Below are 55,742 nucleotides of genomic sequence, written 5' to 3' on the forward strand. Positions count from 1 at the left end.
CCTGCGCCCGGATCGGATCGCTGCGCGATCCGATCCGCCGGTCAATCCGGCGTTAAGGGGTTCATCAGAAAGGCACGTCGTCGGTGGCCGAGATGAAACGGGCGACCACTTTCTTGATACCTGCCTTCTCAAAGTCCACTTCCAGCTTGTCGCCCTCGATACCAGTGATCGCGCCATAACCGAATTTCTGGTGGAACACGCGTTCGCCCAGGGTGAAGCTGGACGTGGCAGTGAGGTCGATCACCTGATGCTTGTTCTCCTTGGGCTGCGACATCCCGCGCTCGCCTGCACGGGCCTGCATCCGCTTCCAGCCCGGTGAGTTGTAGCCATCGGCCTGTGCCATTTTCACTTCGATGGTGGAGCGCACCTGCCCGCCGCCCATAGTACCACCCGGTGCCGCAGCGCCATAGCCGCCGCCGTAAAGGCCCGGCGGGGTCAGCACCTCAACGTGTTCCTCCGGCAGCTCGTCGATGAAACGCGAGGGCAGCTGTGATTGCCATTGGCCGAATACCCGCCGGTTGCCGGCAAAAGAGATGGTGCAGATCTGCTCGGCCCGTGTGATGCCCACATAGGCCAGCCTGCGTTCTTCCTCGAGCCCCTTCTGGCCGCTTTCATCCATTGAGCGCTGCGAGGGGAACAGACCGTCCTCCCAGCCCGGCAGGAACACGGCGGGGAATTCCAGGCCCTTGGCGGCGTGCAGGGTCATGATCGAGACCTTCTCGTCGGCGTCCTGCTTGTCATTGTCCATCACCAGGCTGACGTGTTCGAGAAAGCCCTGCAGGTTCTCGAAGTTTTCCAGCGCCTTCACCAGTTCCTTGAGGTTTTCCAGACGGCCGGGCGAATCCGGGTTTTTGTCGTTCTGCCACATGGTGGTGTAGCCGCTCTCATCCAGGATGATTTCGGCCAGTTCCATATGGGTGATGTCGGCGTCGCCGGCCATGCGGCCCCAGCGGGCAATGCCCTCGACCAGCTGGCGCAGCGCGCCGCCGCCCTTGCCCTTGATATACCCGCCCTCAACCGCCAGCCGCGCCCCTTCGACCAAGGACACACCGTTTTCACGGGCGAGGCCCTGGATGGTCTGCTGCGCCTTGTCGCCAAGGCCGCGTTTCGGCGTGTTGACGATGCGTTCAAACGCCAGATCGTCGTCGGGGGAGACCACAACGCGGAAATAACCCATCGCATCGCGGATTTCGAGCCGCTCATAGAAACGCGGGCCGCCGATCACACGGTATGGCAGGCCGATGGTCAGAAACCGGTCCTCAAACGCGCGCATTTGGTGCGAGGCGCGCACGAGAATAGCCATGCTGTTCAGACCAATCGGAGCCTGGCCGCGGGTGCCGCGCTGCTGCGCCTCGATCTCTTCACCGATCCAGCGGGCTTCTTCCTCGCCGTCCCAATGGCCGATCAAGCGGAGTTTTTCGCCGTCGCCGGCAGCCGTCCACAGTTCCTTGCCCAGGCGGCCCTGATTGCCGCGGATCACGTTTGAGGCGGCAGCGAGGATATGCCCGGTGGAGCGGTAGTTCTGTTCCAGCCGCACCACCATGGCACCAGGAAAATCCTTTTCAAACCGCAGGATGTTGCCCACTTCGGCGCCGCGCCAGCCATAGATCGACTGGTCGTCGTCGCCAACGCAGCAGACGTTCTTGTGCTTGCCCGCCAGCAGCCGCAGCCACAGGTACTGCGCCACGTTGGTATCCTGATATTCATCCACCATTATGTAGCGGAACCAGCGCTGGTATTGCTCCAGCACGTCCGGGTGGTTCTGGAAGATCGTCACCATGTGCAGCAGCAGGTCGCCGAAATCGACGGCGTTCAGCTCGCGCAGGCGGGTCTGGTATTGGTCATAAAACTCCGTGCCCCGGTTGTTGTAGGCGCTGGCGTCGCCGGCCGGCACCTTATCCGGTGTCAGCGCCCGGTTTTTCCAGTCGTCAATGATATTTGCCAGCATCCGCGCGGGCCAGCGCTTGTCGTCGATGCCTTCCGCTTTGATCAGCTGCTTCAAAAGCCGGATCTGGTCATCGGTATCGAGAATTGTGAAATTCGATTTCAGGCCCGCCAGTTCGGCATGGCGGCGCAGCAGTTTCACGCAGACCGAATGGAAGGTGCCAAGCCACGGCATGCCTTCGACCGCCTGCCCCAGCATACCGCCCACGCGTTCCTTCATCTCGCGGGCGGCCTTGTTGGTGAAGGTGACCGACAGGATCTCGTTCGGGCGCACCCGGCCGGTGCTGAGCAGATGCACAATCCGCGTCGTCAGCGCCTTGGTCTTGCCGGTGCCGGCACCCGCCAGCATCAGCACGGGACCATCCAGGCACTCCACCGCTTCGCGCTGCGCCGGGTTAAGGCTGTCCAGATAGGGCATCGGCCGCGCACCCATGGCGCGGGCCGACAATGATGCGCCTTCAAAGGCGTCCATTTCGTCAAAGCTGCTCATGCGGGTGATCCTAGCCTGATTCAAGCGCGGCGGAAAGAGGACGTTCACAGTCTGTTCACGGGTCAATGTCGGTCCCGGCCAGACCCGTTTCAAGCCCCGCCCAAGGATGCTGCCGCAGAAAAATTCCTTAACGCTTATGTCAGGTTAACGGTACCGCAATCAATCCCGCCTACACTCGCAGGAGCGCACAACCGCATTAATACTAACTACTTTTGGCACCGGAATATGAAAAATAATTTGAGATCCAGCCTTGCGGAAAAGATCCGCAGCATGTCGCTGATCCTTGTCCTGATCGTGGCCACGGCTGCGTCTATCTGGGCCGTTTTCGCAGTACCGGCTCCAATTGTGGACCGGATGCTGGAGGACGACATTCGCAAGCAAGCCCAGCATTGGCAGCAGCGGGTTATCCTGCACCTGGCCGATGTCGAGGACTCCTTTGAAGAGGGCAGCGTCCAGCCTCATGATGCCCACATGCTGTCACTGCTGCCACAGGAGACGGATGTTTTCCGCTACCGCCTGCTGACAGCCGCAGGTGAGATTTTCTGGTCCTCGCGCAGCGACGAGATCGGGGAATATGAAACCAATGCGTTTTTTTCCACACAGGTTGCACGCGGCGAGTTTTACTACATGCACAACGCACTGCCGGCGTATGAGGTGGACGGCTTCCCTTTGCAAAGCAACGGATACGACAGCAGTATCACACGGGAAGTTGCACAGGTCTATGTGCCTTTGATGCATAACGGGCATTTCGACGGGGCCATCGACTTTTACACCGACATCACCGACCTGCGGCAGACCTTCATCCGCCGCGCCCAGCTGTCGCTGATCGTGCTGACCTCAATTGCACTACTGGCTATGACCATTGCGGTCTATGTGGTGTTCAAAACCAACCGGTTCAGCATGAATCAGCTGCGCCAGCGCAATGAGACCGAGCGCGGCATTCTGGACGAGCAGCTGCGGCTGGCGCGCGAAGTTCAGCTGCTGGGGGAGCTGAATGAATGGCTGCAGTCCAGCCGCTCCTTGGATGAGCTGTTTGATATGGTCGCCCGCTTTATGACCCATATTCTGCCGACCGCTGAGGGCAGTGTTTATGTCTACTCCAATTCGCGCGATGTGCTGGACGGCTGCGCCAGCTGGAACGGCGGCAGCCACAAGGACCACATCCACCCCGAGGAATGCTGGGGCCTGCGCCGGGGCCGGACCTATGAATTCGGATCTTCGGAGATTGAATTTGTCTGCGAGCACGCCGAGCCGCATGATGGCAGGCGCTATTACTGCTTTCCGATCCTGGCCCATGGCGAGACCGTCGGCCTGATGCACCTGCAGGCGATCAAGGACGAATGCCCGGAATTCGTCAGCAGCAAGAAGCTGGCCCAGATGTGCGCCGAGCAGATCTCGATGGCGATTGCCAATGTGCGGATGCGCGACCAGTTGCATGACCAGTCGGTGCGCGATCCGCTCACCGGGCTGTTCAACCGCCGCCACATGACGGAGACCTTGCGCAAAAGCATCAATGCCAGCCAAAGCAGCGGCCAGCGGCTGAGCATTATTTCTATCGATGTGGATCACTTCAAGAAATTCAACGACAACCACGGCCATGACGCCGGCGACATGGTGCTGCGCGCGGTGGGGTCGGTGCTGGAACAGGCCTGCGACGGCGACGAGGTGGCCTGCCGCCCCGGCGGCGAGGAATTCACGCTGATCGTGCCGGGCGCCAGCCAGGAAGATGTGATGACCAAGGCCGAGATGGTGCGCCAGGCCGTGGAAGACGTTGTTGTGCGCTATGGCGAAAAGGCACTGCCGCGGATCACCATATCACTGGGTGTTGCGCATTATCCGGCCCATGGCACCATGCCGCAGGATCTGCTGCGCGCCTCGGATGAAGCGCTGTATGACGCCAAGGCAAAGGGCCGCAACCAGGTCTCTGTTGCCGAAAGCGCCGCACCGGTGCCCCGCAATCCGGCTGCCGGGTCTGATACCGGCGGCGCGCAGGACGATGCCAAGGGCGCGGCTGCATAGGGCGTGACCCGGCACCATCGGGCGGCGGCGCTTTTTCTTGCGGAATCCGCACCGCCGCGTACCAATGCCCGCATGGATCTGCATCAGCGATACCCCGGCCTTGAAGACCTGAAGCGCCGCGCCAAGCGGCGGCTGCCCCGCTTTGTCTGGGACTATCTGGACAGCGGCACCGGGGCTGAGGCGGCGCGGGCCCGGAACCGGACGGGCTTGGACCGCATAGGGTTTCTGCCCTCGGTGCTGCATGGCCCGATGGAGCCGGACCTTGCGGTGCCGTTTCTTGGCCGCCGCCCTGCCCTGCCCTTTGGCATTGCGCCCGTGGGCATGTCCGGCCTGATCTGGCCCGATGCCGAAGCTACCCTGGCCCGTAGCGCCGCTGCGGCCGGCATTCCTTATTGCCTGTCAACGGTTGCCAGCCAATCGCCCGAGGATCTGGCGCCGCATCTGGGCGATGATGCCTGGTTTCAGCTCTACCCGCCCAAGGACGAGACCATCCGCGGCGACCTGCTGGCGCGGGCGCGGGATGCCGGTTTCAAGACGCTGGTGCTGACGGTGGATGTGCCAGCAGCGTCGCGCCGCGAACGGCAGACCCGCTCCGGCCTGACCCAGCCGCCGCGGCTGACCCCGCGGCTGCTGGCGCAGATCGCGCAGCGCCCGGCCTGGGCGCTGGGAATGGCGCGCCGGCGTCTTGAAGGGCGGGGCATGCCGCGGATGCGGACGCTGGACAAATACATCTCAGGCGAGCAGGTGAATTTGCCGCCAACCGCCCATATCGGATATCTGCTGCGCACCTCGCCGGACTGGGAGTATGTGCATTGGCTGCGGCGCAACTGGGACGGCCCCTTTATCATCAAAGGGGTGCTGCGCGCCGAAGATGCCGTGCAGCTGCAGGAGGCCGGCGCCGATGCGGTCTGGATATCCAACCACGGCGGCCGTCAGTTCGACGGCTGCCCCGCCGCCATCGATCTGCTGCCGGACATCCGCGCCGCGGTGGATCTGCCGCTGATCTTTGACAGCGGTATCGAAGGCGGGCTGGATATCCTGCGGGCGCTGGCGCTGGGGGCGGATTTTGTCATGCTGGGCCGCGCCTTCCACTATGCGCTGGCGGCACTTGGCACTGTGGGACCGGACCACCTGATTGATATGCTTGCCAAAGATATGCAGGCGAATATGAGCCAGCTTGGCCTGCCCTGCCTTGGTGAAATCCGCAACCTGCAGCAGCGTGAACTGGACTGATTGCACGCAGATTTGGCGCAATTCGGACAAAATCCGAGGAATTGCGCCAAAATGACGCAGCAGTTGCATCATTTGCCCGCTGCGACGCAGAAAAATAGTTACAAAATCATGCTGCAAGTGCAGAATTCCAGCAGAATCTGCACCTGTTAGCGCCATGCCCCCAATCCCCCGATTAGACCGGGCAGCGGGCAAACAGCAGATGAGGAATGACAAAAGAGGCCGCTTGAGAGCGCAATCATGCCGGAAATACCCAGAACTACGGTTGTGCGGTTCGTTAGTATCCGCCTAACACTGCACCAACTTGCACGGACCCCGAGGGTGAAATGACCGACTTCAAAAAGATCCTGATTGCCAACCGTGGTGAGATCGCCATCCGCGTGATGCGCGCCGCCAACGAAATGGGCAAACGCACCGTCGCCGTCTATGCCGAGGAAGACAAGCTCGGCCTGCACCGGTTCAAGGCGGACGAGGCCTACCGGATCGGCGAAGGCATGGGCCCGGTGGCCGCCTATCTGTCGATTGACGAAATCATCCGTGTTGCCAAGGAATGCGGCGCCGATGCGATCCACCCCGGATACGGCCTGCTGTCGGAAAACCCGGACTTTGTCGATGCCTGTGCGCGCAACGGCATCACATTCATTGGCCCCAAGGCTGAAACCATGCGCGCGCTGGGTGACAAGGCCAGTGCGCGCCGGGTTGCGATTGAAGCCGGCGTGCCGGTCATTCCCGCCACCGAGGTGCTGGGCAATGACATGGACGCCATCCGCAAGGAAGCGGCTGAGGTCGGATACCCCCTGATGCTGAAAGCGTCCTGGGGCGGCGGCGGTCGCGGCATGCGGCCGATCCACAGCGAAGATGAGCTGGAAGAGAAAGTGCTGGAAGGCCGCCGCGAAGCGGAAGCCGCCTTTGGCAACGGCGAGGGTTATCTGGAGAAGATGATCATCCGCGCCCGCCACGTCGAGGTGCAGATCCTGGGCGACAAGCATGGTGAGATCTACCACCTGTTTGAGCGCGACTGCTCGGTGCAGCGCCGCAACCAGAAAGTTGTCGAACGCGCGCCTGCCCCCTATTTGACCGATGAGCAGCGCTCCGAGATCTGCGATCTGGGCCGCAAGATCTGCCAGCATGTGAATTATGAATGTGCCGGCACTGTCGAATTCCTGATGGATATGAATGACGGCAAGTTCTACTTCATCGAGGTAAACCCGCGGGTGCAGGTGGAACACACCGTGACCGAAGAGGTCACCGGCATCGACATCGTGCAGGCGCAAATCCTGATCGCCGAAGGCAAAACCCTGGCCGAGGCCACCGGCAAAGCCAGCCAGGATGACATCCGTCTCAACGGCCACGCGCTGCAGACCCGGGTGACCACCGAGGATCCGCTGAACAACTTCATCCCCGATTATGGCCGCATCACCGCCTACCGGTCCGCGACCGGCATGGGCATCCGCCTGGATGGCGGCACCGCCTATGCGGGCGGCGTGATCACCCGCTATTATGACTCGCTCTTGACCAAGGTCACCGCCTCGGCGCAGACCCCGGAAAAAGCGATTGCCCGTATGGACCGCGCGCTGCGCGAGTTCCGGGTGCGCGGAGTGTCGACCAACATTGCCTTTGTCGAGAACCTGCTGAAGCACCCGACCTTCCTCGACAACACCTATACCACCAAGTTCATCGACGAGACGCCGGAGCTGTTCCAGTTCAAGCGCCGCCGCGACCGCGGCACCAAGGTGCTGACCTATATTGCCGACATTTCGGTGAACGGCCACCCCGAGACCGAAGGCCGCGCGGCGCCCGCCGCCGACCTGAAAGAGCCGCGCGCGCCGCATGCGGAGCCGGGCAACCAGCCCTATGGCACCCGCAACCTGCTGGAGCAAAAGGGCGCGCAAGCCGTTGCTGACTGGATGAAGGCGCAGCGCCAGCTGCTGCTCACCGACACCACCATGCGCGACGGGCATCAGTCGCTGCTGGCGACCCGGATGCGCTCGATCGATATGATCAAGGTGGCGCCGGCCTATGCGCAGAACCTCAGCCAGCTGTTCTCGGTGGAATGCTGGGGCGGCGCGACGTTTGATGTGGCCTACCGGTTCCTGCAGGAATGCCCCTGGCAGCGCCTGCGCGATCTGCGCGAGCGGATGCCGAACGTGATGACCCAGATGCTGCTGCGCGCCTCCAACGGCGTCGGCTATACCAACTATCCGGACAATGTGGTGCAGGAATTCGTGCGCCAGGCCGCAAAGACCGGCGTCGATGTGTTCCGCGTCTTCGATAGCTTGAACTGGGTTGAAAACATGCGCGTCGCGATGGACGCCGTGGTCGAGAGCGGCAAGGTCTGCGAAGGCACCATCTGCTATACCGGCGACATCCTGGACCCGAACCGCGCCAAATACGACCTGAAGTATTATGTCGGCATGGCCAAGGAGCTGGAGGCCGCAGGCGCCCATGTTCTGGGCCTGAAAGACATGGCGGGCCTGCTGAAACCCGCCGCGGCCCGCCAGCTGGTCAAGGCGCTGAAAGAAGAGGTCGGCCTGCCGGTCCATTTCCACACCCATGACACTTCGGGCATTGCCGGGGCGACCATTCTGGCCGCTGCGGATGCCGGTGTAGACGCTGTGGACGCGGCGATGGACGCGTTTTCCGGCGGCACCTCGCAGCCCTGCCTGGGTTCCATCGTCGAAGGCCTGCGCAACACCGACCGCGATACCGGCATCGACATCGCAGCAGTGCGCGAGATCTCGGGTTACTGGGAGCAAGTGCGGGCGCAGTATGCGGCCTTTGAATCGGGCCTCGCGGCGCCGGCTTCTGAAGTGTACCTGCACGAGATGCCGGGCGGCCAGTTCACCAACCTGAAAGCGCAGGCCCGCAGTCTGGGTCTGGAAGAGAAATGGTCTGATGTGGCGCAGACCTATGCTGACGTGAACCAGATGTTCGGCGATATCGTCAAGGTGACACCGTCGTCCAAGGTGGTTGGCGACATGGCGCTGATGATGGTCAGCCAGGGCCTGACCCGCGATGAGGTCGAGAACCCGGAAAGCGATGTGGCCTTCCCCGACTCGGTTGTCGACATGATGCGCGGCAACCTGGGCCAGCCTCCGGGCGGCTTCCCTGCGGGCATCGTCTCCAAGGTGCTGAAAGGCGAAGCGCCCAATGTCGAACGCCCCGGCGCGCATCTGGACGCGGTGGACCTTGAAGCGGTCCGCGCCGAGCTGTCGAAAGAGCTGGAAGGCTTCACCGTCGATGACGAGGACCTGAACGGCTACCTGATGTACCCGAAGGTGTTCCTGGACTATATGGGCCGCCACCGCCAGTACGGCCCGGTGCGCAGCCTGCCGACCCGCACGTTCTTTTACGGCATGGAGCCAGGCGAGGAGATCACCGCCGAGATCGATCCGGGCAAGACCCTGGAGATCCGCTTGCAGGCGATTTCCGAGACCGACGTGAAGGGCGAAGTGAAGGTCTTCTTTGAACTGAACGGCCAGCCCCGCGTGATCCGGGTGCCGAACCGTCTGGTCAAGGCCTCGACCGAACAGCGCGCCAAGGCCGAAGTTGGCAATGCAAACCATGTCGGTGCGCCAATGCCGGGGGTTGTCGCCTCGGTCGCGGTGCAGGTCGGCCAGCAGGTCCACGAGGGCGACATGCTGCTGACCATCGAAGCGATGAAGATGGAAACCGGCATCCACGCCGAACGCGACGCGGTGGTCAAGGCCGTGCACGTCCAGGCCGGCACCCAGATCGACGCCAAGGACCTTTTGGTCGAGCTGGAGTAAACTTCTCAGCTGGCACAAAGAAAGAAGGGGCGCCCTGCCGGTTGGAGGGGCGCCCTTTTTCTATTGCGCGGCCAATGCGGAATTGCGCGGGAAGTCAGGCCGGTTTTCCGGCCAGTTTTTCCGCCCGGAAAACCGGGGCGGTCCGCAACTGGGATCACCCGAAAATCCTCGCAGGATTTTTGGCCGTTTACCGCGCCGGGAAACGGTTTACCTCAATGTCAGGCGTTGAATGCTTCAGGGTCCGGCAAGGTTACGGTTTCAACCTGCACTGGCTTTATCCCATCAATCTGGCCGGCCCAGCTGTCCGCTTGCGGTGTGCTGTGGCGCTGCACGCCGTGCGCAAGCAAACCCAAGGCAATTGCCGCACCCAGGCCAGTGATCCGCAGGCAGTCCTTCCAAAGCATGATCCAATCCCTCCTGAAAAGTTCCGCTTGTTTGTGAGTGAAACGCACAGTCTGGCCGCTTCCGTCGCGGCGGGTGCAGATTTTTTTCATCTGCCGCCGGTTTTCCTCTTGCAGCGCGGACGGCGACGCCCTAAATCACCGCTCACCGGATGGCAGCGCGGGCGTAGCTCAGGGGTAGAGCATAACCTTGCCAAGGTTAGGGTCGGGCGTTCGAATCGCCTCGCCCGCTCCATCTGGAAACGAACAGGCCGTCCCTCGGGGCGGCCTTTCGCTTTTGGCGATTTGCGCGTACCCTGCCCCGAGCAGAAATCCTTGTGCGGAATCACCTTTGCGCATAGGAACAGAGCAAGAACACGAACACACGGGCAGAGCAGAATGCTGACATCGGTAGAACTATGCGCAGGCGCGGGCGGCCAGGCCTTGGGGCTGGAGGCGGCGGGCTTTGACCACACGGCGCTGGTTGAGATCGACAAGCATTGCTGCGCCACCCTGCGCCACAACCGCCCCGCCTGGAATGTGCTGGAAGAAGACGTGCGTAAATTTAAAGACGTTGCGGGCGACTATAAAGGCATCGATCTGCTGGCCGGCGGCCTGCCCTGCCCGCCGTTTTCCGTCGCCGGCAAGCAGCTGGGCGAAAAGGACGAGCGCAACCTGTTTGACGACGCGATTGAGATTGTCGATGCCACCCGCCCCCGCGCAGTGATGATCGAAAACGTGCGCGGTTTTCTCGATGCGGTGTTCCATGACTACCGCGAAAAGCTGAAGAAGCAGCTGTCGAAACTGGGATATGAGACCGATTGGCGGCTGCTGAATGCATCGGATTACGGCGTGCCGCAGCTGCGGCCGCGGGTTGCAATTGTTGCGTTGCGCAAAGAGTTCGCCGGCCAGTTCAACTGGCCTGAGCCGCTGCCGTACAACCCGCCGACCGTTGGTGCCACCCTCATCGACCTGATGAAGGAACGCGGTTGGCGCGGCGCCGAGGATTGGGCCGCCAAGGCGGATGAAATTGCCCCCACCATCGTCGGCGGTTCCAAGAAACACGGCGGGCCTGATCTGGGCCCGACCCGGGCGCGGCGGGCCTGGGCGGCCTTGGGGGTTGAAGGGCGCACAATCGCCTATGAGGCGCCGGACCCGTTCCACAACGACATGCCGCGCCTCACGGTGCGGATGGTGGCGCGTATTCAGGGTTTTCCGGACGCGTGGCATTTCACAGGTGCCAAAACCAATGCCTACCGCCAGGTCGGCAACGCCTTTCCACCGCCGGTGGCCGAAGCTGTTGCACGCGAGCTGAGGGCGGCAATTGCCAAGCCGAAGCTGCATGCTGTGCGGGCCTAAAGCTTCCCCGTCAGTCCAGAGCCAAGGGCAGCGCCCGGCCCTGGACGGGTGCGAAGCGTCCTCCCGTGGGCAGGGTCGGGCGCTGCCCGGCCTATTGTCCGGGCGGAACGCTGTATGAAACAGAAACTTCCCGACAGTCTTGTCCGTCCCGGCCACCCGGATTTCACAGTCCTTTGCGAACTGGCGGAGGAGATCACGACGCGTGCAGGCGGTGCCTTGGCGCTGGAACACGACGTGCCGCAGATGCTGCGCCAGTGCATTGACGATGTGATCATGACGCCCAAGACCGGGCGGCGCGCCTATGAAGAACTTGAGAAGACCGAAAAGACCTATATCGGCACCAGGGTCGAGATTGAGCTGCGGGCGCTGCTGCGCTTGCGCAAGGGGCGGCTGGATACCGAGATCCTGGGCCGGGACGTGGACATCAAGCACACAATGGGCAGCAATTGGATGATCCCGACCGAGGCGCTGGACTGCGCCTGCCTGCTGGTGGCGGCGGATGAGGTGCGGGCGCGCTGCTATCTGGGGCTGGTCATTGCCCGGCGTGAATACCTGACAGCTGGTCAGAACAAGGACGCCAAGCGCAGCATTTCGGCGGAAGGGTTCCGCCATATCCTGTGGCTGCTGAAGGATCAGCCTTACCCCGCCAATTTCTGGCGTATCGCGGACGAGGCGGCGGTGGAGCAGATCTTTGCGGGCGCCACGGGCAATGAACGGATGGCGCAGCTGTTCCGGCTGATCCGAGGGCGCCCGATTCCGCGCGACGTGGTGGAGGCGGTGGCGCAGCAGAAGGACTTCATGCGCCGGATCCGGGCCGATGGCGGCCACGGCACCCGCGATATTCTGGCCCGCGAGCAGATCGTGCTGCTGGAGGGCCAGAAGGACGCCCAGCTGATCAAGGCGCTGGAGCTGCCGCCCTGCCCGGCCAGTGCTTTTGTTTCCTGCCGGATTGAAAGCAGCTACCATGCCCGCATGGTGGAACAATCCAGGCATCACGTGGAATGGCCGACAGCCTGACACCCGAGCGGCGCAGTGCCAATATGGCAAAGATCCGCGGCAAGCACACCAAGCCGGAGATGCTGGTGCGGCGGATGGTGCACGGGCTTGGCTTTCGCTACCGGCTGCACCGCAAAGACCTGCCCGGCAAGCCTGATCTGGTGTTCGGCCCGCGTCGCAAAGTGATCTTTGTGCATGGCTGTTTCTGGCATCTGCATGAGTGCCGCAACGGGCGCATTCCAGCATCGCGCCGCGACTATTGGGAACCCAAATTGCTGCGCAACACCCAGCGCGACGCGGAGCAGCTGGCCGCCCTGCAGGCCGCGGGCTGGCAGGTGCTGACCGTCTGGGAATGCGAAACCAAGGATCGGGTTGCCCTGCGAATCCGGCTCAGGACATTTCTGGAAAATGAAGAATAACGCTTATCCACAGATACCTGCGCAAACCTTCAAATTTCCTCTTGCGGCCTGTTTGGGAACGCCCTAAACACCGGCTCATCGAATGGCAGCGCGGGCGTAGCTCAGGGGTAGAGCATAACCTTGCCAAGGTTAGGGTCGGGCGTTCGAATCGCCTCGCCCGCTCCATTCGACAGCCGAAAAGGCCGCCCTTCGGGGCGGTCTTTCGCGTTTTGCAGCCCCTCGGCCTGCAGCACTTTCTTTACCGTTCCGTCATTTTCCGCTTGCAGCAACCTCGCGGATTTCCTATTCACCGCTTCACCGAATGGCAGCGCGGGCGTAGCTCAGGGGTAGAGCATAACCTTGCCAAGGTTAGGGTCGGGCGTTCGAATCGCCTCGCCCGCTCCATTTGGAACCGAACAGGCCGTCCCTCGGGGCGGCCTTTCGCTTTTCTGCCATTTGCCGCTTTAATTTGATCAAATTCCTTTGACGCGACTCGTGAAACGCGACAATTCTATCGGCAATAGGCCCCATGGGACATTCATGGGTGTTTCGCGCAAGGAGTTTGGCCATGGCCCCTGTCATCTATCCCACCACCAATTTCACCGCGACCGAGCAGCTGTGCCTGGAGCGCGGCGAAGGTATTTATGTCTACGACACGGACGGCAACAAATACATCGAAGGGCTGGCGGGCCTGTGGTGCACCTCGCTGGGCTACAGCAACACCGAAGTCGTGGATGCGATCACCGAACAGTTGCACAAGCTGCCGTTTTCGCACACTTTCGGCGGCAAGACCCATGCGCCGATCATGCAGCTGGCCGAGAAACTGCGCGCGATGGTGCCGGTGGAGGATGCCTATATCTTCTTTGGCAACTCAGGCTCGGACGCCAATGATACCCACGTGAAGATGCTGCGCTATTACTTCAACGCCATCGGCAAGCCGGAAAAGCGCAAGATCATCACCCGCGAGCGCGGCTATCACGGGGTAACGGTGGCGGCGGGGTCGCTGACCTCGCTGCCCGCGAACTTGGCACACTTCGATGCACCGCTGGAGGCGCTGTCGATCCTGCGCTCGGATTCGCCGCATTACTACACCGGGCGCCAGGGCAATGAGACGGAGGCGCAGTTTGTTGACCGGATCATCAATAACCTTGAAAAGCAGATCCTGGCCGAAGGCCCCGAAACCATCGCCGCGATGATTGTGGAGCCGATCACCGGCGCGTCGGGCGTAATCGTGCCGCCGGAGGGGTATTACGAGAAGCTGCAGGCGCTGCTGCGCAAACACGGCATTCTGGTCTGGGCGGATGAGGTGATCTGCGGATTCGGGCGCACCGGGGCGGATTTCGGCTGTACTACGATGGGCATCAAGCCGGACCTGATGACATTCGCCAAACAGCTGAGCTCAGCCTATTTCCCGATTTCGGCTTCGGTCATCCCCGGCTGGATGTATGAGGCGATGATTGATCAGACCAACGAGGTGGGCGTGTTCGGCCACGGCTACACCTATTCCGGCCACCCGGCGGCCTGCGCGGCCGCACTGAAAACGCTGGAGATCTATGAGCGCGACAACCTGTTTCAGCACGCAGCGGATGTGGGTGCCTATATGCAGGCGCAGCTGCGCGAAATCTTCACCGATCATCCGCTGGTCGGCGAGGTGCGCGGCAAGGGGCTGATTGCGGCGCTGGAGCTGGTGTCGAACAAGACCACTGGTGCGGGCTTTGACAAAGGCGCCGCGGGGGCTGCGGCGCAGAAGGCCTGCGAAGCAAACGGGCTGATCCTGCGGGCGGTGGCAGGCAATGCTGTGGCGCTGTGCCCGCCGATCATCATCACCAAGGATGAGGTTGACGACATGCTGGCGCGGTTGAAAACTGCCATCGGCACGGCCTATGAACAGCTCAAGGACAACGGGCTGATCGCCGCCTGAGCCAATCAAAAAACGCCCCGGTTTGCGGGGCGTTTTCTGTTTCAGAACACCTTGTAGGTCATCGTCGTCAGCGAGCGTTCAATCCCGTCGATCTGCAGCAGCTGGTCATTGATGTATTTGCCAACGTCCTCGCCGGTGGGGATGTAGAGCTTCATCAAAAGGTCGAAATTGCCGCTGGTGGAGTAAAGTTCGGAGTGGATTTCCCGCAGGGCGATTTCTTCGGCCACCTTGTAGGTGGTGCCGGGTTTGCAGCGGATCTGGACAAAGACGCAGGTGGACATGGGTGCCCCTTTTGGATGGTCAGGAATTTGCGCCCAAGCTCGCACGGCGGCGGAGGCGGCGCAAGAGACCGGGATTGCTGCAACAGATTGGCCCCCATGCACAATGCCGCACTTGAGCCACGCCCCCTGCCCGCCCTATAAGCGCCCCTGCAGCTTGACGAAGGACAGCCCGCAGATGCGTACCGCCACAGTGACCCGCCAGACCGCGGAAACCGATATCTCGGTCGAAATCAATCTCGACGGCACCGGGATCTATGACAACCGGACCGGGGTCGGTTTTTTCGACCACATGCTGGACCAGCTGGCGCGTCATTCGCTGATCGACATGACCATCCGCGCCAAGGGCGATTACCACATCGACGACCACCACACAGTGGAGGACACCGGCATCGCGCTGGGTCAGGCGCTGGTGCAGGCGCTGGGGGATAAAAAGGGCATCCGGCGCTATGGGGAATGCCACCTGCCGATGGATGATGCGCAGGTGCGCTGCGCACTGGACCTGTCTGCGCGCCCGTTCCTGATCTGGAACGTCGAGCTGCCGACCCAGAAAATCGGCGCTTTTGACACCGAACTGGTACGCGAATTCTTCCAAGCGCTCAGCACCCATGGCGGCATCACCCTGCACATCGACCAGCTGCACGGGTTCAACAGCCACCACATCGCCGAGGCGGCGTTCAAGGCTGTCGCCCGCGCGCTGCGGCTGGCGGTGGAGACCGACCCGCGCAAGGCGGATGCGATTCCCTCGACCAAGGGCGCGCTGTGACATGCTGACCGCGATTATTGATTACGAATCCGGCAACCTGCACTCGGCTGAAAAGGCCTTTCAGCGCATGGCGCGGGAGATGGACGCGGGCGAGGTTGTGGTGACCTCCGACGCCGATGTGGTGGCGCGGGCGGACCGGCTGGTGCTGCCCGGCGATGGCGCCTTTCCGGCCTGCGCGGCAGAGCTGCGCGGCCACAAGGGCATTTATGACGCCATGGTCGAGGCGGTTGAGCAGAAGGGCCGCCCGTTCCTGGGCATCTGTGTCGGCATGCAGCTGATGGCCACCACCGGGCATGAATACCAGGAAACACCGGGCCTTGGCTGGGTCGGCGGCGATGTGGTGAAGATCACGCCTGCGGATACATCTTTGAAGGTGCCGCATATGGGCTGGAACGATCTGGTGATCGAGACGGACCACCCGGTGTTTGACGGCATCGAAAGCGGCGATCACGTGTATTTTGTGCATTCCTACCACTTCCGCGCCGCCGATCCGGCGGAGCGGCTGGCGCATGTGGATTATGCAGGCGACGTGACCGCGGTTATTGGCCGGGACACGATGCTGGGCATGCAGTTCCACCCTGAAAAAAGCCAGGCGACAGGGTTGCGGATGATCGGCAACTTCCTGGCCTGGAAACCGTAAGGGGACGGCGCTGCGCGCCGTTGCCTCCGGCGGGAGTACTTTAGGAAAGATGAAAGCTGCGGCGTTCAAGCAGCCGCGGTGCGCAGGGAGACCGGCGCGACGCCGTACGCCTTGCGGAAGGCGCGGGTGAAGCCTTCGGGGCTGCAGTAGGCGTAGCGGCGCGCCACCGCCTCGACCCGGTCGCCGCGGATGAGATCCTGATGCGCCAGGATCAGCCGCCAGCGGCGCAGGTACCCCATCGGGGTTTCCCCCACCTCCGACGCAAACAGTTCCGCAAAACGCGACAATGACAGGCCTGCTTCCTGCGCCAGATCGGCGTTGGCCCAAAGCCGGCCAGGATGGTCGTGCATTGCGACAATGGCCCTGCTGAGGCGCGGGTCCGAGAGGCCTGCCAGCAGCCCCGTTTCAGTGGCGCCTTTCTGGATCTGGTTGCGCAGGAGGCGCACCATCAGCACCTCCCCCAGCCGGTTGATCACCGATTGCGCGCCGCAATGCCGGCCCTCTGCCTCGTCCCGCATCAGACGCACCAGCCCCTGTGCTTCGGCATTGCTGCTGATGCTGTAGTCCACCACCGATGGCAGGGCCGCCAGGAACGGATTGCTGTTGCCCGACCAATCCACCCGCGCTGCCCACATGATCGCACCGGGGTCCGGATCCGCCAGCGGGCCGCGCGGGCGATAGAGGATCCGCACCGGCTGTCCCGCCGCATCTGCCAGCGCAATCAGATTGGCCTCGCCAGGCCCGGCTGCCTGAACGGCGAGCTGAAAGCGGTCCATCAAGGTGGTAAGGCGGTCCAAATTCCGGTGTTCCAGTCAGATTTTTCGGGTTTATGAGACAGTAACCTGCGCGATACGTTTGATCAACCACCACTCGCACCACTACTCACGAAGGACCAATGCCATGCTGATCCCCCGCCAGAAGACCCCGGAGCTGACCCTGCCGACGCTGGACCACGGCCTGTTCGACCTGTCTGCGGAGACCTCCGAACGCGGCACTGTGATCTGCTTTTACCGCGGCCTGCATTGCCCGATCTGCGCCACTTATCTGAAGGAGTTCGACAAAAAGGCCGCAGCCTTTGCCGAGCGCGGTGTTGATTGCATCGCCATCAGCTCGGACGGCGAAGAACGCACCCGCGCGATGGCCGACAAGATCGAAGCCAAAGACCTGCGATTTGGGTACGGCCTGCCTCTCCCGGTGGCCAAGGACTGGGGGCTCTATATCTCGACCTCGCGCGGCAAGACATCGATCGGAATCGAAGAACCCGCGCTGTTCTCGGAACCCGGCCTGTTCCTGGTGACGCCTGAGCAGACGCTGTATTACGGCGCGGTGCAGACCATGCCGTTTGTGCGCCCCCATTTCGCGGAACTGGTGGCGGCGCTGGATTTTGCCATTCCCAACAACTACCCGGCGCGCGGCGAATACACCGGTGATGTGTAGCACCGGCGCCAGCCCTTAAAATCGGCTGCGTCCGGTAATGGACAAGGGGTCCGCTTCCATGCATACGGGGCGGACCTTTTTCGCGTTTCAGGTCCCCCATTGCACATCCGTTTCGAGAAATACGACCATACTGAAGGCAAGCACCGCTATTGCCAGCTGAGCCTGACACCAACGCTGTTCGGCGACTGGTGCGTTGAGCGTGTGTCGGGACCGCTGAATGCGCCGGGCGGTGTTCAGAAGCGGACGTATTTCGCCGCTCAAGCAGAGGCACTGGCGATTTTTGAACGCTTCCGGGACCGGCAGATGAAACGCGGCTATGCGCCGATCCCGGTGCAGCTGGGGCTGCTGTAGGGTCAGGCCCTCTCAGGCTTATTTGATCCGGGTCCAGGTCTGTTTTGAGCAGATCAGCCCGCCCGCCACACATCCGCGCAGGGCAAGAGAGCGACCCGTAACATCCATCTTGCCGATGTAGATCTTATCATTGGAGGGCCGCCAGACCTTGCCCTCGTAAGAGCCATCGCCGTTCGGCACCATGCCGATCACCAGCGTCTTGCCGATATTCGGGGATTTGTATTCGCCCTCACTGTTGAAGGTGCGGGCAATCTTGCCGCAGACGGCAGCGCCGCATTTTTCCATCTGGATATGCGCATAAGAGCCGTCATCCGCTTGCGTCTTCCAGACGCCCAGTACCGGGTCCGCCGCTGCCGCGCCTGTAAGCCCTATTGCAACGGCCAGACCTGCCAGTAGATGTTTCATTCCATGTCCTCCCTGTTTTTCAGGCAGCCTGTCCCTGATGCGCCCGCTGAGGCAAGGTTGACTTCGGGTCGCGTTGCAATTCGGCCCCGCCTTGTGCAAAAGACCGCCAGCTTGATTTCACGAAGGACCGCCCGGATGATCCTCTACCCCGCGATTGACCTCAAAGACGGCCAGGCCGTGCGCCTGCTGCATGGCGAGATGGACAAGACCACCGTGTTCAACGACAACCCCGCCGCCCAGGCGCTGGAGTTTGTCGAGGCGGGCTGCGAGTGGCTGCATCTGGTGGACCTCAATGGCGCCTTTGCCGGTGAGCCGGTGAATGCCGCGCCGGTCGAGGAGATCCTGAAGCAGACCAAAGTGCCGGCACAGCTGGGCGGCGGCATCCGCGACATGGCAACCATCGCGCGCTGGATCGACAAGGGCCTGGCACGGGTCATTCTGGGCACCGTGGCGGTAGAAAACCCGGACCTGGTGCGCGAGGCGGCGCGGGAATTCCCCGGTAAAGTCGCCGTCGGCATCGACGCCCGCAATGGCCGCGTTGCAACCAAAGGCTGGGCCGAAGAAACCGACGTGATGGTCACCGACCTCGCCAAGTCGTTTGAGGACGCGGGCGTAGCCGCGATCATCTACACCGACATCCTGCGCGACGGCGCAATGAAGGGGCCGAATGTGGAGGCGACTGCGGATCTGGCCAATGCGGTCAGCATCCCGGTGATTGCCTCGGGCGGCGTGTCCTCGCTGGACGATCTGCGCGCACTGAAATCCTGCGGTGCGCCACTGAACGGTGCCATTTCGGGCCGCGCACTGTATGATGGGGCGATTGATCTGAAAGAGGCGCTGGCGGTTCTGAAAGCCTGACGCGTCTACGGAACCGGGAGGCCAAATGCGCCTGATCCGCCGAATTCTTGCCATTCTGGCCCTGGGGCCCATTGCCCTGTGGCTGCTGTGCATTGCCTTTGTAGTACTGCTGGGGTTCGGCTTTGGCTGCGAAATCAACGAAGGTTTTGCCAACCCTTGCGTTGTGCTGGGCCGGGATCTGAGCGAGACCGCCTATTCCATGGGCATCCTTGCCGCCTGGGGCCCGCTTATCTTCGGCCCGGTCTCAATGGGGGCCGGGCTTCTCTGGGCGATTGCCGTTGCGATTGACCGCCACCGGTCCCGCCCGCGCCAATAAGGCACGGGAGGGCCGGTCCGGCTCCTTGGCTTACTGCGCGGCGGCAGCCGTCAGCTTGCCCAGGGCGCCCTGCATCTTGGCGATAAAGCCCGCATCCGCAGGGATATCGAGGGTAGAGAGCATCTCTGCCGGATCCTCATAGGTCAGCCAGACCTGGCCTTCCGCATCTTCATAGGCCAGCACCTTCAGCGGCAGATAGAGCCCCGCGCGCGGGTCTGCCTGCATTGCCGGGGTGCCCAGCTTGGGGTTGCCGAAAATCAACAGCTGCGAGGCCCCCAGCTCCAGCTCTGCCTTCTGCGCACCTGCAGCATGGTCGACGCGGGCAAAGACGGTGGCGCCTGCGCCCTCAACCGCTGCCTGCAGCGCATCCATGGTCTCAGCCACGGGTTTCTGGCTGGGTAACTTCATCAGTTCGGCGGCGGCGGGCAATGCGGACATAAGGGCGATGGCTCCGGCAAGAATAAGGGGTTTTGTCATAACAACTGCTCCGAAAATGTACTGTGATAGGATGAAAACAAGGCAACAGACCCCGGCTGGCAATTCACGTCTTCGGCATCGGCAGTTCTTTGCTGCCACCCTGCGGCCGCACAAGCCGCAACGTATGATTGCAGCACCAGTCAATTTGAAGCACTAATTCAAAAGCTGCTAAACCTGCGCTTACGTTCCGCAAGTTTTAGGCAGCTATGCCTATTCTCTGATGATCTGGGGTTTTGTTTATATCGTCACCATTCTTCTACCCGCGTTGGTGCTCTTTGGGGTAACAGAAGCGGCCTGCCGGATACGCCTTAAGAACGCACCCTCCAGCTGAAACATACGCACAGCAAAGACCAAAACGCGTATCCACCGCCATATCTGTTGCGATTCCAGCGTCCATTGCGTACCCACGGGCCAAGCAGTCCGAAAGGCCCGATCCATGCTGAAGACCCGTATCATTCCCTGTCTCGACGTCGCCGACGGGCGCGTGGTCAAGGGTGTCAACTTTGTCGGCCTGCGCGATGCGGGCGACCCGGTGGAATCGGCCAAGGCCTATGATGCGGCGGGCGCGGATGAGATCTGCTTCCTCGATATTCACGCCACCCATGAAAACCGCGGCACCATGTTCGATGTGGTGCGCCGCACCGCCGAGCAGTGCTTTGTGCCGCTGACCGTGGGCGGCGGGGTGCGGACCAAGGACGATGTGCGTGCGCTGCTGCTGGCCGGGGCTGACAAGGTCTCGTTCAACTCGGCTGCCGTGGCCAACCCGGATGTGATTGCCGAGGCCGCAGATCAGTTCGGCAGCCAGTGCATCGTCTGCGCCATCGACGCCAAGACGGTCGAACCGGGCCGCTGGGAGATCTTCACCCATGGCGGGCGCAAGGAAACCGGCATCGACGCGGTGGAATTCGCCCGCACGGTGGTGGCAAAGGGCGCCGGGGAAATCCTGCTGACTTCGATGGACCGCGATGGCACCAAATCCGGCTTTAACCTGCCGCTGACGCGGGCGATTTCCGATGCGGTGGACGTGCCGGTGATCGCATCGGGCGGCGTCGGCAACCTGGATCACCTGGTGGAAGGTGTAACCAAGGGCGGCGCAAGCGCGGTGCTGGCGGCCTCGATTTTTCACTTCGGGGAATACAGCATCCAGGAAGCCAAGAACCACATGGCCGCCGCCGGCATCCCGATGCGGCTGAACTGAAGGGGCACGTGATGAGCCTGCTGCACGATCTAGAAGCCACCATCCTGTCCCGCAAGGGATCTGACCCTGACAGCAGCTGGACCGCCAGGCTGCTGGCAAAGGGGCCGGAGAAATGCGCCGAGAAATTCGGCGAGGAAGCCATCGAGGCGATCATCGAAGCGGTGAAGGGAGACAGCGGCAAGCTGGCCTCGGAAGGCGCCGATATGCTCTATCATTTCCTGGTGATGCTGGCGGCCCGCGACGTGGCACTGGACGATGTGCTGCAGGTGCTGGCCGAACGCCAGGGCCTCAGCGGCATTGCCGAGAAGGCCGCACGCCCCAAAGGCTGATCCCAGGGCCGCTTCTGCGGCGGCGGGTCAAGGGAGGCGCAGCCTCCGCGCGCCAGCGCGGCTTGCCCTTGACGCGCCCCCTTATACACACTCAGCAAGGCTCTGACGGGCAAACTTGCCCTTCCGGGCCTCTCAGCAAAATCTTCTTCTTGCGCCGCGCAGCGGCGCTACGCCCAACCGTGGAGGCTGTCCAAAGGACGGCCGGAACGGGCGGGAGCACCTCCGCCCCGCCGCCGCCTCAAAGCTTCGAGGATATGATCCCGGTGGCGAAACCGCCAAAACGCAACTCTCCGAACAGGCGCTGGTATTCGATCTTGGGACAGCGGTTCTGGATCACCGTGACACCGCGTGCTTCAGCCTTTGCGGCGGCTTCGGCATGTTCCACACCAATCTGCATCCAGATGGTTTGCAGCTCAGGAAATGCCTCCAGCGCCTCGTCTGCAATGGGCGGCACCGCCTCTGAGCGGCGGAAGATATCGACCATGTCCACCGGGACGTCTATTTCAGAAAGACTGGCCCGCACCGTTTCGCCAAACAGCATCTTGCCTGCATGGCCGGGGTTCACCGGAATCACCCGGTAACCCTTGAGCCCCAGATAGCGCGCCACGTAATAGCTGGGGCGCACCGGGTTCATCGACACGCCGGCCACCGCCACCACTTTGGTCCGTTGCAGGATCGTTTTCAGATGCTCATCGCTGTATTCTGTCATGGCCCGCACCCTAGCTGCGGCGCCCGCTTTGGCAAAGGCGGATTCGCTGCCGGGCAAACAAAAAAGCGCCCGGACGAACCGGGCGCTAGGTATGGAACGAGGGACAGTGAAAAAGATCTGCGGTGGTTCCACTCCGCAGTCCCTATTGAATATGGGCCACAGTCTGGAAAATAAAAGAGCACCTCTCGTAATCGTGAGGTGACAGGCTATTTCCTTAGAACCGCAGGCCAATGCGCGCGGCCGTCCGCAATCATCTGCACGGTGTCCGCCTGCCACAGATGGTGGACACCGCGGTTGTTCAGAAGAAACAGCTCTCCGTCCACGATGGCCCAGATTCGCGGGTTTCCATCATGAAGCCGCCCCTGCGACATCGCATAGGCGCAATAGCCGCCAAAGGCCGGTGCATAGGCCCGCGGATTGGCCTCGAACTGCGCCTGATTGCGGGCTGATGCAAACCGCCAGACAACGCCTTTCCACATCACCGCATGGCCGCGCCGTCCGGGTTCTGCCGTGCCATGTTCGAAAAACGCAACCGCATCATACCCGCCGATAGCAACGCCCGCACGGGAAGAGAAAACAGCAGCATCAGCCCGCGCCCTATCCGGCAGGGACACAAACATCACCGCAACGGCCATCAGGACCAGACGCAAGGCCACATTGCACTCCATTCACTTCTTGCAACAGACTTCCGACTCTGCCGCACCGCCGTGCTCTTGCAAAGACGGCATACGCAGATGTGATCAGCCCGTGACGGCCGGCGCCGCGGCCCTACCTGGCGATGGAGGCGTAAAGCGCGATGGCCGCTGCATTGGAGACGTTGAGCGAGCCAAAACCGCCCGCGGCGTCAATCTTAACCAGCCCGTCAACGGTTTCTTTGGTCTTCTGGCGCAGGCCCGGGCCTTCGGCGCCCAGAACCAGTGCCACCGGCAGGTGCTTTTTGCCGTCCAGTGCGGTCTCAATGGTGTCCTCCGCCTCGCCGTCCAGGCCCAGCACGACAAAGCCCATGTTCTGCAGTTCAGCGATGGTATCAGCAAGGTTGCGCATCCGCAGATAGGGCTGGCGTTCCAGCGCGCCGCTGGCGGTCTTGGCCAGCGCCCCGGTTTCCGGTGCCGAATGGTGGCGGGTGCCAATGACGGCGCTGGCGCCCAGCACCTCGGCCGAGCGCAGGATGGCGCCGACGTTGTGCGGATCCGTCACCCGGTCCAGCAGCAGCACCCGCGGCGCCTCGCGGCCGATGCAGTTGTCGGCCAGCCCGCCCCAGTTCAAGGGCTTCACTTCCAGTGCGGCACCCTGATGCACCGACTGTGCGTCAATCGGAGGGTTGAACTTGCGCGGGTCGATCACCTCGGCCTCGACGCCCGAGGCTGCGATGGCGTCCGCCAGTTTCACTTCGGCGTTCATGGTCACCATCAGGCGCAGTTTCTCGCGCTGGGGATTCATCAGCGCATCGCGCACCGCATGCAGCCCGAACAGCCAAACGGTTTCTGCCGAGGCGGCCTTTTTGGACTGTTCTTTTGCGACGACCCATTTGGGCTTCTTGGTCATTTTGCTCTCCGGCAGAAAGAATTTTCAAGGCGTGCTGAAAACTTGCGTTTTTCCGGTTGACGCCCCTTTGGCCTGCTTGTAATCACGCCTCCACATCAGGTGCAACATGCAACTGACAGTGGGCGACAGGCCGCAAGGTGTGGCAGGGGACTGTAACTCCCTCGCGGAGACGCACGCCTGGTTCGATTCCAGGGTCGCCCACCATCTTCTCTTCTATTCAGACCGGACGATGGTGGCTCAGCTGCAGACCGGATGGGCAGCGCGCCGCCCCTGTGCTGTCCGGCGCAGCAAAAAACCCGCGTGAAGTTCGCGGGCTTTCCGTTTGATTTGAAATGGGAATGCGCCAGTCAGGCGGTTTCAGAAACGGCCTGTTCCGCCCAGGCAACCAACGCGTCCAGATCCGGTCCTGCCTCCACGGCCATACCGTCGGCAAAGGTCTGGAACGGCTCCACATTCATCTGGTTTACGCCGGAAATCACCGGAATGCCCAATGCCAGCGCCTCGCCGATTATGGGCCGCATGCCGCGCCCGTCGGCCTCGTGCTTGCCGAATTTATTGACGATCATCAGCTGCGGTGCCGGGTCCGTTTGCAGCGTGGCAGAGACCTGCCCGACCGCCTGTTCCAGCGCTTCCGGGTTCAGGCGGCAACCGCGCGCACCGGCGCCCAGGGATTGCGAAATCCGGATGGTTTCGCCGTCAGGCAGCACCCGCACATCCATGTCGCACAGTTCCTTGTCGTAGCATTCGACATTGGTCTGCACGATGCCGGCCAGGCGGATGCCCTTGGCCTGCAGCCGTTCGGCAAGCTCGCTCAGCAAACGGTCAGTGGCACCGCGTTCTTGGGTCATCACATAGGCCAGGTGCATCGGTCATTCTCTCCAGTCTCGTCTCAGTTCATAGGTGGTCATGCAGCGGGCTGGGTCAACCCCTACCACGGCAACGGGCTGTAGCCGATGACCGGGGTGTGCAGGATCAGCAGGGCCAGAAACACCGCGCCCGCCAGCCCGGCCTCAGCCGCAGAGGGGCGCAGGCGGGCCAGATTCAGCCGCGCGGTATTGCGGCTGAGGCGGGTCCATTCGCCCTGCCCCATCCGCCGCTGTGTGCGCCGGTCGATCAATGCCATGCCGGTCCAGGCAAAGCCGCCAAACAATCCGAACAGGATCACATGTGCCAAATCGCCATTGGCCAGCAGATGCGCCCCGGCCCAGAGCGCCATGGCCGCAAGCAAAGGGTGGCGGCTGACACCCAGAATGCCGGGATCAGCCGGATCAAAGACCCGCAGCCCCAGGCCGCCAAAGCTGAACGGGTTCTGCCGCATCATGCCCGCCACCGCCAGCAGGCAGGTCAGCGGCATCAGCAGAAGCGGCGCCCAGCGGAAGATGTCCCAATAGGGCAGCACGCCGACATAAGGCGCCCGTGCCGCCGCCACGACCAGCCAGGCCAGAATTACCAATGAAAGCAGGCTATAGGCGATGATGTAGCCGCGCTGGCCCAGGCGGCCCACCAGCCAGGGCCGCACCGGCGGACGCACCGGGACTGCGTGGCTGGCCAGAAACAGAATCAGCGCGGCGGTGAATTCTAGCCAGCCCATCGGGGTCTCTCCTGCCTTAGATCAGTCTATCATTCAGCTATAGGCGGGCGGGCAGCGCAGAACGTTGCCCCAGATCAAAAAAGGGCGCCGCTGGGGCGCCCTTCTCACTTTGCGGCAGCCAGGCCTACAGCCCCAGCGCCTTGCGCCTCTCCTCGGCAAAGCCCTGCACCATGCGGTCGGCGATCAAGGCGAGGATCGCCATCGCCGCCCCGGCGGAGATGCCAAGCCCCACATCCGCCTGCCCCAGCGCCAGATAAATCGACTGGCCCAGGCCGGTGGTGCCGATCAGCGCCGCAATCACCAGCATTGCAAAGGCATAGAGGATGGTCTGGTTCAGACCCAGCAGGATCGACGGCGCCGCATAAGGCGCCCGGATATCCTTGAGCATCTGCCATGTGGTGGCACCTGAGGCTGTTGCGGCTTCTATCATCTCCTCTGGTGTCGAGACCAGCCCGTGCCGGGTGTAGCGGATCATCGGCACGATGGCATAGGCGATAATCGCCAGGAAGGCCGAGAACTCGCCGATCTGGAACACCATCAGCACCGGGATCAGGAAGACAAACAGCGGGATCGTCTGCAGCATGTCGCAGATGGGCCGCACCAGCCGCCAGAGACCGGGCGACACCGCCGAGGCAAGCCCGATCGCGCCGCCCATTACCGCGCAGGCAAAGACAGCCGCACCCGACAAATACAGCGACAGCAACGCCCGTTCCCACAGGCCGGAGACCAGAATGGTGCCCAGCAGTAGAACCGTCATGATGGCCAGACCGCGCCCGCCGGCAACCCAGGCCAGCGCGCCTGCGCCGATCAGCACAAAGGGCCAGGGCAGTTGCGAAATACCCGTCTCCAGCATGCCGGCGGCAATCAGCAGCATCACGCCCAGCGCCACCTGCCCGCGCAATGCAAAGACCAGACCGGCAGCCGCACCCGCCGCAAACACCCCCAGGCTCATCGCCGGGGTCCAGGAGAAACCCCAGGTGAAGGGCAGCACCGCCTGGTCCAGCCCGATCCGCAACGGCAGCAGCACATAAAACAGCACGTTGTTTTTGAACGCTGTCAGCGCATCGGCATTGGCAGTGGTAAAGGCCGACAGCCCCCTGTCGACGCTGTCCGCGACCGGGTTGAACAGCGCATAGGCGCCGGGTTGCTGAATGTGGCCCCAAAACACAGCGCTGGCTGCGGCGCCCACGGCCAGAATGCCCCAGGCGATGCGCGGATCATGCTTCTCCCGCCGCTCTTCGGTCAGGGTGCCGCTCATCCGGTCGATTAGGATAGCAAAGACCACAATCACCGAGCCGGCCAGCAGGCTTTGACCGAACTGCGCCTTGCGCATGGTCAAAAGGACCTCCCAGCCGATGTCGTCAAAGCCGCCGATAACGGCTGCGATGATCACCATCGACAGCGCCGCCATCAGGCATTGGTTGACGCCCACCATGATCTGCTGCCCGGCCGAGGGGATCTCGCATTGAAACAGCTGCTGCAGCCGGGTGCCGCCGGCCATGATGGCAGCCTCTTTGATCTCCGGCTCGACCCGCTCCAGCCCCAAAAGCACATTGCGCGCCATTGGCGGCGCGGCATAGATGGCCGAGGCGATGAGGCCCACAACCGGGCCAAAGCCGAACAGCACCAGCAAGGGCGTAAGATAGGCAAAGGTCGGCACCGTCTGCATGATGTCCAGCAGCGCCTGCACCGGTTTGCGGACGCGCGGGTATTCATTGGCCAGGATGCCGATGCCGCCGCCGATGATCAGCGCCAGCGGTACTGAAACAGCAACCAGCGCCAGGGTGTTCATGCTTTCGGGCCAGTACCCCGACGCCAGCACAAACCCGAGACCCACAAGGGCCATCAGCGCCATCCGCACCCCGCCCAGGATCCAGGCCAGCGCCGTGGTAGCGCAGATGACCAGCGGCCAGGGCGTGTTGCTCAGCACATAATTCGCCGCTTCCATCGGATAGAACATCAGCGCCGAAAAACCACGCGCAGTGGGTTTGATCAGCGCCAGCAGCCACTCCATCGCCGCACCCGCCCAGTCGGTTGCGGGCAGCACCCAGGCGGCAGGGAATTTGACCAGCCACGGCAGGCTGCTTTCCAGCAGAAGGCACAGGGCGCCCGCCGCCGCCGCGATCAGCGCCGCCACGGATCCTTTTGTCAGAACCGCCATTACCCCTGCTCCACCTGCAGCGCCGCCGCCAGATTTGCCGGGTTCACTACCCCAACCACGTTGCCTTCGGGAGAGCGCACCGGCACCGGCTCGTACAGTTCCATGCAGCGCGCCAGGGCCGCGTCCAGCGTCATGTCCTGGCGCAGGCCGGGATCATCGGCGCCATAGGCCAGCCCCGCGCCGGTCTCCATCACCGAGGCCACACGGGCGTGCCGGCCCTTGGCCACATCCTTGGAGAACTCGCGCACGTAATCATCCGCCGGACGCAGCACGATATCGGCGGGGGTGCCGATCTGCACAATCCTGCCGTCCCGCATAATGGCGATACGGTCGGCCAGTTTCAGCGCCTCGTTGATGTCATGGGTGATAAAGACGATGGTGGTTTTCAGCTTGGCCTGGATTTCAAGAAACTCATCCTGCAGCTGCCGCCGGATCAGCGGGTCCAGTGCCGAGAACGGCTCATCCAGGAACCAGACCGAGCAATCCGCCACCAATGAGCGGGCAATGCCGACACGCTGGCGCTGGCCGCCGGACAGTTCGCGCGGATAATGGTTTTCACGGCCGCGCAGGCCGACCAGATTGATCACCTCTTCCGCCTTGGCCTGACGTTGTTTTTTCTTCACCCCCTGCACCCGCAAGGGATAGGCGACGTTTTCGGCCACCGTCATATGCGGGAACAGGCCGAAATGCTGGAACACCATGCCCAGCTTCTTGCGGCGCAGTTCGATCAGCCGTTTGGGGCTGGCCTCAACGATATTTTCGCCGTCGATGCGGATTTCGCCGCCGGTTGCGTGCAGCAGATGCGAAATGCAGCGGATCAGGGTTGACTTGCCGGACCCCGAAAGCCCCATGATCACAAACAGCTCGCCCTCCTGGACTTGGAAGGACACATTCTGAACCGCCGGGATCAACCCCTTGCGGCGCAGCTCTCCGGCGGCGTCATGCGGCGAGTGATGGTTTGCCAGCACCTCTTTCAAGGTGCTGCCTGCGTCATTGCCAAACACCTGCCAGACATTCTGGCAGGTGATGGCCGGCGTGTTCGTGCCAGTTTCAGAGCCACTCACTGGGCGCGGCTCACTTGATGGCGGCGTCGACAACCGGGCGCCATTTGCCCTCGTTTTCGGCCATCCATTCGGCGACAACTTCCTCGACCTTGCCGCCGTCCACATCGACCGCGCCCATCATCGGCTGCTGGTCTTCCACTGCCAGAGTGTAGTTCGACAAGATCTCATAGGCAGCGGGCCAGGTTTCCTCAGTGCCGGACCAGGCTGCCTTGAAGATGCGCGAGGGCGAGAAGTCGCAGTCATTCACCGCATTCGGGTTCGGACCCCAGGCCGGATCCGAGAAACAGGCCTCCTCACCCGCCGGGAGATCGACGAATTGCACATCATAAGCCGACATCGCCCAATGCGGCTGCCAGAAGGTGACCAGCAGCGGTGTCTTGCGCTCGGTCGCGGCGCGCAGTTCGACAATCAATGCGGCCTCGGAACCCGCAGGCACCGCCTTGAACGGCAGGTCCAGCCCGGTCATACGGTCGGCGCCCGGCGTGCCCCAGTCGGCGGGGTAATCCACCAGGCGGCCATTGGGCAGTGTTTCCGCGGTGGCGAACTGCATCGCGCAGTCCTTCAGCGCCTCCCAGGCCGGCAGGCCGGGACACAGCTCGGCCACATGGGCCGGATAGGCGATGCCTTCGCGCGCGTTCAGCTCCAGATCGCCGAGTTCAACAACAGTGCCCTCTTCGATCTTCTTGGCGTATTCATCCGAGACGTTCGAGGACCAGATTTCCAGCGTCGCGTGGATGTCGCCGTCAGCAATCGCCTGGAACTGGTTCATCATCCCGGCCGAGACAAATTCCACCTCATAGCCCGCGGCCTTCAGCATCCCGGCGGCAATATGGGTGGTCACATGCTGGCCGGTCCATTCGTTCACAGCCAGCTTGATCGGTTTGCTGGTATCACCAAGTTCCGCCGCCGAAGCAAAGCCCGCGGCAACCGTCATTGATGCGGCGCTCAGCGCCAGCGCATATCCTTTGAAGTTCATTGTTCTACTCCCTGTCAGTGTTCTTGCGCCGCCGATTGTCCGGCTTGGCGCGTCCTTTTTGGAACCCGGCGGTTCATGGCGTCTGCCTGGCCTTGCGGCTGGTCTTGTTCTTGTCAGCAAGCACCCATGGTCCAAGTGTGGCCGGGGATAATGCAAGTATTGGAACATATTACGACTGTTTGTCGAGCGATTGCGGCATAAACTGTGAAAAATTTTGATTGATGGTTCAAGTTTCTGTCCAATCGGACAAGTTCCGGAATCACCCTGCCCCATGCGGCAAACGCCCGCACCCGGCATAGCGCGGCCGGGACCCCGGCTTCAAGACCTGCCCCGCACACAAAAAACAGCGCCCCCCGCCTGGGGCGGGAGCGCCGAAATCGAAACCCGGACCTTGCGGGTCAGGATCGGCCTTTGCCGGTGGCTTCCTCGATAACGGGCATCCATTTGGCCCGGTTCACAGCAAGCCAGCCGCGGGCGGCGCCCTGCACGGTTTCGCCGCGGACATCCACCAGGCCGATCAGCGGCTGCTGGTCCCAGATGCTCAGCTGATAGTTTTTCAGGATCTCGTAGGCTGCGGGCCAGCGGTCTTTCAGGCCCTTCCAGGCCGCCTTGGCAACCCCCCCGCGCTGAAAATCGCAATCTCCGGTCTCTTTCGGGTTTGGCCCCCAGGCCGGGTCCGTATGGCATACCGGGTCGTACTTCGGCAGGCGCACGAATTGCAGCGCATAGGTCGACATGGCCCAATGCGGTTGCCAGAAAGTGGCGATAACCGGACGTTTTTCCCTATAGGCATTCTGGAATTCTTCGATCATCGCGGCCTCGGATTCGGCTGCGACCACATCGAACGGCAGCCCAAGCGCCCGGATCCGGTCACCACCGGGAGACCCCCAGGATTCAGGGTAGGCCAAGTAACGGCCTTTCTTGCCCTTGCCGTCGGCGGAAAAGATCGCCGCGCAGTCCCGAAGCGCTTCCCAATCCGGCAGCCCGGGGCACATCTGAGCGACATAAGGCGGCACAACGACGCCGTTACGCGCATCAAGCCCAAGGTCTCCCAGATCTACCATATCCCCGCCTTCCAGCGCCTCAACATAGCCTTCAGGCGAACTGGATGTCCAAACCTCCATGATGGCGTGCAGCTCACCGGATTCAATCTGCGGGAAAACCCCGCCGAGGCTGGCCTCGACATATTCAACCGTATACCCCGCCTCCTCCAGCATGCCGCCGGCTATGTAAGTAGAAAGATGCTGGCCCGTCCAATTGTTGAGTGCCAGCCGGATCGGCGTTCCGGTATCTCCCATATCGGCTGCTTCAGCGGTTCCCGATACCGCCAGCGCCGCCAGTGCAGCGGCAAAGGCTTTGATTTTCATCGGCGTAACTCCCGTACTGCCAGTCGTCCCACATGCTGCGCTCTGACGCAGCCCTGTTTCCGGGATAACAGGCGGGAATTGACAAAGATTAATACGCGGCCGGATGCGGCAGTACTTTGGCTGGGAAAAAACCTAAAACTTGCCTCAAGTGCGGACAGCCGCCCTGACCGGTCAGCCGGTCTTGCGCGCCACCAGCAGGACCGGATCATAGGTCAGCGGCAGTTTGCCGCCACTGCTGAATCGCTGCCGGTAAGCACCTTCAAAGTCCTGCAGCCGCCTGCGGCTCCAGCTTTGCTGGGCGTGGCCGTTGACACCGGTCCGGCGCAGGTGTTTCAGCAGCTCCAGCGCGGTATCGAATTCCAGCACGGCAGGGCGTTGCTCGATGGCCAGAATCTCCAGGTCTTGCGGCAGCACGGACGGCCACTCCCCGGCATCCAGGTAGCTGGGCGCCGCGGCGGATGACCCCAGCGCCGCCAGTTCGCGGAACTGGCCCCGGCCAAAGCCGGACAGCGCCAGCCAGCCGCCGGGCTTCAGCCGCGCCGCCAGCCGGGCGGTCAAGGCCGGCAGATCCGGGATCCACTGCACGGTCGAGGCTGAGGCGATCAGGTCAAGCTGCTGCGGCAGCGGCAGAGTCTCAACCGGGCCGCCCTCAAACCGGGACTGCGCCGGGGCTGCGCTGCCCAGTGCCTGCAGCACCTGCGCCGCCTCCGGCACTAGGTCATTCAGCAACAGGCTACCGGCCGTGAACCGCTGCAGCAGGTGCCGGGTCAGATGACCGGTGCCGCAGCCGAACTCCAATACCGCCCCGAACCGGCGGGGCGCGCCCTGCGCTTGCAGCAGACCTGCAAGCTGCGCCGCAATATCCGCCTGCACAGAGGCGGTGCCGTGATAGCTGTTCAGCCCGCGGCGGAAGCTTTGGCGCACGCGGGTCTGATCCAGCTGAGGCGGCAGCGTGTCTTTCACTGGAACAGCTCCTCCCACTGCGAGAAGCGGCCAAAGGGGGCGTGCGGCGCGTCGATCTGTGTCACGTTCTGCCCCGCCCATGCGCGTGCCAGATTGGCGGGCGGAAAGATCTTGTCGCCGGAGCTGATCCAGACCTTGTCAAAGCGCATCTGCGGCGCGTCGCCGCGCTGCTCTACCGCCAGCAGCTCAGCCCGCCGCGCAGGCACATCCAGCGGTTCTGCCTCTTGCGGGGCACCGAATACACGGGTCAGAAAGTCCTGGTAGCTTTCCAGGCTCAGCGTTTCCATTGTTCTGCGGAAGACCGCAGGCGGAATACCGGCGCCGCGGTTCACCGGCTGCAGGCTGCCGTTCACCGCCGCCTTGCGCTGGAACACCACATCCGCCCGTCCCTGCTGCCAGTGGGCATAAGAAGCCACACCAAAGGACCAGGCCAAGACGCTGACCCGGCTGTAACCGGACAGATCCGGCAGCTCTGCGTTCAGATCGGTATAATCGCCGGCAAACAGAATGTCCTGCGGACCGTCCAGATGCCAGAACACCTCCGGCCCCACAGCCCAGCCGCCGAAGACCACGATGGCCTCGGCTGCATTGTTCTGCTTGATCCAGCGGAACTCCATTGCTTACAGCTCCCGCGCCAGCCGCAGCATGCCTGCGGTGATCTCGCTCAGCTGATCCGGCGAGGTGATGAACGGCGGCATGGTATAGATGTTCTTGCCAAAGGGACGCAGGAACACGCCCATATCATGCGCACGTGCGTGGGCCTCATCCGCGGACACCGCGTGTTTCATCTCGATGACGCCAATGGCGCCCAGAACCCGCACATCCGCCACATTGGGCAGATCGCGCGCCGGTGCCAGTTCAGACTGCATCTGCTCTGCAATCCCCGAGACCGTGCCACGCCAGTCCTGCCCGGTCAGCAGATCCAGCGAGGCCTTGGCCGCCGCACAGGCCAGCGGATTGGCCATATAGGTCGGCCCATGCATGAAAATGCCCGGGTTGCCGCCGCCCACACCCTCGGCGATGCGGTCGTTCGTCATGGTGCAGGCAAAGGAGATATGGCCACCGGTCAGCCCCTTGCCGAGACAGATGATATCCGGCTGAGCGGTGCAGAAATCGGTCGCAAACAGTTCGCCGGTACGGCCAAAGCCGGTGGCAATCTCGTCGAAAATCAGCAGGATGCCCAGTTCATCGCACAAGGCACGGGCCTGGCTCAGGTATTCCGGGTGATAGAAATACATGCCGCCAGTGCCCTGCACCACGGGCTCCAGAATAAAGGCGGCGATCTTCTGCGCATTGGCTTCCAGCACTGCCCGCAGCTCGCCCAGGCCGTTCTGCGCCGGATCGTCGATCCAGTCCTCATGGATGCGGATGGGCGGGCGGGAGACGAAATGCTGCACGCTCAGCGCGCCCTGGAACAGGTGGTGCATACCGGTGTCCGGGTCGCAGACGCTCATCGCCTTCCAGGTGTCGCCGTGATAGCCGGAGCGGATGGTGGCAAACTCCTTACGCTCTGCCTGGCCGATGGCGTGCTGGTATTGCACCGCCATTTTCATCGCCACCTCGACCGAGACCGAGCCGCTGTCGCAGTAGAAGATCCGCGTCAGGCTGTCGGGGGTGATCTCCAGCAGCTTGCGGCCCAGGTCGATTGCCGGATCATGGGTCAGCCCGCCGAACATCACATGCGGCAGGGTGTCGAGCTGGGCGTGGATAGCCGATGTGATCGCCGGGTTTTTATGCCCATGCATCATGCACCACCACGAGGACATAGCGTCGATCAGCCGGGTGCCATCGTCGAGCGTGATGTGGACGCCCTCGCTTTCCTTCACCACAAAAGTCGGACCGGGTTTGGCCACATTGGTGTAGGGGTGCCAGAGGTGCTGCTGGTCGAATTCCAGCTGGGTGAGGCCGGATGCGCTCATACCAAAGCCTCCGTGATCAGGTCTACCCGGATACTGGCCTGAAAGGCCACGGCCAAAGCGTCAGAGGTCAGCTCGCCCAGTACCGGCAGACGGCCCAGATGCGCCACCTGACCGAACTGGCAGATGGTTTCTTCCACCCCAGGCTCCGCATCGCCGATAAAGGCCACGCCCACCACCGAGCAGCCCGCATCGCGCAGCGCCTTCAGCGACAACAGCGTGTGGTTGATCGTGCCCAGCTGGGTCCGCGCACAGAGGATCACCGGCGCGCGCCAGCGGGCAAACAGGTCGAGATACAGAACCTCACGGTTCAGCGGCACCATCAGACCGCCGGCGCCTTCGGCGACCAGCACGCCATCGGCCTCAGGCAGGGGCAACGCATCCGGATCGATCTCCACGCCTTCGGCCTCTGCCGACAGATGCGGCGAGGCAGGGAGTTGCAGAAGATACCCTTCAGGCAGCGCCGGGCGGCCTGACAAGCGCGCAACAATCTGGCTGTCGGTCTCCTCCTCCAGCCCCGATTGCACCGGCTTCCAATAGGTGGCGCCCAGCGCCTGCACCAGGCCGGCCGAGAAGATGGTCTTGCCGATGCCGGTATCTGTTCCAGTGACGATCAGCGCGCTCATGGGTTTGTCTCCATTTCCCGGGCGAGGTCTTCGAACATCCGGGTGATGACCTCTGCCCCTGTGTTCAGCGTGATTGACAACCGCAGCCGCGAGGTGCCGCGCGGCACCGTCGGCGGGCGGATACCGCGAATGTCATAGCCGCGGGTTTGCATCGCGGCGGCCAGCTCCATGGTGCGCTTGTCGTCACCGATCACCACCGGCAGGATCTGGCTTTGGAAACCGTCCAGCCCGCAGAAGCGTTTGGCCTCGCCTTGGGCATGGGTGATCCCCTGCCACGTTTGTTCGCGGCGGCCCGTGTTCTGTTGCAGCTCAGCCAAGGCCGCCCGCACCAGTGCGGCATTCAAGGGCGACGGGGCGGTGGCAAAGATAAAGCCGCGCGCCTTGTTGATCAGCGTCTCGATCAGCACCCTCTGGCCGCAGATCAGCGCACCAGAGGCACCCAGCGCCTTGCCGCAGGTGTGCAGGCTCAGGACGTTGGGACGGTGGGCAATGCCGTGTGCCAGCCCGCAGCCCAGATCACCGAACACACCTGTGGAATGCGCCTCATCCACCACCAGCACCGCGCCGTCCGCATCACACAGCGCCATCAGCGCATCCAGCGGCGCCAGGTCGCCATCCATGGAATAGACCGCCTCAACCGCGATCCAGACCTGGCCGGTGCCACCAGCAGCGCGCCAGTCCGTCAGCACCCGCGAAGCGTCTTCCACGTCGCCATGAGCAAAGCTGCGGTTCTCGGCCCGGCCCAGCCGCATACCGTCATGGGTGCTGGCATGGATCAGCGCATCATACAGCACCAAGTCGCCCTGCTGCGGCAGGGTCGAGAAAATCGCCTGATTGGCAGTGAAGCCGCCCCCCATGAACAGCGCCGCCTCGGTTCCAAAGAACCCCGCCGCCTCAGCTTCCAACTGCTGATGCTCTGCGTCATTGCCGCGCAGCAGGCGCGAACCGCCTGCGCCCACTGGCACACCGCGCGCCAGCGCGTCTGCGGCGGCGGCGCGCAGCACATCGCTGCCCGCCAGCCCAAGATAGTCGTTGGAGGCAAAATCATGCCCGTCCCGCGGCATCAGCTGCCGGTAACGCCCGCGATTGCGCAGCGCTTCCAACGATGTCTCATGCCTCGGGAAGGCGCCCGCCATCAGCGGCTGCCGTCACATCCCACCGCCATTGCGGTGATGCCCAGACGGTCGAACAGCTGCTGATCCTTGTCCTCTTCCGGGTTGTCGGCGGTCAGCAGCGTATCCCCCACAAAGATCGAGTTCGCGCCGGCAAAGAAGCACATCGCCTGCATCTCGTCCGACATGTCTGTGCGGCCTGCAGACAGGCGCACATGCGATTTCGGCATCAGAATGCGGGCCAGCGCCACCGAACGGACGAATTCGATCGGATCCAGCTTTTCCACATCCGCCAGCGGCGTGTCGGCAATCGGGATCAGCATGTTCACGGGCACCGAGTCCGGATGCACCTCCAGCGTCGCCAGCGCCAGCATCATGTCGATGCGGTCCAGCTGCTGCTCGCCCATGCCGACGATACCGCCGGAGCAGACCTTGATGCCCGCCTCGCGCACCCGGTTCAGGGTGTCGATCCGGTCGGCAAAGGTGCGGGTGGTGATGATCTCGGAGTAATACCGCTCGGAGGTGTCGATATTGTGGTTATAGTAATCCAGACCAGCATCGCGCAGACGGAACACCTGATCTTCCTCCAGCATGCCCAAGGTCATGCAGGTCTCCATCCCAAGATCCTTGACCCCCTGCACCATCGCCTCAAGTGCGGCCATGTCGCGGTCCTTGGGCGAGCGCCAGGCCGCCCCCATGCAATAGCGCGTGGCGCCGCCTTCCTTGGCTTTCCTGGCTTCGGCAATCACCCGCTGCACTTCGATCAGCTTGGAGGCTGAGAGCTGCGCGCCGTTGCGGGCCGACTGCGAGCAATAGGCGCAATCCTCGGCGCAGCCGCCGGTCTTGATGCTGAGAAGCTTGGATTTCTGCACCTGATTGGGGTCGAAATACTGCCGGTGCACAGAGTGCGCCTGAAACAGCAAGTCCATGAAAGGCTTGTTGTAAATCGCTTCCGCTTCTTCGCGGGTCCAGTCGGTGCGGATGGGTGCAGCGTCCAGCATGCTGTCTCCTGTTCTCGTATACCAGTTGGCCATACGCGGATGGCGTTGCGGATTTTTATAGATAATTTCACCACCCTCGATCAAGCATCAAAGCTGCGCTGCAGCGATTTGACCCGCTTTTGCGTCCATAGCGCCAGTATCAATCTGATTTTAATGCCAAAAAATAATCTACAAAGATTCCGGTTGACGCGAGCCCTATGCCTCCCCTACCCCTAAAGCCACGCAGGGGAGTCCCGCTCAAGGGACTGAGAGGCGTCAAGGTGCGGGGCAACCCGGGCCGGCGGCGCGACCCTTTGAACCTGACCCAGTTGATACTGGCGTAGGAAGCAAGGACGCGCCTTTTGTCCCCGTGTCCCCGCGGGGACAGCCGTTTGAAACAGGCGCATTCCGGTAAAGCAGGCCTCTTTGCCTGCCGGTTTCCCAGCCAAAACTCATCTGGTGTCTTTTCTGAGTTTTCGGCTTTGAGGAGCACCAAAATGAACGTCCCCAACCCCAAGATCACCACGGGCGCCCTGCCCGCGTCGCGCAAGATCTATGTCGCAGGCGAAGTCCATAAGGACATCCGTGTGCCGATGCGGGAAATCGCCACCCACCCCACGGCGGGCGAGGCACCGCTGCCGGTCTATGACAGCTCCGGCCCCTATACCGATCCGGACGTGCTGACCGACATCCGCCAGGGCCTGCCGCAGTTGCGCCGCGACTGGATCGAGGCGCGCGGCGACGTCGAAGAATACACCGGCCGCGATGTGACACCTGCGGACAACGGCTTTGTCGCGGGCGACCGGCTGACGCCCGAATTCCCGGTGAAACCCGCGCCGCTGCGCGCCAAGGACGGCAAGGCGGTGACCCAGCTGGCCTATGCCCGCGCCGGGATCATCACGCCCGAGATGGAATTCATCGCCATCCGCGAAAACCAGCTGCGCGAATTGTCCCCTTGCCACCGCGATGGCAACGACTTTGGCGCCAATATCCCCGATTACGTGACGCCGGAGTTTGTCCGCGATGAAATCGCCGCCGGCCGCGCCATCATCCCCGCGAACATCAACCACCCGGAAATCGAGCCGATGATCATCGGTCGCAATTTCCTGGTCAAGATCAACGCCAATATGGGCACCTCTGCCGTCACCTCCTCGATGGAGGAAGAAGTGGACAAACTGGTCTGGTCGATCCGCTGGGGCGCTGACACGGTGATGGATCTGTCGACGGGCCGCAACATCCACAACACCCGCGAATGGATCATCCGCAACTCGCCTGTCCCGATTGGCACCGTGCCGATGTATCAGGCGCTGGAGAAGGTGAACGGCATCGCCGAAGACCTGACCTGGGAAGTGTTCCGCGACACCCTGATTGAACAGGCGGAGCAAGGCGTCGATTACTTCACCATCCACGCAGGCGTGCGGCTGCACATGGTGCCGATGACTGTTGAGCGGGTGACCGGGATTGTGTCGCGCGGCGGCTCGATCATGGCCAAGTGGTGCCTGCATCACCACAAGGAGTCGTTCCTGTACGAGCATTTCGAGGAAATCTGCGACATCTGCCGCCAGTATGATGTGTCCTTCTCGCTGGGTGACGGGTTGCGCCCCGGCTCCATCGCTGATGCCAATGACGAAGCGCAGTTTGCCGAGCTGGAGACCCTGGGCGAGCTGACCAAGATCGCCTGGGCCAAGGATTGTCAGGTGATGATCGAAGGGCCGGGCCATGTCGCCATGCACAAGATCAAGGAGAACATGGACAAGCAGCTGGAGTGCTGCCACGAGGCGCCGTTCTACACGCTTGGGCCGCTGACCACCGACATTGCGCCGGGCTATGACCACATCACCTCCGGCATCGGGGCCGCCATGATCGGCTGGTTCGGTTGTGCGATGCTGTGCTACGTGACGCCCAAGGAACACCTCGGCCTGCCCGACCGCGACGACGTCAAGGTGGGTGTGATCACCTATAAGATCGCCGCCCATGCGGCCGACCTCGCCAAGGGTCTGCCGGGTGCGCAGCGCCGCGATGATGCGCTTTCACGCGCGCGGTTCGAATTCCGCTGGGAGGACCAGTTCAACCTGTCTCTGGACCCGGACACCGCGCGCGAGTTCCACGACCAGACCCTGCCGAAAGAGGCGCATAAGGTGGCGCATTTCTGCTCCATGTGCGGGCCCAAGTTCTGCTCGATGCGGATCAGCCACGACATCCGCGCCGAGGCGCAGAAGGAAGGCATGGAGGCGATGGCCGCCAAGTTCCGCGAAGGCGGCGAGCTGTATGTGCCTGCGCCCGGCGAAGCTGGGAAAGCGGCGGAACCGGCGGAATGATCACCATCGCAGGCGCAGGCCTTGCCGGCCTCGCCTGCGCCTATGAGCTGGCGCAGCGCGGGGCCAAGGTCACGGTCTATGAACGGGGGAATACCTCCGGGGACAGCAGCGTCGCGCGCTTTGCCGGCGGCATGCTGGCGCCCTGGTGCGAACGCGAAAGTGCCGAGGAGCAAGTGATAACTCTCGGCAGCCGCGCCTTCGGCTGGTGGGCCAGGGTCACACCGGTGCACAGGCGCGGCACGCTGGTGGTGGCGCCGGCCCGCGACCGGGCGGAACTCACGCGCTTTGCCCGCCGCACTACAGGCCACCGGGGGGTGGACGGAGCAGAGATCACCGGGCTGGAGCCCGCGCTGGAGGGGCGGTTTTCGCAAGGATTGTTCTTTGATGGCGAGGCCCATCTGGATCCGCGCCGCGCCTTGCGGGACCTCAGCGCCAAGGTACAGGTGATGGGGGTGGACATCCGCTATGGCACCCCCGCCCCGGCCGGCGTCACGCTGGATTGCACCGGCATCGCCGCACCCCTGCCCGGCCTGCGCCCGGTGCGCGGCGAGATGGCAATCCTGCATTGCCCCGAGGTGCAGATCAGCCGCACCCTGCGGCTGCTGCACCCGCGGATGCCACTGTATCTGGTGCCCCGCGGGGACGGGCATTTCATGATCGGCGGCACCATGATCGAAAGCAGCTCGGACCGGGCCATCACCCTGCGCTCACTCAGCGAACTGCTGAATGCCGCCTTTACCCTGCACCCCGCATTCGCCGAGGCCAGCGTGGCGGAGACCGGCGCAGGCCTGCGCCCGGCCTATCCCGACAACCTGCCGCGGCTGATCGAACAGGACGGCACGCTCTACCTCAACGGGCTTTACCGCCACGGCTTTCTGCTGGCGCCCGCGATGGCGCAGCAAGCCGCGGACCAACTGTTACCGGAGACCACAGATGAAAATCATCGTGAACGCCAGACCGCATGACGTATCCGCAACCGACCTCCAGTCTGCGCTGCACGAGCTGGGCTTTGCCTGCTCCTCGGTTGCGACCGCGCTGAACGGCCGTTTTGTGGCCCGCAGCAACCGGGACAGCGTACAGCTGACTGAGGGCGACCAACTGGAAGTCCTGGCACCGATGCAAGGAGGCTGAGATGCAATTCTACGGAACAGAGATTGGTTCACGCCTGCTGCTGGGCACTGCGCAATACCCCTCGCCTGCCGTGCTGGCGGAGGCAGTGAAATCCAGCGGCACCGGGATCATCACCGTCAGCTTGCGCCGCGAAACCGCTGATGGCACGGGCGCCGGGTTTTGGGAGACCTTGCGCGAAACCGGCTGCCGGATCCTGCCCAACACTGCCGGCTGCCATTCGGTGCAGGAGGCGGTGACCACGGCGCATATGGCGCGGGAGCTGTTTGATACCCCATGGATAAAGCTGGAGGTGATCGGCCATTCCGACACCCTGCAGCCGGACGTGTTCGGGCTGGTTGAGGCGGCGCGGATCCTAAGCGATGAGGGCTTTCAGGTCTTTCCCTACACCACCGATGATCTGGTGGTGGGCGAGCGGTTGCTGGCGGCGGGTTGCGAGGTTCTGATGCCCTGGGGGGCGCCGATCGGCTCGGGCCAGGGGTTGCGCAACCCGGATGCCTTGCGGGCGATGCGGGCGCATTTTCCCGGCGTGCCGCTGATTGTGGATGCCGGCATCGGGCGGCCCTCGGACGCCGCACAGGCGATGGAACTGGGCATGGATGCGGTGCTGCTGAATACAGCCGTGGCCAAGGCCGGCCGCCCGGCAGCGATGGCCGCGGCCATGGCGCTGGCAATTGAGGCCGGGCGCGCGGGCTATGAGGCCGACCCGATGGAGCGGCGTGACATGGCGGTGCCCTCAACCCCTGTACTTGGCTTGGCGGAGTTTGCCTGATGGAACGTTTCTACCTGATCACGGGCCACGTCGGCCGGCTGGAACTGCTGGTGCCCCAAGGGGCCAAGCTGGTGCAACTGCGGATCAAGGACGAACCTGAGACTGAGGTGCGGCGCCAGATTGCCCGGGCGCGGGATTTCTGCGCAGTGCATGACGCGCAGCTGGTGGTCAATGACCACTGGCAGGCGGCGCTGGATCTGAACTGCAACTTTGTGCACCTGGGGCAGGAAGACATGGACACGGCGGATTTCGCTGCGCTGCGCCGCAAGGGCGTCCGCTTTGGCCTGTCCACCCATGACGAAAGCGAGCTGGAGCGCGCGCTGTCGTTCGGGCCGGAATATGTGGCGCTGGGGCCGGTTTATCCGACGCTGCTGAAGAAGATGAAGTGGGACCCGCAGGGGCTGGAGCGGGTGACGCGCTGGAAACAGATGGCCGGGGATACGCCGCTGGTGGCGATTGGCGGCCTGACGCCCGAGCGGCTGGCCGGGGTGTTTGCTGCCGGTGCGGACAGCGCTGCGGTGGTGACAGACATCCAACTGGCTGATGATCCCGAAGCGCGCACCCGCGAATGGGTGGCGGCCTGCCGGCGCAAGGCGGCAGCATGAGCCGCTACGCCCGCCAGATGATCCTGCCGGAGGTCGGTGCCGCGGGGCAGGAACGGCTGGCCCGATCGCATGTTCTGGTTGTGGGCGCCGGGGGTCTCGGCAGTCCGGTGCTGCAGTATCTCGGCGGCGCAGGCGTGGGGTGCATCACCGTGATGGACGGCGATAAGGTGGAAGAAAGCAACCTGCACCGGCAGGTTCTTTATACTATGGGCGACGTTGGCCAGCCCAAGGCAGAGGCCGCCCGGCGGCACTTGCTGGCGGCCAATCCGTCCTTGCACGTGACAGCGCGGGTTGACTGCCTGGATGCGGCCAATGCCGCCGCGATGGTGGATGCGGCGGATCTGGTGGTGGATGCGGCGGATAGTTTTGCAGTGTCCTATATCCTGTCGGATGCATGCCGGGCGCAGGGCAAGATGCTGATCTCGGCCTCGGCGCTGGGGCAGTCGGGCTATGCCGGGGGATTTTGCGGCGGCGGGCCATCCTTGCGTGCTGTATTCCCGGACCTGCCCGCGCAGGCGGCGACCTGTGCAACTGCAGGCGTGATGGGGCCGGCCGTTGGCATGATCGGTGCGCTTCAGGCACAGCTGGCCCTGAAGTCCCTGCTGAATCACCAGCCGTCCCCGCGGGGACAATTATTTGTTTTCCGGCTCCAGGACCTGCAGGTCAGCAGCTTCCGCTTTGATGAGGCGGAAGAACCGGCGGACGCCCTGCCCTTTGTCGCGGCCTCGCATATTACTGCCGCGGATACGGTGATCGAACTGCGCGATGCCGCTGAGGCGCCCGGATTGCCCGCATCCCAGGCCCGCCGGATTGCCCGCGCCGATCTGCTGGCGGCAGAGCTGCCGCGCAAGGGTCGGATTGTGCTGTGCTGCCACACCGGCCTGCGCGCTTGGGGCGCGGCCTCGGATCTGAAGGCTGCGGGCTATGGCGACCTCGCCCTGCTGGCGGCTGGCGGCAGCGCATGACCGCGATCCTGGCGATTGGCGGAACCGACAGCAGCGGCGGCGCCGGCCTCACCCGCGATACAGCCATGGCTGCAGAGTTCGGGGTGACGCTGCGCCCGGTGGTGACGGCTGTGACGGTGCAGACCGATGCGGCGGTCCTGGCCATTCACCCCAGCACGCCGCAAGCCGTTGCAGACCAGGCGCAGGCAGCCTTGGCCGCATTGCCTGCACCCGCGGCAGCCAAGATCGGAATGCTGGGGTCTGCCGCAGCGGCCAGCGCGGTTGACGCGGCCCTGCCCCGGGAGATGCCTATCGTGCTGGATCCGGTTCTGAAAGCAAGTTCCGGCGGCAGGCTGATGGCGGCAGACGGCTTTGGCGCATTGCTGCTGCGGGCGGCCTTAGTCACCCCGAACCTGGCAGAGCTGGAAGTGCTTTCCGGCTCAGCCGGCAGCATTGAGGCGCAGGCGGCGCAGCTGCTGGCACGGGGAGTGCGGGCGGTGCTGGTCAAGGGCGGCCATGGCACCGGTGCTGAAAGCACTGATGTGCTGTTTACCGCCGGTGGCGCGGCAACACCTTTTGCCGCGGCGCGGTTGCCGGGTTCCAAACGCGGCACGGGATGCAGCCTGGCCACCGCAATCGCCTGCTGCCTGGCCAGGGGAGAGACCTTGCCGGAGGCCTGCCGCCTGGGCAAAGCCGCCGTCCGCCGCTGGCTTGGCCGCTGAAGCCTGGCAGGTCGCTGACAGACGGTTTTGCGGCTGGTTCGGAACGGAGCCGCCTGACACAGTTTTTTAGTCTGGCAAGCGTGCCTTAACTGCCAGCACCGGAAACCAGCCGCATGACCGACATCACCGCCCTTACCGCCGAGGACATGGCCGCCAGGCTGCGAAGCCGCAGCCTGAGTGCCCGCGAGGTTCTGGCCGCGCATAAGGCGCAGACCGAGGCGCGCAACAGCACTGTCAACGCCTTTGTCACCCTGGACTGGGACGCGGCAGAGGCGCGCGCCGCAGAACTGGACGCGATGGCGGCATCGGGCGCATTTGCCGGACCGCTGCACGGCTTGCCGGTTGCCATCAAGGATTGCTTTGAGACCAAGGGCTTGCGCACCACCTGGGGGTCCAGGAGCTTTGAAGCCCATGTGCCGGGTTATGATGCCCTGCACGTGGCCCGCCTGCGCGCGGCAGGCGCAGTGATCACCGGCAAAAGCAACACGCCTGAGTTCACCTTTTCCGGCCAGACCAGCAATCTGCTGGCCGGCACCACCCGCAACCCGCTGGATCCGGAAAAGACAGTGGCCGGCAGCTCCGGCGGCGCGGCGGCGGCGCTGGCGGCAAACATGGTGGCGCTGGCCGATGGCTCGGATCTGGGCGGCAGCACCCGCACCCCCGCCGCCTGGTGCGGTGTCGTGGGTTACCGGCCGACCCCGGGCCTTATCCCCTATGACCCGAACCCGGCGCCGTTTGACGGGCTGTCGGTGCCCGGTCCGATGGCGCGGAGCGTGCGCGATCTGGTGCTGATGCTGGAAGCCATGCAGGGCAATACACCCCGCCAGCCGCTGGGCTTCTGGCAGGACCTGCCGCGGCTTGCCGGCCTGGAAGAGGCGCCGCCCCGCAGCGCAGGCAGGGTTGCCCTGTCGCTGTCCCCTTTTGGCGCCTGCGTTGACGCGTCGGTGCAGGCAGCAATTGCCCCGGCGGAGGCTCTGTGCCGGGGCCTCGGCTGGCAGGTCGCGGCGGACGCCCCCGGTCTGGCGCCGCTTTTGGCGCATGGCGGTATTATCCGCGGCCAATGCGCGCTGCAGATCCAAACGCAGCTGCAGCCGGACATGGCACTGGCAGGCGAGAGTTTCCGCACCGCCTGCGCTCAGGCCGAAGGGCGCAGCCTGGCGGAGCTGATCGCCTACCAGAAGACCCGCGCCGCGGTTTGGGCGGATGTCACCAGCTTTTTCGAGCGCTACGACTTTGCCCTCTGGCCCACGGCCACGGGGATGCCCTTCTCTGCCGGCCTGCGTGACGGCGAACTGACCGAAGACTGGCGCACCGTGACGCTTACCCCGCCGCTGGAGCTGCCTTCCATTTCGATCCCCTTTGGCACCTCGTCGGACGGAATGCCTGCCGGGCTGCATATCACCGGCCCCAAGGGCTCGGATGCGCGGCTGCTGCAATTCGCCCGCAGTATTGAACGTTCGGGCCGGACCTGAGCCACTGGCAATAAATGCAGGAGGGCAAGCCGTTTCATTGCAATCACGGCAAATTTCACGCTGCCTTGTTTGAGGGAACAGCGGCCGTTCACACAGGCCGCAGTGAAAGAGAAATGGGCGGTAACCGAAGTCTAAAACAACCTCCTGGCCATCGTGCTCACCGGTGACTTCCTGTCGGAGGGTCAAGCCGGATTCACCCCCCAAACCGCAGCCAAGTGCCAGGGCGATATCACCGGTGATCTTACGGTCGTTTCCAGTGCTGGGGCCTTGCTGGCAAGCGAGGTACGCAAGTCATGATCCAGCCCTTCCGTAAGAAGCCCGAAATTGAACAGCGCAGCCTGCAAACAGGCCTGACGCCGCAACACATCGGCATGCGCCGCCGCAACCTTGTCCCGGATGGCTCAGCGGCTCTGTCAGCCACGGTTCAGGTAATCACCAGCCTTCTAACTGTAGGTGCTGCTCCGAGTGCCTAAGACGAATTTTGTCGGTCTTTGGTCGAAGCCGGCATAGGTCAAATTCAATTGCCGTAAGAGCAATCTACAACGTCACATCTAAGTCTTTGAAAAGATGGTGCCCCCACACGGACTCGAACCGCGGACCTACTGATTACAAATCAGTTGCTCTACCAGCTGAGCTATAGGGGCACTCACATTCACAGGCGTCCAGATCCGGGGCCGGCGCGCGACCATGAAGCTAGCATGTCCGATGGAAAAGATCTCCCCGCCGGGCCTGCTGGGCGACTGGTACTAAAGTACAGAATGACCGTCAAGCCGGTTTGAAACCCAAATCGCGAAACTGCGAAAACCTCCCGCCAGGCAGCGCAGAACCAAACCCAGCAGTCCTCCGGGGGGAACGCCGACAGCCGGGACTGGCCGCCACGGCAGCGCGGCAGCCCCCGTAACGCAAAACCGGCGCAATCCCAGCGCAAACCGCAGGTTTGACCTCCCTGCCGCTGCGCATTACTTCTGAAGGCAATAAACCCGGATAAACAGGTCGGATCATGCAGGTCATCATTCACTGCGGGGCGCACGCCACCGAAGAAGATCTGCTGCTGAAGGCGCTGCTGAAGAATGCCGGCGCCTTGTCGGAACAGGGCACGGCGGTGCCAGGGCCCGGCCGCTACCGGTCCTTGCTGAAAGACTGCCTGGCGGCGATGAAAAACGGCAGCGCCGCCAAGGACGCGCCGGAGATGCTGTGGGACGCGATCCTGGATGACCGCCAGGCGGACCGGGTGATTCTCTCCAACCCGCATTTCTTCGGCTCGCCGCGGCATGCGCTGCAGGACGGACGCCTGTATCCTGAGGCCGGGGACCGGCTGCAGGCGCTGCAGGCGCTGTTTCCCTATGATCAGCCGGAAATCTTCATGGCGCTGCGCAACCCGGCGACATTCCTGCCCGCGATGTTTGCAAAGTCCAGCCGGTCCATCGTGCAGAACGCATTGCAGGGCAGCGACCCGGTGCAGCTGCGCTGGTCCGGACTGCTGGCGCAGATGCGGGATATGGTGCCCGGCATGCCGGTCACCGTCTGGTGCTATGAGGATCTGCCGCTGATCTGGGGCCAGGTGCTGCGGGACCTCGGCGGGATGGAAATCAATGCGCCGGTCAAAGGCGGGATGGACCTGCTGGCCACCCTGATGCAGCCTGCCGGCATGGAGCGGTTGCGCGCCTATCTTGCAGAGAATCCGGATCTTACGGAAATCCACAAACGCCGTGTCTATGCCGCCTTTCTGGACAAGTTTGCGATGGAGGACGCGCTGGAGGAGGAGCTGGACCTTCCCGGCTGGACCACCGTGCTGGTGGAAGAGATGAGCGAGCGGTACGAAGAAGATCTCTATCTCATCCAGCGGATGCCCGGCGTCACCCTGATTGCGCCCTGATTGCTGCCAGGCGGGCTGGCCTGCCTGGCCTGCCTGGCCTGCCTCTGCGAGGCGGAACGCGCATAGCAGAAATGGATTGCGTCGCCGCCGCCGGGGGCCCTGGGGAGCAGGACCCCGCGCCAGGCTCACTGCTGGGGTTGGCCGTTGCGTCCAAAAACCAAATCTTCAGTGCTCAGGTCATCATAGGTAACCTCGACCGCGATCTGCTGGATGGAACCCAGAGGATAGCTGCGGTAGGGCATCCCGTCTTCGTCCTTGATCATATTCGGAAAGCCTTCCTCCAGGTGGCAGTCCGGCAGTGGCCAGATTTCCGGCGGATTGCCGTTGATCCCCAGCTTGACCTGCACCAGCCCGCAGCGCCAGGACCACAGGTGGGTCACATAGAGCAGATCCTGGCCATTGAATTCGCGCACATGGATCCAGTTGGCCCGGGTCGCTGCCAGAATCGGCTTCACTTCCAACGCAGTCGTAAAACGCCCGGTGGCCTGCTGCGGCTCAGCGGCCAGTGCCGTTTGGGCTGATGCTGTTTGCACCGCCTCCAAAGCAGCTGCAGCTTCAGGCACACCGGGCTGCGCCGCTGGCAGCACTGTTGCCGCAAGAAGGGCCAGGATCACGTTATTCATCTTTGTCTCTCCCCGGTTTGCGCCTCTGGCGGCACAGACCGTCTGAAATTGTCTGCAGGCCGGTTGCGCGGCGCCTTGCAGGCTTGTAGCTAATCTATCAGGCAGTCCTATCCGCCCGGAAGAGACGGAACACGGGGAAAACCATGGCAAATGCCCCCTTCAATGTGATGATCGTCGGCCAAGCCGGCCGGCTGCAGTATGAGGCGCTGCTGTTTGCCGCCTCGCTGCGCCATTGCTCGCCCGGTTTTTCCGGACGGCTGTTTGTGGCAGTGCCGCAGCAAGGGCCGCTGTGGGAGAAGGACCCCGGGATCCGCAATCAGGAGGTGCTGCAGGCGCTGGCGGACCTTGGCGCCGAAATTCTGCCGTTCGAGAGCAAGGCCTTTGGCGCCGCCTACCCTTACGGCAACAAGATCGAAGCGCTGCAGGCGATGCCAAAGGGCGAGCCGTTTGTGTTTTTCGACACAGACACGCTGATCACCGGAGAGCTGGCCGATGTGCCGTTTGATTTCAGCCGTCCATCGGCGTCGCTGCGGGTTGAGGGCACCTGGCCCAAGCCGACACTGTACGGACCGGGCTACAGCGGCATCTGGCAATCGCTCTACAGCCGGTTCGGCCTCGACTTCCTGTCCAGTCTCGACCTCGGCCAGCCGGATGAGTACTGGAAACGCTATCTCTATTTCAACGCAGGTTTCTTTTACGGCGCCTGCCCGCGCGCCTTTGGCAAGCGGTTTCTGGTCTACGCGCAATCGGTTCGCAACGACCCGCCGGTTGAGCTGGTTGGCCAGACGCTGGAGCCCTGGCTGGACCAGATTGTGCTGCCGCTGGTGATCCACTCGTTCGGCGGCGGCCGCGATGCGCTGCCCGGCGGTTTTCTGGACGGGCAGACCAGCTGCCATTACCGGCTGTTTCCGCTGCTCTATGCGCGCGAAAGCGACCGGGTGGTGGAGTTGCTGCATCAGATTGCAGCACCGAACCGGATCAAAAAGGTGCTGAAAGGCTACGAGCCGATCAAGCGGATGGTCTATCAGGGGCGCGGCGAAAAGGTGCGGGCGCTGTTTGACCGTGCAAACCTGCCCCGCCGCGAACAGGCGATCCGCAACCGGATCAAATCCGAAGGCTTCTGGATGCGCTGACCGCGGCCTTCGGGTCGTGAAGAACGCAGGGCTCCCGCCCGCTCACGGGCCTCTGGCGGAGGCCCTTCGCAGTTGGGCCCGGCGCCGCGCTGCGCGCGGCGCGCGCCATGCCCAGCATGGCGCCACGCCCAACGGGCGCAGGCACCGCCAGGGGCCGGCGGCGGGCGGGAGCCTTTTGCTGCGGCATTCCCGCAATTGCCTTCCCGGCGCAGCCATGCTGTTGTGCGCCCGGAATAACAGAGCTTTCAGGGAGACCCATTCATGACCGACGCTCCGACATACGGTTTTGACACCTTGCAGATCCATGCCGGCGCCAAGCCGGACCCGGCAACCGGTGCGCGGCAGACGCCGATCTACCAAAGCACCGCCTATGTGTTCCGCGATGCCGAGCACGCCGCCGCGCTGTTCAATCTGCAGGAAGTCGGTTTCATCTATTCGCGCCTGACCAACCCCACTGTCGCAGTGCTGCAGGAACGTCTGGCAACACTCGAAGGCGGCGTTGGCGCGGTCTGCTGTTCGTCGGGCCACGCGGCGCAGATCATGGCGTTGTTTCCGCTGATGGCACCGGGCTGCAATGTGGTCGCCTCGACCCGGCTTTACGGCGGTACCATCACCCAGTTCAGCCAGACAATCAAACGTTTCGGCTGGTCCGCCAAATTCGTCGACACCGACGATCTGGACGCCGTGAGTGCTGCCATCGACGAAAACACCCGCGCCGTGTTCTGCGAATCCATCGCCAACCCCGGCGGCTATGTGACCGACATCCGCGCCCTGGCGGATATCACCGACGGCGCAGGTATCCCGCTGATTGTCGACAACACCTCTGCCACGCCTTACCTGTGCAAACCGGTTGACCACGGCGCGACGCTGGTGGTGCACTCCACCACCAAATACCTGACAGGCAACGGCACCGTGACCGGCGGCTGCGTCGTTGACAGCGGCAATTTCGACTGGTCGGCGAATGACAAGTTCCCGTCCCTGTCAGCACCCGAGGACGCCTATCACGGTCTCAAATTCCACGAAACCTTCGGCCCGCTGGCATTCACCTTCCACAGCATTGCAATCGGCCTGCGCGACCTTGGCATGACGATGAACCCGCAAGGGGCGCATTACACGCTGATGGGGGTTGAGACGCTGTCCTTGCGGATGCAGAAACACTGCGAGAACGCCGAGAAAATCGCCGCCTGGCTCGAAAACGACAGCCGCGTTGACTACGTGACCTATGCAGGCCTGCCCTCCTCTCCCTATTACGAGCGCGCTCAGGCCTGCTATCCCAAGGGCACCGGCGGCTTGTTCACCTTTGCCGTGAAGGGCGGCTATGAGGCCTGCACCAAACTGGTGGATGCGCTGGAGATCTTCAGCCATGTGGCCAACCTCGGCGACACCCGGTCGCTGATCATCCATTCGGCCTCCACCACCCACCGGCAGCTGTCACCGGAGCAGCAGGAAGCCGCAGGTGCCGGTCCGAATGTGGTGCGCATCTCCATCGGCATCGAGGATGCAGACGACCTGATCCGCGATCTGGACCAGGCACTGGCCAAAGCCTGCGGCTGAGGACCAGCAACCGTCATACAGAAAGGCCGGGCGCCCTGCCCGGCCTTTCTTGTTGCCGCAGATTACTCGCTGTCCGGCACGGACATGTCGAAGACAACCGAGACATTGTGGCTGAACGTCAGCTCGCCTGCCTCAATCGGCATCGCGTCGCTGCGGGCCATTTCCATCGCCATCATCGGGCGTCCGCCACCGCCGCCGTGCTCATTGATCGAGCGTACCGGTCCCAGCTCCATGCCCGCCGCGTCTGCCAGCTGCTGCGCCTTGCGGATGGCATCCTTGACGGCTTCACCGCGGATTTGATCGGTGACCGCAGACGGATCTGCCACCCCGAAACTCAGCCCTTGGAACTGATTGGCGCCAGCCGTCAGCACCGCATCCAGAACCGGGCCAAGCCGGTCCAGGTCGCGCACCCGCACCATCAGGGTGTTCGACGCCTGAAAGCCGGTGATCTCACGCCGGCCGCCGCTGTCATAGGACCGGTCCTGCGACCAGACCGGATGCATTGAGATCTGCCGGGTCTGCATGTCCTCAGCGGCAATACCGCCGTCCTTCAGCCGTCCAATCACCGCGCCCATTGCGTCAGATACGGCGGCCATTGCGACGGCGGCTTCTTCGGCCTCCTCGGTGACACCCAGCGTGATTGTCGCCAGTTCCGGCGCCACCTGCAGCGTGCTTTCGCCGTTCACGGTGATTTGGCGCAACGCCGCGGTCTCGCTTGCCGCCAGGGTCCCGGCGCCCATCGACAGCATCAGCGCGGCTGCCAGAATTTTCTTTGCCTTCATACGGAAAAGCTCCTTTTGCAATGCCTTCTAGATGGGGATGGCAAACTGCCGCCTGCAAGTCCTGGCAGACGTCTTTTCCTTTAACTCGGCAGGTTCCTGCTTTAAGGTCCGCGTCAAAACACCGGGCGCGTCAGGCGGCCCCGGGCAGTATGGATTTTGATGGTTTGACCCAAGGCATGAAACCGGCTTTTGCTCTTTCACTTTCCGCTGACGGCATTGCGCTGCTATTTCGCGCTGAAGACGGCTGGCGGAGTGTGGCCAGCACGCCGTTTGACACTGAAGACCTGCCTGCGGCACTGGCCGCGATGCGCGCGGATGCGCTGCGGCTGGCCCCCGGGGGCATCTTCTGCAAGCTGATTCTGCCCGACGATCAGATCCGCTATTTGACCGCCGAGACCGGTGATCTGCCTGTCGAGGCGCGGATTGAAGCGGCCCGGCAGGCGCTGGAAGGGGCCACGCCCTATCCGGTGGATGAACTGGCCTTTGATATCTCCATCGAGGGCAGCCGGACCCATGTTGCGGCGGTGGCGCTGGAAACCCTGGACGAGGCCGAGACCTTTGCCGTCGAACACGGGTTCGGGCCGGTCAGTTTTGTTGCGGCGCCGGAAGACAGCGGCTTTCTGGGAGAGCCGTTCTTTGGCACCACCCGGGCAATCCGCGGCACCGAGGTTGAGCCGGACGATACAGTGGTTAAGGCGATCGGGCCTGCAGCGCTGCCAGACCACTTGACCGAAGACAGCGCGGATGACCCAGCCGCCTTAGCACTGGCGGAAGACAGCCCAATACCGGCAGCGGTTGCCGCTATTACGGAACCCCTGGCAGAGCCAGCAGAACCGGCGGTTCTTGCTGAGGCAGAAGATATGGCTGCCGCCGCCAAACAAGCACCGAAGCAGGACGGCACGCCGCTGGCTGCCCCCAAGGACACTCCGGTGCCGCCGTCTGCCAAGGCAGCCGGGGCCGAGGAGCCTGCAAACCTGCCACCGCTTGTTTCGCCGTCTTCTGACGCATCTGACGCTTCTGATGCGCCGCTGCCGGATGTTTCAGGCCTTCTCAGCCAAGGGGACAAGGCAGCCCCTGCTGAAAGCGCATCCGCGCCGTCCTCCGCTCCGCTGGCCGCCGGGCGCCAAGTGCCAAAAGCTCCAGCCGCGGTGAAGCCCGTAGGCGCAGCAATTCCGGTCCGGAAACCTGACACCGCGAACACTCCGGCGGCCCATTTGCCATTACCGCCAGCTTCGTTGCCAACTGATGCGGCTTCTCCATTGGCAATTCCGCCAGCGCCGGCAGCATTGCGCGACAGTACCCCGGCAGCCGCCGCGCCCGCGGCGTCACAGTCCCCGGCCCCCGAAAAGGCCGCCAAAGGCAAGCCGCGCTACCTTGGGGTGATCCTGACAGCTGTACTGCTGCTGTTCATGGCAACAGTTGCGGTCTGGGCAGTGTTTGGCAAAGGCGGATTTTTTTCCGCGGCCCCGGATCAGGGTCCCGGCCTGGCACCCGCCCCTGCGGTCAGCTCCGAAGACGGGCAGCCGGAGGGAGGCGCCCCCCGGCCGGCGCGCGCGCCTGCGGCTGAAAGCCCCGGTTCAGAAACCGCCCCTGCCGCCATCGCACCGCAGGTGAGCGTTCTGGCAGACCAGCCCGATCCCGGGCTGCAGGAGACCGGCGCAGCCCCGGCAGAGGGGGAGCCGCAGGAAAACACCGCCCTGGCTGAGGCCGGCGGCACGGGCGTGCTCCCTTCGGTCGAGGATGAAGCCGCCGCCGATGGTGTAAAACTGCCCGAAGAGGGCACGGACACCGCCTTTTTGGACCCTTCCGCCCTGCAGCCTGGCGGTGCTGAGGACACCCAACCGGCCCCGGCGCCGGCTGAGGCTCTGACAGCAGAGACGCTGGATGACTTGGCCCAGGCCGCGCGCTATGCCGCAACCGGGGTCTGGCCGGTTGCCCCCGGCCTGGGTGGCATCCCCGCCGCGCCCCGCCTGGACGAGCTTTACACGGCATCCGTTGACCGAACTGAAATCGCCGCCGACGCGGTGGCCCTGCCGCAGCCGGAAACTTTTGCCGGGGATGACGAACCCGGCGCCGTTGCCTCTCCTGCCGCGGCAGGGTCTGCGTTTGATCTGGACGCGCGCGGGCTGGTCAAGGCCACTCCCGGAGGCACGCTGAACCCCGATGGCATCACTGTCTACCTTGGCCGCCCGAAAAAGCTGCCGCCGCCCGCGCCGGATCGCAGCGACCCCGCCGCCGAAGCGCTGGCTGAAGAAGTGGCCCGCAATCAGGTCTTGTCGCGCAAACGCCCCAAGGCGCGGCCTGCAGATCTGGAGGAACAGGTGGAACGCGCACAGCTTGGCGGTCTCAGCCGGACAGAATTGGCCGGCATGCGCCCGCGCCAACGCCCCGCCAGCCTGAAGCCCGCCGGGGAAGAGCAGCTGCCGGTCACAGCCCAAGCCATCGCCGCCTCGGCTGTTCCGCGCGCCCGGCCCGCCAATTTCGCCAATCTGGTCGACCGCGCCCGGCGCAATCCGCAGAACCAGGTGCAAACCGCCGCTGCCGTGCCCGCCGCTGCAGCCGCGGCGGCCCCCCGCATCCCGACAGCCGCATCGGTTGCCCGCCGCGCCACCGTCAGCAACGCCATCAACCTGCGCAAGCTGAACCTGATCGGAGTTTATGGCACCGCCTCGGACCGCCGCGCATTGGTCCGGCTGCCCTCGGGACGTTACAAGAAGGTGCAGGTCGGCGACCGTATCGACGGCGGCCGGGTGATTGCCATTGGTGAAAGCCGGCTGCAGTACCAGAAAGGCGGCCGCAACCGCACCCTGGAAATGCCCAAGGGATAGGATCAAGCCCTTCCCTTCCCGCGCTTAACTCATAAAACTGCAGCTCCGGCGAATGGGCCTGGTGCAGACCGTCTTGCCGCCGCACGCAAAAAGGCCGGACCCGCGTGGCAGGCCCGGCCTTTTTGCGTTTCTCAGGTTTTTTATTCCGCTGCCTGGATCTCGCCGTTTTCGATCTGCTCGCGTTCGATCGATTCAAACAGCGCCTTGAAGTTGCCCTCGCCAAAGCCGTCATCGCCCTTGCGCTGGATGAATTCAAAGAAGATCGGCCCGATCACGGTTTTTGAGAAGATCTGCAGCAGGATCCGGGTTTCGCCACCGTCCACAACCCCCTCGCCGTCGATCAGGATGCCGTGTTTCTTCATCCGCTCCAGCGGTTCGTCATGGCCCTGCACCCGCTCCTTGGACATCTCATAGTAGGCGTCATTCGGGCCGGGCATGAACTTCAGACCCTTTTCCGCAATTGCATCGGTGCTGGCATAAATGTCGTCCGAGCCGACCGCGATATGCTGGATGCCTTCGCCGTTGTATTTTTTCAGATATGAAACGATCTGGCCTGTTTCGCCCCGGTCCTCGTTGATCGGGATCCGGATCCGGCCGCAGGGCGAGGTCAGCGCGCGGCTGAGAAGGCCGGTGAACTTGCCCTGGATGTCAAAGAATCGGATCTCCTTGAAGTTGAACAGCTCCTCGTAGAACTTGAACCACTTGTCCATGTTGCCTTTGTAAACGTTGTGAGTCAGGTGATCGAGATAGAAGAACCCGTCGCCGCGCGGCTTGGACTGTTTCAGCCAGGTGAATTCCGCGTTGTAGGGCGAGGTGTCGTAATACTGGTCGATGAAGTAGATCAGCGAGCCGCCGATCCCCTTGATTGCGGGCACGTCCATCACCTTGCCCGGCCCGTCATAGGCCTCGGCGCCTTTGGACACCGCGTGTTCGAATGCCTTCTGAGCATCCGCAACCCGCCAGCCCATCGCCGGGGCGCAGGGGCCGTGCTGTTCCACAAATCCGGCGGCAAAGCTCTCGGGGTCGGCGTTCAGGATATAGGTGACATCGCCCTGCTGCCACAGTTCCACCAGCGGCTGTTCCTTGCGGTGGCCGGTCAGCTCATAGCCCATACGGGTGAACAGCGCCCGCAGCTCGTCCGGGTCGGGGCTGGCAAATTCAACAAACTCAAAACCATCGGTGCCAGCCGGGTTTTCCGGGGTAATTTCGGATTTCGGGGCGTTATGCGGGAACGGACCCATTGCGTGTCTCCTTCGGATCATGCGGAAAGCCAAGTGAATTCTTGCATCAAGAATACCGCATATCCGGCGCAGGTTTTCCGCGTTGTTTCGCACCGGAAACTTGAAATGTGCGTATCATTCGCGCCATGGTGGTCAAAAGTGGAAAAAACACGCATGCTGGACCCAACAGATACCAAGCTGCTTGCAGCGCTTCAGAAAAATGCCCATCTCACCGCGCAGGAATTGGGCGAGATGCTCAACCTTTCCCCCAGCCAGGCCGGACGGCGGCGGCAGCGGCTGGAGGCAGAAGGGTATATCCAAGGGTATTCGGCCCGGCTTGACCCCGCCAGGCTGGGGCTGTCGGTGCAGGGGTTTGTGCAGGTTCATCTGGGCAGTCACGGCCCCGAACAATCCAAGGGGTTCGCCCGGCTGGTGGCCAGCCAGCCGGAAATCACCTCGGCCTGGACGATGACCGGAGAGGCCGATTACCTGCTGCGCGTCTATTGCGCCGATCTGGAGGCGCTGAATACGCTCATCCACGGCATCCTGCTGCCCCATCCCGCTGTTTCCAGGGTCCAGAGCCAGATCGTAATGGCACAATTAAAACGCGATGCGCCACTGCCGACTTAACCATCCGGGAAGGAATTGGCGGTAAAGATGCACTAACGAATTTTGTAACCGAAAGTGGAACGTGCCGTGTCTTTTGTTGACCGCCGAGTTGAAACGCGCCCGACCAGCGGCGAGGCCCCGTTTGGCCTAAATGAGGTGTTCTTTTCCAGGACCAACGACCGCGGCATAATCCAAGCCGGCAACTATGTGTTCCGCCGGGTCGGCGCCTACCCTTGGGAAGAGCTGCTCGGCGCTCCGCACAAGGTGATCCGCCATCCGGACATGCCCAAGGGGGTGTTCTCACTGTTCTGGGACACCATCCAGCGCGGCGATTTCATGGGTGCCTACGTCAAGAACAAGTCCAAGGACGGGCTGTACTACTGGGTATTTGCCGTGGTGGTGCCCTGCCAGGACGGCTATCTTTCCGCCCGCATCAAGCCAAGCAGCGCATTGTTCACCGAGGTGCGCAATCTTTATGCGACGATGCTCAAGCGGGAGACCGAAGAGGCCGTCACCCCGCAGGACAGCGCCCAGTATCTGCTCGATTGGCTGAACAGCCAGGGCTACGAGAGCTACCACCAGTT

The 55,742-nt window shown here is 63.2% G+C and carries 53 protein-coding genes, 5 tRNA genes and 1 riboswitch (1 of these 59 running past the window's edge); of the genes, 33 read left to right on the plus strand and 25 right to left on the minus strand.

Annotated elements, in window-relative coordinates:
- Nucleotides 1–64: 64 nt before the first annotated feature.
- On the minus strand, nucleotides 65–2,434 hold the full coding sequence (locus L1069_RS12530; RefSeq protein ID WP_237455889.1) for a UvrD-helicase domain-containing protein: 2,370 nt from the start codon (nucleotides 2,432–2,434) through the stop codon (nucleotides 65–67).
- Between the two features lie 225 nt (nucleotides 2,435–2,659).
- Here L1069_RS12530 and L1069_RS12535 point away from each other — a divergent pair, with 225 nt between their 5' ends.
- From L1069_RS12535 to L1069_RS12545, 3 genes are all read left to right on the plus strand, one after another.
- Complete coding sequence (locus L1069_RS12535; protein WP_237455890.1) at nucleotides 2,660–4,453, plus strand: diguanylate cyclase; 1,794 nt, start codon at nucleotides 2,660–2,662, stop codon at nucleotides 4,451–4,453.
- Between the two features lie 72 nt (nucleotides 4,454–4,525).
- Nucleotides 4,526–5,686, plus strand: coding sequence for an alpha-hydroxy acid oxidase (locus L1069_RS12540; RefSeq protein ID WP_237455939.1), 1,161 nt, complete (start codon nucleotides 4,526–4,528; stop codon nucleotides 5,684–5,686).
- Nucleotides 5,687–6,009: 323 nt separating this feature from the next.
- Nucleotides 6,010–9,453, plus strand: a complete 3,444-nt coding sequence (locus L1069_RS12545) for a pyruvate carboxylase (protein ID WP_237455891.1) — start codon at nucleotides 6,010–6,012, stop codon at nucleotides 9,451–9,453.
- A 218-nt stretch (nucleotides 9,454–9,671) separates the two neighbouring features.
- On the opposite strand, the gene L1069_RS12550 is transcribed toward L1069_RS12545, so the two are convergent.
- Nucleotides 9,672–9,857, minus strand: coding sequence for a hypothetical protein (locus L1069_RS12550; RefSeq protein WP_129371494.1), 186 nt, complete (start codon nucleotides 9,855–9,857; stop codon nucleotides 9,672–9,674).
- A gap of 157 nt (nucleotides 9,858–10,014) precedes the next feature.
- Here L1069_RS12550 and L1069_RS12555 point away from each other — a divergent pair.
- The 7 genes from L1069_RS12555 to L1069_RS12585 all read left to right on the plus strand — a co-directional run bounded on the left by L1069_RS12555 (nucleotide 10,015) and on the right by L1069_RS12585 (nucleotide 14,507).
- A tRNA-Gly gene (locus tag L1069_RS12555) sits at nucleotides 10,015–10,089 on the plus strand.
- A 143-nt stretch (nucleotides 10,090–10,232) separates the two neighbouring features.
- Entirely contained in the window at nucleotides 10,233–11,192 is a 960-nt protein-coding gene (locus L1069_RS12560) for a DNA cytosine methyltransferase (protein WP_129371495.1), read from the plus strand.
- A gap of 114 nt (nucleotides 11,193–11,306) precedes the next feature.
- Nucleotides 11,307–12,209, plus strand: coding sequence for a NaeI family type II restriction endonuclease (locus tag L1069_RS12565; RefSeq protein ID WP_237455892.1), 903 nt, complete (start codon nucleotides 11,307–11,309; stop codon nucleotides 12,207–12,209).
- On the plus strand, nucleotides 12,194–12,607 hold the full coding sequence (gene vsr, locus L1069_RS12570; protein WP_237455893.1) for a DNA mismatch endonuclease Vsr: 414 nt from the start codon (nucleotides 12,194–12,196) through the stop codon (nucleotides 12,605–12,607). Before L1069_RS12565 ends, vsr begins: the two co-directional genes overlap by 16 nt.
- 90 nt (nucleotides 12,608–12,697) lie before the next feature.
- Nucleotides 12,698–12,772, plus strand: a tRNA-Gly gene (locus L1069_RS12575).
- A gap of 144 nt (nucleotides 12,773–12,916) precedes the next feature.
- Nucleotides 12,917–12,991 (plus strand) — tRNA-Gly (locus L1069_RS12580).
- A gap of 163 nt (nucleotides 12,992–13,154) precedes the next feature.
- The gene (locus L1069_RS12585) at nucleotides 13,155–14,507 is read left to right on the plus strand and encodes an aminotransferase (protein ID WP_237455894.1); all 1,353 of its coding nucleotides are present in this window, start codon (nucleotides 13,155–13,157) and stop codon (nucleotides 14,505–14,507) included.
- Between the two features lie 41 nt (nucleotides 14,508–14,548).
- Here L1069_RS12585 and L1069_RS12590 read toward each other — a convergent pair whose 3' ends face one another.
- Entirely contained in the window at nucleotides 14,549–14,788 is a 240-nt protein-coding gene (locus L1069_RS12590; RefSeq protein WP_129371499.1) for an Lrp/AsnC ligand binding domain-containing protein, read from the minus strand.
- A gap of 175 nt (nucleotides 14,789–14,963) precedes the next feature.
- On the opposite strand from L1069_RS12590, the gene hisB reads away from it, so the two are divergent.
- Both hisB and hisH read left to right on the plus strand, forming a co-directional pair.
- On the plus strand, nucleotides 14,964–15,551 hold the full coding sequence (gene hisB, locus L1069_RS12595) for an imidazoleglycerol-phosphate dehydratase HisB (RefSeq protein WP_129371500.1): 588 nt from the start codon (nucleotides 14,964–14,966) through the stop codon (nucleotides 15,549–15,551).
- A gap of 1 nt (nucleotide 15,552) precedes the next feature.
- Nucleotides 15,553–16,191: an imidazole glycerol phosphate synthase subunit HisH gene (gene hisH / locus L1069_RS12600; RefSeq protein WP_134829485.1), complete on the plus strand. Its 639-nt coding sequence runs from the start codon at nucleotides 15,553–15,555 to the stop codon at nucleotides 16,189–16,191.
- Between the two features lie 65 nt (nucleotides 16,192–16,256).
- Here the strand turns inward: hisH and L1069_RS12605 are convergent, their stop codons facing one another.
- Nucleotides 16,257–16,988, minus strand: coding sequence for an AraC family transcriptional regulator (locus L1069_RS12605; protein ID WP_237455895.1), 732 nt, complete (start codon nucleotides 16,986–16,988; stop codon nucleotides 16,257–16,259).
- Between the two features lie 103 nt (nucleotides 16,989–17,091).
- On the opposite strand from L1069_RS12605, the gene L1069_RS12610 reads away from it, so the two are divergent.
- Together L1069_RS12610 and L1069_RS12615 are read left to right on the plus strand one after the other, a co-directional pair.
- A complete protein-coding gene (locus L1069_RS12610) occupies nucleotides 17,092–17,628 on the plus strand; it encodes a peroxiredoxin-like family protein (RefSeq protein ID WP_237455896.1) in 537 nt (178 codons plus the stop codon).
- A 99-nt stretch (nucleotides 17,629–17,727) separates the two neighbouring features.
- Nucleotides 17,728–17,979, plus strand: a complete 252-nt coding sequence (locus L1069_RS12615; RefSeq protein ID WP_129371504.1) for a WGR domain-containing protein — start codon at nucleotides 17,728–17,730, stop codon at nucleotides 17,977–17,979.
- Between the two features lie 18 nt (nucleotides 17,980–17,997).
- Here the strand turns inward: L1069_RS12615 and L1069_RS12620 are convergent, their stop codons facing one another.
- A complete protein-coding gene (locus L1069_RS12620) occupies nucleotides 17,998–18,384 on the minus strand; it encodes a DUF2147 domain-containing protein (RefSeq protein ID WP_129371505.1) in 387 nt (128 codons plus the stop codon).
- A 135-nt stretch (nucleotides 18,385–18,519) separates the two neighbouring features.
- On the opposite strand from L1069_RS12620, the gene hisA reads away from it, so the two are divergent.
- Both hisA and L1069_RS12630 read left to right on the plus strand, forming a co-directional pair.
- Nucleotides 18,520–19,242 carry a 1-(5-phosphoribosyl)-5-[(5-phosphoribosylamino)methylideneamino]imidazole-4-carboxamide isomerase gene (hisA, locus tag L1069_RS12625; RefSeq protein ID WP_129371506.1) on the plus strand — a complete coding sequence of 241 codons (723 nt, stop codon included), beginning with the start codon at nucleotides 18,520–18,522 and terminating at the stop codon, nucleotides 19,240–19,242.
- A gap of 25 nt (nucleotides 19,243–19,267) precedes the next feature.
- Nucleotides 19,268–19,558: a hypothetical protein gene (locus tag L1069_RS12630; protein ID WP_237455897.1), complete on the plus strand. Its 291-nt coding sequence runs from the start codon at nucleotides 19,268–19,270 to the stop codon at nucleotides 19,556–19,558.
- A 30-nt stretch (nucleotides 19,559–19,588) separates the two neighbouring features.
- On the opposite strand, the gene L1069_RS12635 is transcribed toward L1069_RS12630, so the two are convergent.
- Nucleotides 19,589–20,035, minus strand: a complete 447-nt coding sequence (locus L1069_RS12635) for a DUF302 domain-containing protein (RefSeq protein WP_237455898.1) — start codon at nucleotides 20,033–20,035, stop codon at nucleotides 19,589–19,591.
- 436 nt (nucleotides 20,036–20,471) lie between these two features.
- On the opposite strand from L1069_RS12635, the gene hisF reads away from it, so the two are divergent.
- Together hisF and L1069_RS12645 are read left to right on the plus strand one after the other, a co-directional pair.
- Nucleotides 20,472–21,233 (plus strand): imidazole glycerol phosphate synthase subunit HisF, encoded by a 762-nt coding sequence (gene hisF / locus L1069_RS12640; protein ID WP_237455899.1) that lies wholly within the window; start codon nucleotides 20,472–20,474, stop codon nucleotides 21,231–21,233.
- 11 nt (nucleotides 21,234–21,244) lie between these two features.
- Nucleotides 21,245–21,562, plus strand: coding sequence for a phosphoribosyl-ATP diphosphatase (locus L1069_RS12645; protein ID WP_237455900.1), 318 nt, complete (start codon nucleotides 21,245–21,247; stop codon nucleotides 21,560–21,562).
- A 238-nt stretch (nucleotides 21,563–21,800) separates the two neighbouring features.
- Here the strand turns inward: L1069_RS12645 and L1069_RS12650 are convergent, their stop codons facing one another.
- The 3 genes from L1069_RS12650 to rlmB all read right to left on the minus strand — a co-directional run bounded on the left by L1069_RS12650 (nucleotide 21,801) and on the right by rlmB (nucleotide 23,816).
- Nucleotides 21,801–22,271, minus strand: a complete 471-nt coding sequence (locus L1069_RS12650) for a CoA-binding protein (protein ID WP_237455901.1) — start codon at nucleotides 22,269–22,271, stop codon at nucleotides 21,801–21,803.
- 206 nt (nucleotides 22,272–22,477) lie between these two features.
- Nucleotides 22,478–22,927, minus strand: coding sequence for a YHS domain-containing (seleno)protein (locus L1069_RS12655; protein WP_237455902.1), 450 nt, complete (start codon nucleotides 22,925–22,927; stop codon nucleotides 22,478–22,480).
- A 112-nt stretch (nucleotides 22,928–23,039) separates the two neighbouring features.
- Nucleotides 23,040–23,816 carry a 23S rRNA (guanosine(2251)-2'-O)-methyltransferase RlmB gene (gene rlmB, locus L1069_RS12660; RefSeq protein WP_129371513.1) on the minus strand — a complete coding sequence of 259 codons (777 nt, stop codon included), beginning with the start codon at nucleotides 23,814–23,816 and terminating at the stop codon, nucleotides 23,040–23,042.
- Between the two features lie 120 nt (nucleotides 23,817–23,936).
- Here rlmB and L1069_RS12665 point away from each other — a divergent pair.
- A tRNA-Tyr gene (locus tag L1069_RS12665) sits at nucleotides 23,937–24,020 on the plus strand.
- A 143-nt stretch (nucleotides 24,021–24,163) separates the two neighbouring features.
- On the opposite strand, the gene L1069_RS12670 is transcribed toward L1069_RS12665, so the two are convergent.
- From L1069_RS12670 to bioB, 12 genes are all read right to left on the minus strand, one after another.
- Nucleotides 24,164–24,682: a DUF2478 domain-containing protein gene (locus L1069_RS12670; RefSeq protein ID WP_237455903.1), complete on the minus strand. Its 519-nt coding sequence runs from the start codon at nucleotides 24,680–24,682 to the stop codon at nucleotides 24,164–24,166.
- 62 nt (nucleotides 24,683–24,744) lie between these two features.
- Nucleotides 24,745–25,407, minus strand: a complete 663-nt coding sequence (locus tag L1069_RS12675; RefSeq protein WP_237455904.1) for an NnrU family protein — start codon at nucleotides 25,405–25,407, stop codon at nucleotides 24,745–24,747.
- A 124-nt stretch (nucleotides 25,408–25,531) separates the two neighbouring features.
- On the minus strand, nucleotides 25,532–27,568 hold the full coding sequence (locus L1069_RS12680) for an ABC transporter permease subunit (RefSeq protein WP_237455905.1): 2,037 nt from the start codon (nucleotides 27,566–27,568) through the stop codon (nucleotides 25,532–25,534).
- Entirely contained in the window at nucleotides 27,568–28,632 is a 1,065-nt protein-coding gene (locus tag L1069_RS12685; protein ID WP_237455906.1) for a betaine/proline/choline family ABC transporter ATP-binding protein, read from the minus strand. Before L1069_RS12685 ends, L1069_RS12680 begins: the two co-directional genes overlap by 1 nt.
- Before the next feature lie 10 nt (nucleotides 28,633–28,642).
- Nucleotides 28,643–29,608 carry an ABC transporter substrate-binding protein gene (locus L1069_RS12690; RefSeq protein WP_237455907.1) on the minus strand — a complete coding sequence of 322 codons (966 nt, stop codon included), beginning with the start codon at nucleotides 29,606–29,608 and terminating at the stop codon, nucleotides 28,643–28,645.
- A gap of 398 nt (nucleotides 29,609–30,006) precedes the next feature.
- Nucleotides 30,007–30,975: an ABC transporter substrate-binding protein gene (locus L1069_RS12695; protein ID WP_237455908.1), complete on the minus strand. Its 969-nt coding sequence runs from the start codon at nucleotides 30,973–30,975 to the stop codon at nucleotides 30,007–30,009.
- A gap of 171 nt (nucleotides 30,976–31,146) precedes the next feature.
- The gene (gene bioC, locus L1069_RS12700; protein WP_237455909.1) at nucleotides 31,147–31,938 is read right to left on the minus strand and encodes a malonyl-ACP O-methyltransferase BioC; all 792 of its coding nucleotides are present in this window, start codon (nucleotides 31,936–31,938) and stop codon (nucleotides 31,147–31,149) included.
- A complete protein-coding gene (locus L1069_RS12705) occupies nucleotides 31,935–32,555 on the minus strand; it encodes a pimeloyl-ACP methyl esterase BioG family protein (RefSeq protein ID WP_134829473.1) in 621 nt (206 codons plus the stop codon). Before L1069_RS12705 ends, bioC begins: the two co-directional genes overlap by 4 nt.
- A 3-nt stretch (nucleotides 32,556–32,558) precedes the next feature.
- Entirely contained in the window at nucleotides 32,559–33,857 is a 1,299-nt protein-coding gene (gene bioA, locus L1069_RS12710; RefSeq protein ID WP_237455910.1) for an adenosylmethionine--8-amino-7-oxononanoate transaminase, read from the minus strand.
- Nucleotides 33,854–34,480, minus strand: coding sequence for a dethiobiotin synthase (gene bioD, locus L1069_RS12715; protein WP_134829471.1), 627 nt, complete (start codon nucleotides 34,478–34,480; stop codon nucleotides 33,854–33,856). The genes bioA and bioD overlap by 4 nt, the downstream gene beginning before the upstream one ends.
- A complete protein-coding gene (locus tag L1069_RS12720; protein ID WP_237455911.1) occupies nucleotides 34,477–35,616 on the minus strand; it encodes an 8-amino-7-oxononanoate synthase in 1,140 nt (379 codons plus the stop codon). Before L1069_RS12720 ends, bioD begins: the two co-directional genes overlap by 4 nt.
- Entirely contained in the window at nucleotides 35,616–36,593 is a 978-nt protein-coding gene (bioB, locus tag L1069_RS12725; RefSeq protein WP_129371525.1) for a biotin synthase BioB, read from the minus strand. Before bioB ends, L1069_RS12720 begins: the two co-directional genes overlap by 1 nt.
- 214 nt (nucleotides 36,594–36,807) lie before the next feature.
- Nucleotides 36,808–36,936, plus strand: a riboswitch (TPP riboswitch).
- Between the two features lie 133 nt (nucleotides 36,937–37,069).
- Between bioB and thiC the strand changes: the two genes are divergently transcribed.
- From thiC to L1069_RS12765, 8 genes are all read left to right on the plus strand, one after another.
- Entirely contained in the window at nucleotides 37,070–38,890 is a 1,821-nt protein-coding gene (thiC, locus tag L1069_RS12730; RefSeq protein WP_237455912.1) for a phosphomethylpyrimidine synthase ThiC, read from the plus strand.
- A complete protein-coding gene (locus L1069_RS12735; RefSeq protein WP_237455913.1) occupies nucleotides 38,887–39,855 on the plus strand; it encodes an FAD-dependent oxidoreductase in 969 nt (322 codons plus the stop codon). Before thiC ends, L1069_RS12735 begins: the two co-directional genes overlap by 4 nt.
- A complete protein-coding gene (thiS, locus tag L1069_RS12740) occupies nucleotides 39,824–40,021 on the plus strand; it encodes a sulfur carrier protein ThiS (protein ID WP_129371528.1) in 198 nt (65 codons plus the stop codon). The genes L1069_RS12735 and thiS overlap by 32 nt, the downstream gene beginning before the upstream one ends.
- 1 nt (nucleotide 40,022) lies before the next feature.
- Entirely contained in the window at nucleotides 40,023–40,790 is a 768-nt protein-coding gene (locus L1069_RS12745) for a thiazole synthase (protein ID WP_237455914.1), read from the plus strand.
- A complete protein-coding gene (locus L1069_RS12750; RefSeq protein WP_237455915.1) occupies nucleotides 40,790–41,395 on the plus strand; it encodes a thiamine phosphate synthase in 606 nt (201 codons plus the stop codon). The genes L1069_RS12745 and L1069_RS12750 overlap by 1 nt, the downstream gene beginning before the upstream one ends.
- Nucleotides 41,392–42,360: a HesA/MoeB/ThiF family protein gene (locus L1069_RS12755; protein ID WP_237455916.1), complete on the plus strand. Its 969-nt coding sequence runs from the start codon at nucleotides 41,392–41,394 to the stop codon at nucleotides 42,358–42,360. The genes L1069_RS12750 and L1069_RS12755 overlap by 4 nt, the downstream gene beginning before the upstream one ends.
- Entirely contained in the window at nucleotides 42,357–43,061 is a 705-nt protein-coding gene (locus L1069_RS12760) for a PfkB family carbohydrate kinase (protein ID WP_237455917.1), read from the plus strand. The genes L1069_RS12755 and L1069_RS12760 overlap by 4 nt, the downstream gene beginning before the upstream one ends.
- Nucleotides 43,062–43,174: 113 nt before the next feature.
- Complete coding sequence (locus tag L1069_RS12765) at nucleotides 43,175–44,533, plus strand: amidase family protein (protein ID WP_237455918.1); 1,359 nt, start codon at nucleotides 43,175–43,177, stop codon at nucleotides 44,531–44,533.
- Between the two features lie 568 nt (nucleotides 44,534–45,101).
- On the opposite strand, the gene L1069_RS12770 is transcribed toward L1069_RS12765, so the two are convergent.
- Nucleotides 45,102–45,177: transfer RNA gene (locus tag L1069_RS12770), tRNA-Thr, on the minus strand.
- 356 nt (nucleotides 45,178–45,533) lie between these two features.
- Between L1069_RS12770 and L1069_RS12775 the strand changes: the two genes are divergently transcribed.
- On the plus strand, nucleotides 45,534–46,409 hold the full coding sequence (locus L1069_RS12775; protein WP_129371535.1) for a hypothetical protein: 876 nt from the start codon (nucleotides 45,534–45,536) through the stop codon (nucleotides 46,407–46,409).
- Nucleotides 46,410–46,534: 125 nt separating this feature from the next.
- On the opposite strand, the gene L1069_RS12780 is transcribed toward L1069_RS12775, so the two are convergent.
- Entirely contained in the window at nucleotides 46,535–47,032 is a 498-nt protein-coding gene (locus L1069_RS12780; protein WP_237455919.1) for a hypothetical protein, read from the minus strand.
- Between the two features lie 143 nt (nucleotides 47,033–47,175).
- Between L1069_RS12780 and L1069_RS12785 the strand changes: the two genes are divergently transcribed.
- Together L1069_RS12785 and L1069_RS12790 are read left to right on the plus strand one after the other, a co-directional pair.
- Nucleotides 47,176–48,165 carry a hypothetical protein gene (locus L1069_RS12785; RefSeq protein WP_237455920.1) on the plus strand — a complete coding sequence of 330 codons (990 nt, stop codon included), beginning with the start codon at nucleotides 47,176–47,178 and terminating at the stop codon, nucleotides 48,163–48,165.
- A gap of 261 nt (nucleotides 48,166–48,426) precedes the next feature.
- Nucleotides 48,427–49,719, plus strand: a complete 1,293-nt coding sequence (locus tag L1069_RS12790) for an O-acetylhomoserine aminocarboxypropyltransferase/cysteine synthase family protein (protein WP_134829397.1) — start codon at nucleotides 48,427–48,429, stop codon at nucleotides 49,717–49,719.
- Nucleotides 49,720–49,781: 62 nt separating this feature from the next.
- On the opposite strand, the gene L1069_RS12795 is transcribed toward L1069_RS12790, so the two are convergent.
- A complete protein-coding gene (locus L1069_RS12795; RefSeq protein WP_129371539.1) occupies nucleotides 49,782–50,501 on the minus strand; it encodes an SIMPL domain-containing protein in 720 nt (239 codons plus the stop codon).
- Nucleotides 50,502–50,677: 176 nt separating this feature from the next.
- On the opposite strand from L1069_RS12795, the gene L1069_RS12800 reads away from it, so the two are divergent.
- Nucleotides 50,678–53,329 (plus strand): hypothetical protein, encoded by a 2,652-nt coding sequence (locus L1069_RS12800; RefSeq protein ID WP_237455921.1) that lies wholly within the window; start codon nucleotides 50,678–50,680, stop codon nucleotides 53,327–53,329.
- A gap of 140 nt (nucleotides 53,330–53,469) precedes the next feature.
- Here the strand turns inward: L1069_RS12800 and hppD are convergent, their stop codons facing one another.
- Nucleotides 53,470–54,570 carry a 4-hydroxyphenylpyruvate dioxygenase gene (gene hppD / locus L1069_RS12805; protein ID WP_237455922.1) on the minus strand — a complete coding sequence of 367 codons (1,101 nt, stop codon included), beginning with the start codon at nucleotides 54,568–54,570 and terminating at the stop codon, nucleotides 53,470–53,472.
- Nucleotides 54,571–54,723: 153 nt separating this feature from the next.
- On the opposite strand from hppD, the gene L1069_RS12810 reads away from it, so the two are divergent.
- A complete protein-coding gene (locus L1069_RS12810; RefSeq protein WP_027259655.1) occupies nucleotides 54,724–55,179 on the plus strand; it encodes an Lrp/AsnC family transcriptional regulator in 456 nt (151 codons plus the stop codon).
- Nucleotides 55,180–55,245: 66 nt separating this feature from the next.
- Nucleotides 55,246–55,742: the 5' portion of a PAS domain-containing protein gene (locus tag L1069_RS12815; protein ID WP_237455923.1), read on the plus strand. 724 nt of this gene lie beyond the right edge of the window; 497 of the gene's 1,221 nt are visible here — the first part of the coding sequence; it begins with the start codon at nucleotides 55,246–55,248; its stop codon lies off the right edge, out of view.

The sequence above is a fragment of the Leisingera sp. MMG026 genome, assembly GCF_021654205.1.
Taxonomy (GTDB): Bacteria; Pseudomonadota; Alphaproteobacteria; order Rhodobacterales; family Rhodobacteraceae; genus Leisingera.

Excerpts from the sequence above, each read along its gene's own strand:
- L1069_RS12675 (WP_237455904.1), bottom strand. The coding sequence starts at position 25,407 with ATGGGCTGGCTAGAATTCACCGCCGCGCTGATTCTGTTTCTGGCCAGC.
- L1069_RS12630 (WP_237455897.1), top strand. The coding sequence starts at position 19,268 with ATGCGCCTGATCCGCCGAATTCTTGCCATTCTGGCCCTGGGGCCCATT.
- L1069_RS12775 (WP_129371535.1), top strand. The coding sequence starts at position 45,534 with ATGCAGGTCATCATTCACTGCGGGGCGCACGCCACCGAAGAAGATCTG.
- L1069_RS12620 (WP_129371505.1), bottom strand. The coding sequence starts at position 18,384 with ATGAAACATCTACTGGCAGGTCTGGCCGTTGCAATAGGGCTTACAGGC.
- L1069_RS12530 (WP_237455889.1), bottom strand. The coding sequence starts at position 2,434 with ATGAGCAGCTTTGACGAAATGGACGCCTTTGAAGGCGCATCATTGTCG.
- L1069_RS12535 (WP_237455890.1), top strand. The coding sequence starts at position 2,660 with ATGAAAAATAATTTGAGATCCAGCCTTGCGGAAAAGATCCGCAGCATG.
- hisH (WP_134829485.1), top strand. The coding sequence starts at position 15,553 with ATGCTGACCGCGATTATTGATTACGAATCCGGCAACCTGCACTCGGCT.
- hisF (WP_237455899.1), top strand. The coding sequence starts at position 20,472 with ATGCTGAAGACCCGTATCATTCCCTGTCTCGACGTCGCCGACGGGCGC.
- thiS (WP_129371528.1), top strand. The coding sequence starts at position 39,824 with ATGAAAATCATCGTGAACGCCAGACCGCATGACGTATCCGCAACCGAC.
- L1069_RS12645 (WP_237455900.1), top strand. The coding sequence starts at position 21,245 with ATGAGCCTGCTGCACGATCTAGAAGCCACCATCCTGTCCCGCAAGGGA.
- L1069_RS12545 (WP_237455891.1), top strand. The coding sequence starts at position 6,010 with ATGACCGACTTCAAAAAGATCCTGATTGCCAACCGTGGTGAGATCGCC.
- hisB (WP_129371500.1), top strand. The coding sequence starts at position 14,964 with ATGCGTACCGCCACAGTGACCCGCCAGACCGCGGAAACCGATATCTCG.
- L1069_RS12750 (WP_237455915.1), top strand. The coding sequence starts at position 40,790 with ATGGAACGTTTCTACCTGATCACGGGCCACGTCGGCCGGCTGGAACTG.
- L1069_RS12705 (WP_134829473.1), bottom strand. The coding sequence starts at position 32,555 with ATGGAGTTCCGCTGGATCAAGCAGAACAATGCAGCCGAGGCCATCGTG.
- thiC (WP_237455912.1), top strand. The coding sequence starts at position 37,070 with ATGAACGTCCCCAACCCCAAGATCACCACGGGCGCCCTGCCCGCGTCG.
- L1069_RS12785 (WP_237455920.1), top strand. The coding sequence starts at position 47,176 with ATGGCAAATGCCCCCTTCAATGTGATGATCGTCGGCCAAGCCGGCCGG.
- L1069_RS12560 (WP_129371495.1), top strand. The coding sequence starts at position 10,233 with ATGCTGACATCGGTAGAACTATGCGCAGGCGCGGGCGGCCAGGCCTTG.
- L1069_RS12790 (WP_134829397.1), top strand. The coding sequence starts at position 48,427 with ATGACCGACGCTCCGACATACGGTTTTGACACCTTGCAGATCCATGCC.
- vsr (WP_237455893.1), top strand. The coding sequence starts at position 12,194 with ATGGCCGACAGCCTGACACCCGAGCGGCGCAGTGCCAATATGGCAAAG.
- bioA (WP_237455910.1), bottom strand. The coding sequence starts at position 33,857 with ATGAGCGCATCCGGCCTCACCCAGCTGGAATTCGACCAGCAGCACCTC.
- L1069_RS12760 (WP_237455917.1), top strand. The coding sequence starts at position 42,357 with ATGACCGCGATCCTGGCGATTGGCGGAACCGACAGCAGCGGCGGCGCC.
- bioB (WP_129371525.1), bottom strand. The coding sequence starts at position 36,593 with ATGCTGGACGCTGCACCCATCCGCACCGACTGGACCCGCGAAGAAGCG.
- L1069_RS12565 (WP_237455892.1), top strand. The coding sequence starts at position 11,307 with ATGAAACAGAAACTTCCCGACAGTCTTGTCCGTCCCGGCCACCCGGAT.
- L1069_RS12695 (WP_237455908.1), bottom strand. The coding sequence starts at position 30,975 with ATGAAAATCAAAGCCTTTGCCGCTGCACTGGCGGCGCTGGCGGTATCG.
- L1069_RS12635 (WP_237455898.1), bottom strand. The coding sequence starts at position 20,035 with ATGACAAAACCCCTTATTCTTGCCGGAGCCATCGCCCTTATGTCCGCA.
- L1069_RS12765 (WP_237455918.1), top strand. The coding sequence starts at position 43,175 with ATGACCGACATCACCGCCCTTACCGCCGAGGACATGGCCGCCAGGCTG.
- L1069_RS12735 (WP_237455913.1), top strand. The coding sequence starts at position 38,887 with ATGATCACCATCGCAGGCGCAGGCCTTGCCGGCCTCGCCTGCGCCTAT.
- L1069_RS12670 (WP_237455903.1), bottom strand. The coding sequence starts at position 24,682 with ATGCACCTGGCCTATGTGATGACCCAAGAACGCGGTGCCACTGACCGT.
- hppD (WP_237455922.1), bottom strand. The coding sequence starts at position 54,570 with ATGGGTCCGTTCCCGCATAACGCCCCGAAATCCGAAATTACCCCGGAA.
- L1069_RS12755 (WP_237455916.1), top strand. The coding sequence starts at position 41,392 with ATGAGCCGCTACGCCCGCCAGATGATCCTGCCGGAGGTCGGTGCCGCG.
- L1069_RS12745 (WP_237455914.1), top strand. The coding sequence starts at position 40,023 with ATGCAATTCTACGGAACAGAGATTGGTTCACGCCTGCTGCTGGGCACT.
- L1069_RS12800 (WP_237455921.1), top strand. The coding sequence starts at position 50,678 with ATGAAACCGGCTTTTGCTCTTTCACTTTCCGCTGACGGCATTGCGCTG.
- L1069_RS12610 (WP_237455896.1), top strand. The coding sequence starts at position 17,092 with ATGCTGATCCCCCGCCAGAAGACCCCGGAGCTGACCCTGCCGACGCTG.
- L1069_RS12795 (WP_129371539.1), bottom strand. The coding sequence starts at position 50,501 with ATGAAGGCAAAGAAAATTCTGGCAGCCGCGCTGATGCTGTCGATGGGC.
- L1069_RS12650 (WP_237455901.1), bottom strand. The coding sequence starts at position 22,271 with ATGACAGAATACAGCGATGAGCATCTGAAAACGATCCTGCAACGGACC.
- L1069_RS12690 (WP_237455907.1), bottom strand. The coding sequence starts at position 29,608 with ATGAACTTCAAAGGATATGCGCTGGCGCTGAGCGCCGCATCAATGACG.
- L1069_RS12590 (WP_129371499.1), bottom strand. The coding sequence starts at position 14,788 with ATGTCCACCTGCGTCTTTGTCCAGATCCGCTGCAAACCCGGCACCACC.
- L1069_RS12720 (WP_237455911.1), bottom strand. The coding sequence starts at position 35,616 with ATGGCGGGCGCCTTCCCGAGGCATGAGACATCGTTGGAAGCGCTGCGC.
- L1069_RS12585 (WP_237455894.1), top strand. The coding sequence starts at position 13,155 with ATGGCCCCTGTCATCTATCCCACCACCAATTTCACCGCGACCGAGCAG.
- L1069_RS12550 (WP_129371494.1), bottom strand. The coding sequence starts at position 9,857 with ATGCTTTGGAAGGACTGCCTGCGGATCACTGGCCTGGGTGCGGCAATT.
- bioD (WP_134829471.1), bottom strand. The coding sequence starts at position 34,480 with ATGAGCGCGCTGATCGTCACTGGAACAGATACCGGCATCGGCAAGACC.
- L1069_RS12810 (WP_027259655.1), top strand. The coding sequence starts at position 54,724 with ATGCTGGACCCAACAGATACCAAGCTGCTTGCAGCGCTTCAGAAAAAT.
- L1069_RS12680 (WP_237455905.1), bottom strand. The coding sequence starts at position 27,568 with ATGGCGGTTCTGACAAAAGGATCCGTGGCGGCGCTGATCGCGGCGGCG.
- hisA (WP_129371506.1), top strand. The coding sequence starts at position 18,520 with ATGATCCTCTACCCCGCGATTGACCTCAAAGACGGCCAGGCCGTGCGC.
- rlmB (WP_129371513.1), bottom strand. The coding sequence starts at position 23,816 with ATGACCAAGAAGCCCAAATGGGTCGTCGCAAAAGAACAGTCCAAAAAG.
- L1069_RS12780 (WP_237455919.1), bottom strand. The coding sequence starts at position 47,032 with ATGAATAACGTGATCCTGGCCCTTCTTGCGGCAACAGTGCTGCCAGCG.
- L1069_RS12540 (WP_237455939.1), top strand. The coding sequence starts at position 4,526 with ATGGATCTGCATCAGCGATACCCCGGCCTTGAAGACCTGAAGCGCCGC.